The sequence below is a fragment of the Niabella aquatica genome (genome assembly GCF_054779315.1).
On sequence record NZ_BAAGYM010000028.1, the window covers coordinates 280,237 to 337,907 of the forward strand.

General features: G+C 41.5%; 33 protein-coding genes and 1 tRNA gene (2 of these 34 only partly in view). 5 read left to right on the forward strand and 29 right to left on the reverse strand.

The genetic code is table 11. From position 1 onward, the window contains the following. The 17 genes from ACYVBM_RS18955 to ribD all read right to left on the reverse strand — a co-directional run. A protein-coding gene (locus tag ACYVBM_RS18955; protein WP_460687271.1) for a hybrid sensor histidine kinase/response regulator transcription factor crosses the window boundary here: on the reverse strand, positions 1 to 186 show its start. Its footprint begins 3,702 nt before the window's first position; only the first 186 of its 3,888 coding nucleotides appear in the window; its start codon is at positions 184 to 186; its stop codon lies beyond the left edge, outside the window. Between the two features lie 536 nt (positions 187 to 722). Further along, positions 723 to 929 (reverse strand): hypothetical protein, encoded by a 207-nt coding sequence (locus ACYVBM_RS18960; RefSeq protein ID WP_460687272.1) that lies wholly within the window; start codon positions 927 to 929, stop codon positions 723 to 725. A 183-nt stretch (positions 930 to 1,112) separates the two neighbouring features. Continuing rightward, complete coding sequence (locus ACYVBM_RS18965; protein ID WP_460687273.1) at positions 1,113 to 2,732, reverse strand: glycoside hydrolase; 1,620 nt, start codon at positions 2,730 to 2,732, stop codon at positions 1,113 to 1,115. 95 nt (positions 2,733 to 2,827) lie between these two features. Beyond that, entirely contained in the window at positions 2,828 to 4,771 is a 1,944-nt protein-coding gene (locus tag ACYVBM_RS18970) for a glycoside hydrolase family 97 protein (protein WP_460687274.1), read from the reverse strand. 235 nt (positions 4,772 to 5,006) lie between these two features. After that, on the reverse strand, positions 5,007 to 6,692 hold the full coding sequence (locus ACYVBM_RS18975) for an endo-1,4-beta-xylanase (RefSeq protein WP_460687275.1): 1,686 nt from the start codon (positions 6,690 to 6,692) through the stop codon (positions 5,007 to 5,009). Positions 6,693 to 6,704: 12 nt separating this feature from the next. Next, positions 6,705 to 7,685 (reverse strand): DUF5627 domain-containing protein, encoded by a 981-nt coding sequence (locus ACYVBM_RS18980; RefSeq protein WP_460687276.1) that lies wholly within the window; start codon positions 7,683 to 7,685, stop codon positions 6,705 to 6,707. A gap of 31 nt (positions 7,686 to 7,716) precedes the next feature. After that, a complete protein-coding gene (locus tag ACYVBM_RS18985; RefSeq protein WP_460687277.1) occupies positions 7,717 to 9,507 on the reverse strand; it encodes a RagB/SusD family nutrient uptake outer membrane protein in 1,791 nt (596 codons plus the stop codon). Positions 9,508 to 9,532: 25 nt separating this feature from the next. After that, on the reverse strand, positions 9,533 to 12,400 hold the full coding sequence (locus ACYVBM_RS18990; protein ID WP_460687278.1) for a SusC/RagA family TonB-linked outer membrane protein: 2,868 nt from the start codon (positions 12,398 to 12,400) through the stop codon (positions 9,533 to 9,535). A gap of 12 nt (positions 12,401 to 12,412) precedes the next feature. Further along, positions 12,413 to 14,302, reverse strand: a complete 1,890-nt coding sequence (locus ACYVBM_RS18995) for a RagB/SusD family nutrient uptake outer membrane protein (protein ID WP_460687279.1) — start codon at positions 14,300 to 14,302, stop codon at positions 12,413 to 12,415. A 12-nt stretch (positions 14,303 to 14,314) separates the two neighbouring features. Further along, entirely contained in the window at positions 14,315 to 17,473 is a 3,159-nt protein-coding gene (locus ACYVBM_RS19000) for a SusC/RagA family TonB-linked outer membrane protein (RefSeq protein WP_460687280.1), read from the reverse strand. A gap of 872 nt (positions 17,474 to 18,345) precedes the next feature. Beyond that, a complete protein-coding gene (locus ACYVBM_RS19005) occupies positions 18,346 to 22,296 on the reverse strand; it encodes a hybrid sensor histidine kinase/response regulator transcription factor (RefSeq protein ID WP_460687281.1) in 3,951 nt (1,316 codons plus the stop codon). Between the two features lie 1,104 nt (positions 22,297 to 23,400). Then, positions 23,401 to 23,492 (reverse strand) — tRNA-Ser (locus ACYVBM_RS19010). A 68-nt stretch (positions 23,493 to 23,560) separates the two neighbouring features. Then, entirely contained in the window at positions 23,561 to 24,994 is a 1,434-nt protein-coding gene (dnaA, locus tag ACYVBM_RS19015; RefSeq protein WP_460687282.1) for a chromosomal replication initiator protein DnaA, read from the reverse strand. Positions 24,995 to 25,407: 413 nt separating this feature from the next. Continuing rightward, positions 25,408 to 26,019, reverse strand: a complete 612-nt coding sequence (locus tag ACYVBM_RS19020) for a DsbA family protein (protein ID WP_460687283.1) — start codon at positions 26,017 to 26,019, stop codon at positions 25,408 to 25,410. A 224-nt stretch (positions 26,020 to 26,243) separates the two neighbouring features. Beyond that, complete coding sequence (gene clpB / locus ACYVBM_RS19025) at positions 26,244 to 28,859, reverse strand: ATP-dependent chaperone ClpB (protein ID WP_460687284.1); 2,616 nt, start codon at positions 28,857 to 28,859, stop codon at positions 26,244 to 26,246. Between the two features lie 187 nt (positions 28,860 to 29,046). Beyond that, complete coding sequence (locus tag ACYVBM_RS19030; protein ID WP_460687285.1) at positions 29,047 to 29,658, reverse strand: IMPACT family protein; 612 nt, start codon at positions 29,656 to 29,658, stop codon at positions 29,047 to 29,049. Beyond that, entirely contained in the window at positions 29,645 to 30,715 is a 1,071-nt protein-coding gene (gene ribD, locus ACYVBM_RS19035) for a bifunctional diaminohydroxyphosphoribosylaminopyrimidine deaminase/5-amino-6-(5-phosphoribosylamino)uracil reductase RibD (protein ID WP_460687286.1), read from the reverse strand. Before ribD ends, ACYVBM_RS19030 begins: the two co-directional genes overlap by 14 nt. A gap of 80 nt (positions 30,716 to 30,795) precedes the next feature. Here ribD and prmC point away from each other — a divergent pair, with 80 nt between their 5' ends. From prmC to ACYVBM_RS19060, 5 genes are all read left to right on the forward strand, one after another. Beyond that, on the forward strand, positions 30,796 to 31,644 hold the full coding sequence (gene prmC, locus ACYVBM_RS19040) for a peptide chain release factor N(5)-glutamine methyltransferase (RefSeq protein ID WP_460687287.1): 849 nt from the start codon (positions 30,796 to 30,798) through the stop codon (positions 31,642 to 31,644). Positions 31,645 to 31,723: 79 nt separating this feature from the next. Next, positions 31,724 to 33,307 carry a hypothetical protein gene (locus tag ACYVBM_RS19045; protein WP_460687288.1) on the forward strand — a complete coding sequence of 528 codons (1,584 nt, stop codon included), beginning with the start codon at positions 31,724 to 31,726 and terminating at the stop codon, positions 33,305 to 33,307. A gap of 108 nt (positions 33,308 to 33,415) precedes the next feature. Then, the gene (locus tag ACYVBM_RS19050; protein WP_460687289.1) at positions 33,416 to 34,810 is read left to right on the forward strand and encodes a hypothetical protein; all 1,395 of its coding nucleotides are present in this window, start codon (positions 33,416 to 33,418) and stop codon (positions 34,808 to 34,810) included. Between the two features lie 340 nt (positions 34,811 to 35,150). Beyond that, positions 35,151 to 36,482 (forward strand): flippase, encoded by a 1,332-nt coding sequence (locus ACYVBM_RS19055; protein ID WP_460687290.1) that lies wholly within the window; start codon positions 35,151 to 35,153, stop codon positions 36,480 to 36,482. 44 nt (positions 36,483 to 36,526) lie between these two features. Next, positions 36,527 to 37,699: a glycosyltransferase family 4 protein gene (locus ACYVBM_RS19060; RefSeq protein ID WP_460687291.1), complete on the forward strand. Its 1,173-nt coding sequence runs from the start codon at positions 36,527 to 36,529 to the stop codon at positions 37,697 to 37,699. A 30-nt stretch (positions 37,700 to 37,729) separates the two neighbouring features. On the opposite strand, the gene ACYVBM_RS19065 is transcribed toward ACYVBM_RS19060, so the two are convergent. From ACYVBM_RS19065 to ACYVBM_RS19120, 12 genes are all read right to left on the reverse strand, one after another. After that, entirely contained in the window at positions 37,730 to 38,944 is a 1,215-nt protein-coding gene (locus ACYVBM_RS19065) for a glycosyltransferase (RefSeq protein ID WP_460687292.1), read from the reverse strand. Positions 38,945 to 38,949: 5 nt separating this feature from the next. Further along, positions 38,950 to 39,756, reverse strand: coding sequence for a glycosyltransferase family 2 protein (locus ACYVBM_RS19070; protein ID WP_460687293.1), 807 nt, complete (start codon positions 39,754 to 39,756; stop codon positions 38,950 to 38,952). 12 nt (positions 39,757 to 39,768) lie between these two features. Beyond that, the gene (locus ACYVBM_RS19075) at positions 39,769 to 40,893 is read right to left on the reverse strand and encodes a glycosyltransferase family 4 protein (protein WP_460687294.1); all 1,125 of its coding nucleotides are present in this window, start codon (positions 40,891 to 40,893) and stop codon (positions 39,769 to 39,771) included. Continuing rightward, positions 40,893 to 42,059: a glycosyltransferase gene (locus tag ACYVBM_RS19080; RefSeq protein ID WP_460687295.1), complete on the reverse strand. Its 1,167-nt coding sequence runs from the start codon at positions 42,057 to 42,059 to the stop codon at positions 40,893 to 40,895. The genes ACYVBM_RS19075 and ACYVBM_RS19080 overlap by 1 nt, the downstream gene beginning before the upstream one ends. Positions 42,060 to 42,072: 13 nt before the next feature. Beyond that, positions 42,073 to 42,714: an acyltransferase gene (locus ACYVBM_RS19085; RefSeq protein WP_460687296.1), complete on the reverse strand. Its 642-nt coding sequence runs from the start codon at positions 42,712 to 42,714 to the stop codon at positions 42,073 to 42,075. Positions 42,715 to 42,839: 125 nt separating this feature from the next. Then, the gene (locus tag ACYVBM_RS19090) at positions 42,840 to 44,270 is read right to left on the reverse strand and encodes an O-antigen ligase family protein (RefSeq protein ID WP_460687297.1); all 1,431 of its coding nucleotides are present in this window, start codon (positions 44,268 to 44,270) and stop codon (positions 42,840 to 42,842) included. A 5-nt stretch (positions 44,271 to 44,275) separates the two neighbouring features. Next, positions 44,276 to 46,459 carry a cellulose synthase operon protein YhjQ/BcsQ gene (locus tag ACYVBM_RS19095; RefSeq protein ID WP_460687298.1) on the reverse strand — a complete coding sequence of 728 codons (2,184 nt, stop codon included), beginning with the start codon at positions 46,457 to 46,459 and terminating at the stop codon, positions 44,276 to 44,278. 25 nt (positions 46,460 to 46,484) lie between these two features. Beyond that, positions 46,485 to 47,186, reverse strand: a complete 702-nt coding sequence (locus tag ACYVBM_RS19100; RefSeq protein WP_460687299.1) for a TolC family protein — start codon at positions 47,184 to 47,186, stop codon at positions 46,485 to 46,487. A 10-nt stretch (positions 47,187 to 47,196) separates the two neighbouring features. After that, positions 47,197 to 48,315: a sugar transferase gene (locus ACYVBM_RS19105; RefSeq protein WP_460687300.1), complete on the reverse strand. Its 1,119-nt coding sequence runs from the start codon at positions 48,313 to 48,315 to the stop codon at positions 47,197 to 47,199. Beyond that, positions 48,260 to 48,655 carry a response regulator gene (locus ACYVBM_RS19110; protein WP_460687301.1) on the reverse strand — a complete coding sequence of 132 codons (396 nt, stop codon included), beginning with the start codon at positions 48,653 to 48,655 and terminating at the stop codon, positions 48,260 to 48,262. Before ACYVBM_RS19110 ends, ACYVBM_RS19105 begins: the two co-directional genes overlap by 56 nt. A 136-nt stretch (positions 48,656 to 48,791) precedes the next feature. Further along, the gene (locus ACYVBM_RS19115) at positions 48,792 to 52,802 is read right to left on the reverse strand and encodes a non-ribosomal peptide synthetase (protein ID WP_460687302.1); all 4,011 of its coding nucleotides are present in this window, start codon (positions 52,800 to 52,802) and stop codon (positions 48,792 to 48,794) included. Further along, a protein-coding gene (locus ACYVBM_RS19120) for an amino acid adenylation domain-containing protein (protein ID WP_460687303.1) crosses the window boundary here: on the reverse strand, positions 52,803 to 57,671 show its 3' portion. Its footprint extends 1,755 nt past the window's final position; 4,869 of the gene's 6,624 nt are visible here — the last part of the coding sequence; its start codon lies off the right edge, out of view; its stop codon occupies positions 52,803 to 52,805. It lies immediately after the preceding gene.

A 57,671-nucleotide genomic window follows, 5' to 3' on the forward strand; every position in this document is an offset into this window, starting at 1 on the left:
AATCCCGGTTTTAGAAGAAGCCCATATAAATCCTTCGTCATCCGAGCATACAGATGCCGCTTCCCGCAAATTAAGGCCATGCGTTTCTGAAACATTGTATATTTTAACTTCTGCAGAAAGTAATTGAAATACAGCTGATAAAATAAAATAAAATACAAAACATGCCCGCAATAATCCCCATTTCATTCTACAAGATAAGGAATGATAAAGAAATGTTAACAACAAACGTCCGGTCAGGTAGACAACAGTTTCTGAATATAGCATTTTGTCAAAAGCGATATTTATGAATCAATTCTACAAATCTAAACGATAATTGTTATTTTGACAATATACCGTAGCGATACATCAGTATTATCTGATTCCATTAAAAATATATTACCGGCCAGACGCGGTTCCGGCATATTTTACAAATTGCAATCAACAGGTTGTTTATAACGGCCCAGCTGCAATTCTGCTATGCTAAGTATGATCTCCACCGGTTATCCACCGGTTAGAATGGAAGTGAGCTTAATGATTTACTACGTGTCATTCCTGCAGCGCAGGCCACGGTCTCGCTTAAAAATCCCAGGAAAATGGCACAAATTATTATAGCCATAATCCAGCGCAACAGATTCAATATCACGCTGGATTGCACTATTATTCATCTGCGCTTTTAAGGCAGATCATGCGAATGAATAACTGGTTATTTTCGGTGCAATTTTGAGTAACTAATAAGGATTATTCTACAGTAACATCTGCACGGCAGTACCCACTGCCCTTTCCGGCGTCAACGTTTTTTTAGCCAACGTCGTAAAACCTGGAGACCAGTCCACCGTGCCAATGACAATCGCATTAAGGTTCGTAATCATCGCAGTTTTTTTACCGGCTACAATTTCAATATCACGCTGCAACAACCCGGTCACTTTAAATACAACACTTCTTCGCCGCATCTACATACATAGAAGCTGTTGCTGTATTGATAACGATCGGAAAAACCTTCCCGGTGTTCTTTTCAGCTACAAAGCTTTGTGCACAGGCTGATAAAAAACTGTAACAGCAGACCACCGGGTTAAAAAAATTTTTATCATATCAAACACTATCCGGTTAAAAACAACATATCATTGCTACAACTATTACAGTTCTAACTTAACAGATACCATACTGTTAGGAGACATACGTAATTTTAGGGACCGCCTATCATTACTAATATAGTAGTCTTTGCTGGTCATATTATTTACAGCATTGGTTTCTACTGCCGAAGCTTTTGAAATATTTTTAGGAGATGCGAGGTCAACAATTACAGCGCTCTCGCTTCTATTGGTCAGTACAATAGTATAATCATTCGTTCCGGCGTAAGCTGTTGCCAGCACTGAACTTGCAGACGGGGCAGTAATAGCAATACGGGTTCTGCCGGTGGCATATTTTGCATAATGCGAAATAATATAGCCGCGCTTGGTAATTGCTCCGTTAGCTACTGTATAATAATCGGCGGGGTTAGCAGCATCCCTGTCTTCCCCCATAAAGCCATAGTAGCGCTTGAGGTACCAATAAATATAAGCGTTGAAATTATTGATCATACAATCGTGGATCTCCTCGGCCAGCGTTGTTTTTAACGAAGGGAGCCATAACCAGTCGTACCCGCTGCTGGTTTCATTAAATAAATGTTCCGTCATCCAAACCTCTTTATTATGCTGCCTTGCCAAAGGATAATCAGCTACGGTTGTTCTGAAGTTAAAGCCATACAGGTGTGTAGCTACTATATCAAAATTGTTTACCGCAGTGGCATCATTTAAAAGTGCATCGGTGTAAGATTTATTGAATTGTACAGTTTCACCGGCAATCAGCTTTGCCCCTACATTTTTTCCCTCCTGCTTTACAAAGTCGAGCATTTGCTGCGGGGTGTAAGAGCAACCATCATAACTCACTTTATAATCGGGCTCGTTTTGAACAGATACAGCATAAATATTCACACCCTGGCTTTTATAATAATCTACGTAAGATTTCATATGTGCAGCAAAGGCGGCATAATTTGCAGGCAAGAGGTACTCACCATTTGTATTGCCATTTGTATTAACTGATTTAAGGTTCGTTGGAGGAGTCCATGGAGAGGCAAACAGGATCGCCCCAAGCTCCTGCGCCCTTTTAGCAACGGCTACTTCGCGGCTCCAACCGGACGAATTGGGATAGAGCATTAACCTGCCTATATTGAGCCCCAATCCATCAGCACCGTATAATTTTTCTATATCCTGAACAGATAACTGGGTGTTGCCCGTCCAGGAAGCATTGATCATACCACCAAAGCCGGTAACTTTCTGGTATTTGGTATCCGGATTTAAAGTGTATTTATCGCTGGCAGAAAGTGCTGATTGGCTAATCGTCATTTTTTCTTCTTTCCCTGTAGCAAGATCTTTAATAACGATTTCCTGGCTGCGCGGTTGTTCGGTAAGATTGGCTTTTAACCGCACGTATACACTACCCGATATTGCTTTCTGCTCTTTCTGCCCACCTGTACTAACTGAAAAACCGGTAACAAAACCATCAGCAGCAGTAGAAAGCTGCCACAGGGTTTGCGACCATCTTACTCCCACTGATATGCTATCCTGATCGGCACGTGCGATTGCAGTAGTGTTTGAAAATTTAGCATAGGTTTCTCCGCCAGACTGACCGGGGTTATCATTTTTGCTACACCCCATCGCTAAAAACGCCAGCGCTATATATATGGTTAAAAACATTATTTTAATCTGTGTAATCATATGATGATTTTATGTACTTTATTAATCGTTTGGCTATTGCCTTTTAATAAATTATTGAATGCAGCTGCCACTTATTATAAGGCACTTATTTCGTCTTATTTTATTACAAAACCTCCACGAGGTTGTATGGTGAGCTGTAATTCTCCGTTCTTTTTTACCCCGACATCAACCTTAAAGGTTTGTCCGTTTTTATTATCGTTATAAATTGATACTTTTTTACCAGCCAGCATGGGCAATTTTAATTTGACAACTTTTGCTTCCTTTTCGGCATTCACACCAGCCACAAACCATTGATCTCCATTCTTTCGGGCGATAACTGCATACTTACCGGGATAGCCATCTATATATTGTGTTTCCTCCCAGGTAGTGGGCACCTGTTTCATAAAATCAATTGCAAAAGCAGGAGCATCAGTCAGGTTATTAGGAGTAAGTGCAAACATTTGCACAACATTCTGGAACAGTATGGACGTGGCTAACTGAAAGCCGTCTGTAGTAAGGCGTTTGTTTCGCCCTTCGTTAGACTTTACAAGGTATTTATTCAGAAAAACCCCGCCAAATTCCATACTGGCCACTGTATTACGTATGAAGGGGTGCAGCGTGGCATTAAATGCTTCTGCATCGCGAACACCCTGCGAAAAAATGAGCATCTCTGATGCAACAACCGCTTCGGCCCCCACAAAATTGGGATACATCCTTTCCCAGCCTCTTGGCAAAGTACAACCATGAAAAACGATCATCAAACCAAAGTCGTTCGCATCAGAAAGAATATCTTCGTAAAGTCGCATGGTTTCCTGCTTGTCACCTCCAAAGAAATCAACCTTTAGTCCTTTTACACCTGCTTCCCGCAGCCATTTCATTTCCTTTTTACGCTCGATAGCGGTATTCATTTTATTTTTAGGCCCTTGCGGCGCATCGTTAAAAGCACCATTGGAATTATACCACAGGAAAACGTCTACCTTTTTGGAATGTGCATACTGTATCAGCTCTGTCATTTTCTCTTTGCCTATGTTCGTATCCCAAAGCGCATCTATCAAAATATACTCATAACCCATAGCAGCTGCCAGGTCTATGTATTTTACCTGGTCATTGTAGTTCATGCTGTTATCCTGCCACACAATCCAGCTCCAGGTAGAGCGGCCAAACTTATACGCCTGCGAAGGCTCATATAAAGGTTCTACTACATCAAAAGGAATTGTGGTTTCAACAACCGGTTTTAATGTTTCGCCAACGGTAATAGTACGCCAGGGTGTGACGCCAGGAAGGCTGATGGCCGCGCCCGTACTTCCAAATCCGTTATTTTGTGCCGCACCCGGAAATGCTATGGTATATAATCCATCCGCCGAAGGGTCGCCTAAATGAGAAGCGCAGTACTGGCTTGTTACCCCTGTTTCAGAAACCAGCACCCAACCATCGTCGCCTACATGAAATAAACCAGGAAACACATATCCTTCTTTATTGTGCGTACCTTTGCCCAACGGCGCATCCGCTTCGTAACCACTTTCGTAGCTGGGAGCAGTGCGTGCAAAACCTGTCATAGAAGTCATCATACCCGAAAGAAAGGTAGTGGTATGCGCAGGAAATTTAAATCCTGTAGCTTCTTTTTCCACTACACAGCTTTGACGTTCACCCCATACAGGCAGTTCATAACGAAATGCTATATCATTATTACTTACCTGGAACAAGATGTTTATCTTTTTTTGCTGTGAATTTTGAAAAGTGCAGGTTAGCGTGTTGGCTATATAATGGTTGTTGGCATTTTTGATTTTTTGCTGCGTATATTTTTTATCAACTGAGCCGTCTTTGCTGTTTACCAGCTTCATTCCTTCTGTGAAGCTACCCTCGTTGGTAGTTAATCCCAAAGGTGAATTCAGCAGCATGGTTTTGCCTTTATAGGTTACTTTGTATACCGGCCTGCCGCCATTTTCTGACACTACTAACTTTAATTGCTTATCAGGACTATATACTGAAATATCCTGTGCATTTAACAAAAAGCTGCAAAGCAGCAAAGAAAAAAAGGGAAAAAACCTGGTAATCATCATAAAAAAATTATATTTATATATGCACTTTACTTATCTGCATTATTCCACCTCAATAAACCCTGCCCCGCGCGTACCAATAACAAAGTGAAAGACAATGTGCAGGTAATTGTTTGGACTATTATTTTCAATTTTTTCGGTTGCAAAAATCCTCAGCACTAATTCTTATAGTGCCGAGGGTTTGAAGAATAAGAAGTTTAGTTGATATCAATAAATGTATCTTCTAATACCCGAGCTGCTATTTTGCTTTTGCAGTAAGCGCTTCAACCACGGCCTGATAGCTCATTTTTCTAATCCACCGTACATTCCAAAGTCCAAGCGGTTGGTTGGCCAGCCATGCGGCTCCGGATGCCCTATCCTGCGGACTCCAAAATGTGATGCCATAACGCTGGGCAGCTGGTATCAATTCAAAGTATTTTTCAACTACATATTTATACATTTCAGCCTGAGCCTGTAGTTGCGCCTTTGTGGCTGCCGAAGTAGTAACACCATCCAGGCTAACATACAACTCAGAAATCCTTATTAATTTCTGGGTTGCAGCTAATATGCTAAAATGCTCCGCAATACTGGCTTTGTCTGTTGAAATACTTATGTGCATTTGAGTAGAAATACCATCCACAGCGGCACCCTGGCTTTCAATATTTTGTACATACCCAACCAGGCCCCGGCATTTGGCCAGATTGCTTTCCAACCCATAATCACTTATAAAAAGTTTATCACCGGTATTCACATGCTGCTTTGCATATTGAAAAGCTTTTACCGCATAATTATAACCCATATAATCCTGCCAGTAGAAATCGGTGGCGGCGATGCTTTTACCAATACCTGTTTTCAACTGAGTAGGATTAATATCATCCATTGGATCTTTAACCACTTCCCATGATTTTACAACCGATTTGCAGGTATCTATTACACCGGAAATAAAACGGTTCAGCTCTGCAGAAATAATAGTATTCTTTTCTTCAGCAGCTTTTTCCGCGTTCCACGAAATAATAATGTTATCAATATAATAATTACCAGAGCCGGTACCAGAGCCCACAACAAGGGTAAAACTGGTCAGTTCTTTTTCAGCCGGGGTCAGGTTCATGTTTGCCACGGGCAATATTATTTTACCGCCGGCTAACCACGAATTATCGGGCGCGCCAAAGCTGGAAGGAGACCCATAAACAGTTACAGCCCTGTCATTAACAGCCATCCTCATACCACTACCATACAAGCCGCAGCATCCCTGTGCTAAAATATCCAACACCACCTGCGAACAATTTCCCAATTTGATTCCGGCAGGAAGGGTAACCGGAATTTTTGGGAAAGACTGGCTGGCCGGAGTGGTTGAATTACCTATATGTAGCACTTTACTACCGCTTCCTTTAGGATCCAACTCAACTGTTGAAGTACTGTTTCCCGACATCGGATATACCTTACCAACAGCATCCTCTTCAAAATCAATTCTGGTAACCCCGCTGGCCCCCTTAATCAGGTTATTAAGATACGTGGCATTCTGAAGGGAGTGAGTAGTAAGCGGCTGACCATACACTCCCATATTTTTTCCCGCAGCGTATTTCATAAACGCCTGTACACTTGAAAGATTCAATTTGCCATCAGCCTGCACTACCGTACCATGCTTCATTTCTGTTTCCAGCACCAGTTCATCAAAGTTGCGACTGGCAACATCTACTATTGAACCATAGTTTATATAATCAGTAAGCGGTGTTAATATACCCAGCTTGAAACCAGGGTTAGCCGATTTATTAATTAAAGACTTTAAAGTAGGCAAAGCATCTAACTCTTCCTGTACTATCATGCTTTCCGGCTTATCCACTTCAAACTCCCGTGCCGGAAATTTGGCACAGCCACCCGCCGCCATAAGCGAAACAACCAGAAACAGGCCAGCGCCCAAATATATATTTTTATTAAATGTTTTCATTACTGTAATATTTTATTTTGTGACTGCGGGTTGAAATTCAGCCAATACAGCACGATCTCTGATCAGCAGCGTGTCCATCGTAGTTGAACTAAGTTTGCCTGTTGCCGATATCTGATAATTCAGGTACAGCACATCTGTTTTTTTACCATCCATAGTTTCTCCGTTTTCCACAAAAGAACCAGTACCGCTTGCAGTGATCCCTGATGTAACCGAACTAATGGAGCATGTACCCGAAGCATCGAAAGTGAGACGCAAAGTGCAAGGCACATTCACTCCTGCCTTATCCTTATAAATTATTGAAAAATTATTTGCCTGAAGTGATGCCGTAGATAATTTATTCAACTCATCATCTTTTCTATACTGTGCACGGCGCACCACAGCAGCAGTAGTAGCATCGGCAAATGTAATATTATCCTTTCCCCGGCGCAGGTATTTACCATGCCATTTATTTACATACTTGACACCATACAGTACATACTCTTTACCGGCCAGTATCGAATCTGCATTTTGAACGGAGTTCATCCTTAACGGAATTACATAGTAGCTTCTTAAAGCATTAGGATCTGCAAAAAAAGCATCTGTAAATTGTACCTGTACCCCGTTTAAAATACTTCCTTTTGGAATCGTCATTTTATCGGAAAGAAAAGTATAGTGTGTGGATGGCAGGAGGGTCATTTTGGCACCGCCGTAAGCATCATTAAAATATTTGTTCGCTAAAAGCGATTCATCCACCACATAGCCGATAGATACATTTGTTTTATTATCGCGTGTACCTCCTAAGGTCGCTTTAATTTCAATCTTATGCTGGTTATCCAGGGTGTTATCTATAAATTCCTCTTTGCCAAGCGTGAGTGTGCGTCCTACTGTTGGGTACGCAAAATATACAGCGGTATGATTATAATCAGACCAGTTAGTGTCGGCATTTTTATTACATGCCGTTAGCCAAACACCCATGGCTGCAATCATGTACAGATATGTTCTTTTTGTTTTCATGTTCTGTTTTTTTAAGCTTTGTATAAAACTGCTACCAGCCTTTATTTTGTGTGAGATTACTAAACTTTAATACTTCTGAAAGCGGGATCGGACCATAATACATATAATCCTGATAGGTTCTTTTTTCCACATCATTCAAAGGAGTGAAGGTCGCACCATTCACATCCATTCCACGTGCTGTTTCATTAATGTTCAGCTTCCAGCGGCGCAAATCCCAGAAACGAAAACTTTCAAAACTCAGTTCCAGGCGGCGTTCGTTACGAATTAACTCGCGCATTTTTACCTTATCGCTCTTACACTCTTCCAGGTAAGCATCTCCATTGGTAGTACCTACACCAGCACGGGTTCTGATAGCTTTTATAACATCATATGCAGAATAAGCATGGCTTCCGGTTCCGGTAGGGCCCCATGCCTCATTAGCGGCTTCAGCATAATTGAGGTACATTTCGGTATAGCGTATACGGGGTTCCAGGTGATTTTTATTTACGGTAGCTGCTGGATTTGGATTTACGTCCATGCGCAATCTTTTTTTCATGTAGTAGCCGGTACGTGTGGAAGTTTCTCTATGCAATAAACCGTCATCGGTAGTAGAGCTGCTTCCGGTGCGAACTACTGTATTATTTATACCTACTGCACTTCCATCGTATATGATATACCTGGCTAAGCGAGGATCCCTGTTTGCATAAGGGTTGCCGGCATTATAACCGCTATTGGCATTGGCAATAGGGTAACCATTAAGCATGGGGAAAGCATCTACTAAATTTTGCGTGGGATTCATCCTGCCCGAGCCAAACAGAGATGGAGGGAAATAGGTTGCTTCCTGATCGCTGGTGTTCGTTTGCAGGTTTTTGCTCCATATATATTCAGGAGGAAGAAGGCCATTGGACAGACTGCTCAATTCTGAATCGTTGGTATAATAAGTACCTCCGGTTGCAGGTAAGGCGCTGGCACCGCCTTTATGATCTATAATTGCAGCTGCAGCATCTGCTGCGATGTTCCAGCTATTACTGGCACCATCCAAAAAGCGCGGGCTGGCGGCCAGAAGCGCTACCCTGGCCCTGAACGATTTGGCTATTAAGCCATTGAATAAAGATCTTTTATCGTTCCCCATTACAAAATTATAAGCCTCCTTACGTTGCCCCTCTGGCAATTTGTTGAGTATGGTATGAAAACGAGCAGGGATGCTGCTTTCTGATGCTATATCTCCATATTCCACAGGCAAATAAGCTTCGGCACTATCCAAGTCTCTGTATATCATATTTACACACTCTTCAAAACTGGCACGGGGTACGTTGAAGTTGGAGCTGGCACTCACAAACTCTGTCAGTATAGGTACTCCTGCCAGCTTCCCGTCGGGAGTATAACCGCTATGATTCCTTAACAGGTAGTACATATACATGGCGCGCAGCCCAAAAGCCTCTCCCCTGAATTTCATATTATAAAATTCAGAGCGAACCGGGCTTTGTACATTCCAAACCACCTTATTGGAATTCTGCAAAAAGAGGTTCAGATACTCTATGGAACTATAGGCTGAGTTCCAAACGTTGAACGGATTGTTAGCGGATGTCCAGGAGCCTGTTGCCAACTGCAAAAAAGCATTATTTTTATCGTTAGTAACGGCATCGTCGGTTGCGTATTCGCTATTATCGTAGTAACTGGGAATAGCCACATAAGCACTTAAAACCAATCCACGTGCATAATCAATATCCTGATACATTGCATCAATTTGGGGAAGATTTGCGGCATCGGGGTCCAGCAACTTTTCACAACCTGCCAAAGCCGAAAAAGCGAAAAAAGCGGTTATTAATTTCCGGAATTTCATAATATCAATAATTTTATTAATTCGTTTAAAAAGTAGCCTTAATACCTAAGTTATAAAACCTGTATTGTGGAGCTGATCCGTAACTGGTCTCCATCATCTTGCGTTCTTTAGACAATACCAGCAAATTATCTCCCTGCACATATACTTTTAAACCATGCAGGATAGAGGAGCTGCTAAACAGTTTATCGTTAAAGTCGTAAGTAAGTTGTACCCGGCTCAAATTGAAGATATTCGTCTTGTACATCCAATAAGTGGAATTTCGGAAGTTATTACTGTTGCCGGTTGCGGTAAGTGCGGGATAAGAGCCCTCCTTAACCACTTCCCAGGTACCTTGAGTATTTTTTTGGATTTGAGTACGGTCTAATACAACATCCGAATACTTGGTAGCACCGTTTACCCAGAAATAACTGCCACTCTTAAAGCCGATAGCTCCCGTATTACCAGATCCCAGGGCAAATAAGGTAAGTCTTTTCCAGTTCAGGCTAAGGTTTACACCATAGGTAAAAGGAGCAACCGCCCAACCGTTTTTACCCAATTGAACCTGATCGTTGTTATCCACAATACCGTCGCCGTTCACATCTTTATATTTAATATCACCCGGTTTATAAGCGCTGAAAGTTTGTCTGGCGTGGTTATCTATTTCTTCCTGATTCTGGAAAATACCTTCGGCTATCAGGGCATAATACGCATCCAGCGGCCTCCCCGTGCGGTACAGGTAGTCGTTGTTCTGAACCTCGTCCCTTTTCAGCACTTTCGAATTAAAAAACATACCTGCAAGTCCTAAAGCAGCCTTCACTTCCCCAAGTTGTTTGTTCAGGTTCACCGTAAAATCCACTCCTTTGCGTTGCTCATTATTGTAATTGACCCAAGGAAGCAGCGAGAAACTATTTCCCCCGGAAAAATAAGAAGGATATAAAGAAGACGTTTGGCTAAGTAACCCGTTGGTATTTTGCAGGAAGTAATTCGCTTCCAGGTTGACCAAGCTATTGAATAAAGAAGCTTCAAACCCCGCCCTGAACTCGTTTCGGTGGATATAAGTGAGGTCGTAGTTACTACCCCGGCTTATAATGGTACGCCAGGTACCCGCTCCCACGGGCCAATCACCATACCACCCCTTAGGGTCGAAGTACCCCTGATACAGGTAATAATCCTGTATATCTATATCCTGTTTCAAAGAACCATAAGAAGCAAAAATTTTCAGGTTATTTACCACATTGTTTTTGAAAAAATCTTCTTCACTTACACGCCATCCCAAAGTAGCAGTTGGGGAAATGGCATTTCTATGTCCGGGGGCCAGCTTGGCAGAATGTACAGCTGCGGCAGAAAAATCAAAATAATATCTCTGTCTGAAATTATAAGCTCCCTGAAAGCCAAGGTTTGTATTTCTGGTAGGGTGATAGATACTGCCATTGTGCCCTTCATCCCTTGCTACACGAGCCTGATAGCCCCAGGCAAGCAGCTTGCCCGTAACGTTGTGACCGCCTGTAAAAGACCGCTGATAATCGAACTGTCCCCTCGCAGACATAGTGGAAGTGTAGGTGTTTTCACCAATGTACTCACTGTTCTGATTACCGTCCACGCCAAATTGCGTAAGACCTGTTATGATAGCCGGCTGGCCATCAATATCGGACCATGTAGGAGCAAACGTAGCGTAGTCGAGTTTGTAAGCCTCGTTATACAAATAAGTATAATCCATATTGAAGCTGGTCTGAAAACTCAACCCTTTCAATATAGAACCTAAATCTGCCCTGGCGCCCACATCAAACATAAAGGTTCGATTCCTGTATTTAATATAACCGGCCCTAAGCATATCGCTCATCGCATTGGTAGTATTTGTAGAAATACCGCCCAAAAGGTATTTGCCATCAATAATGTGTTTGCTGTTACCCACTATTGCCTGCAAGTTGGGGTTAGCAGGATCCAGCCGGTCGATAGGAATCAGGGCAGCCATCCTGTTGGGCCACATAGAAGCTGCATTTCCCCAAAAATCGCCGCGCGCGGTATAGTTATTGCTCAGGCCAGCCACTGTGTTGGTATATGCGGTTAGCCATTTGGTGAGTTTCATATCCACATTACCTCTTATGTTCAGCACAATATCATTATTGTTTTTAGCATCGCCATATTTTAAAATACTACTGTTATGAGAAAGACCTATATTAGTGTAATAGCGTGTATTCTCGTTGCCGCCATGAATTTCGGTCGTCAGATCTGATCTTGAAAATGCTTTTTTCAGATAATCGGCAGAATAAAAATTCATATCCGGGTACCGGTAGGGATTTTTGCCTGAAGCAGTATTGTAAATCAGTTCCGGGGAATATATTTCTGTAACCCCGTCGTTTCGTGATGCTTCGTTGTACAAAGTCATATATTCTGCTGCATTAAGATATTCGGCATATCTTTTAGGTACGTTAATTCCTGTATTGGCACGTACATCAATCGTTAATGGACGGAAATCTCCGCGCTTGGTAGTAATCAATACTACTCCTTTGGCGGCAGTACTACCATATAGTGCTACAGCATTTGCTCCTTTCAATACAGTCACCGACTCTACTTCCACCATCCGTACATCTGTTGCGCGGCGGGGAACACCGTCTACCATGATCAGGGCTCCCTGCCCCCATATATTGCCGGTATATCCGCCCACAAAACTTTGCAGGTTATCCAAACTATACGTTCCATAGCTCTTTTCCAACAGCTTAGAAATGTTTACAGAAGAAACAGCGCCCAATAAATCTTTCCGGGCTACTTTTCCGAAAGCCACATTTACCAGGCTGTCGTCCTGCTGTAACTGAGCACTATCCAGTACTTCCAGATCCTGTGCCTGTGCAGCCGACACACCCGCCAACCATGCTGTGAAAAAAAGACAATAAGCTTTTATGTAATTTTTCATCATTCGTTTTTTTAATTACCAACCTGGGTTTTGTTTTAATTCTGAATACTGGTTTACATCTTCTCTCATAAAAGGAAACCAATAATGCCTGTCCTGCAATTGTCGTTCTATAAGCACCGTTTCCCGGTAATTCCTCACCTCTGCATTTTTAGGGTTGGCATAGATCTGTGCTTCGGGGGTTACCCGGTCAAACTCTACCGCTTTTTTGTAGGTGTAAGGGCGTTCGGTAAGCAGTAGCCAACGCCTGAGGTCTACAAACCTGTGTCCTTCAAAAGATAGCTCTACGGCTCTCTCACGTCTTAATTCGCTCATAAAATCGACAGTAGCACCTAAGAATTTAGCTGCTACATCTCCCACTCCGGCTCTCTTACGTATTTTATTTACGGCATCCACAGCAGAAAGATTATAGCCGGCTGCAGTGCTTTGCGGACTACCATAACCATTGGCTGTAGCTTCGGCATACATCAGGTACACATCTGCCAGGCGCATAAAACTTAATACCAAGGAGTTATCATCTTTGTAGCCGTCATATTCGTTCATGTACTGATCCGTAAATTTCTTATTTAAAAAGCCGGTTATTGCCTCTTTGGGCTTACTGTCTGTTCTGTAATAACCACCGGTATACAGGCTGGCATACTGGCGTTTTAAATTATTACCTACAGAGCTGGCATTTTTTACACACTGCACACCATCATAAATAATATCGTTGTAAAAACGGGGATCCCTGTCTTTCCATGGAAACCGGGGATCGTAGCCTGATTCGGGATCGGCAACTGTGGGGTCTTTAATAGGCATACCATTAGCCATGCCATAATAATCTACATAATTAGCTACCGGATACACTTTTACACCCGAATTATTAATAGTGTAGGGTCTGTAATCGTTTACCTGATTCCAGCGGAACGAACCCTCATTATTGGCAGTAAGATTCTCGTAAAAAATGGCTTCCTCCAAACCAGGAACCTTGCGGTTTTGCTTCCATGTATAAAATATTTCTCTGTATTTAGAAAAATCGGCCAGCTTGTACCGTCCGGTAGACTCTATAATTAGCAGCGCCTGCGCAAAAGCATCGGCAGCTCGTTTACAATAGGCGGCATTATAGGTGGCAGAGCCGGTAGACTCCCTGTTCATTAACGGGCTGCCGGCCCAAAGCAGGTTTTTACCTAAATAAGCCAGCGCCATTACTTTGTTTATACGGATATTGTTATTGCCCAGTGTAACTTTACCCACCGTAGTTTCATCCCAGTTTACAGGCAGTAGCGCTGCAGCTCTTTCAAAATCTTTTGCGGCACTATCTGCCGTGGCCTGATAGCTTAACCTTGCTAACCTTGGCGCCTCTAACGGCAGCTTGGTAGAGATATATGGCAAACCACCCCAGTACTGCATCAGCATAAAGTGAAACCAACCTCTGAAAAAATAAAGCTGTCCTTCAAGTACATTTTTCTCTTCGTCAGTAGCACCATTTATTTGACCCAGGTTGGCTAATCCGGAATTTATTTTACGGATAGCATACCAGGAATGACCCCACAGTTTTTTCTTATCGTTACGGTTTTGGCTTTCAGCCCCGGCTCTGTCGGGTAAAAACCATCCGGTTCCCTCATAAGTCCAGGCCCAGTAATCGCCCTGGTCTACTTTATAAGCAAACGGGTAGGTAATATCGTATTGCCAGTATTCGTCCTCTCCATAATTCCAGCTGTTGTGGTAATCGTGGCTCGACATATTGGGAATACAGTTATACAACTCTTCCACGTAGCCCTGAAAATTCCTGAAGTTCTTAAACATTTCCGATTCGGGTATTACCGCCGGCCCCGGTCGATCAAGGTATTTTTCGCAGGAACTTAACCCGATTGTCAGCCCCGAAACCACCAAAAATGACAGTATTATTTTTCTAAATGCTATTTTCATATTCTAATACTTTTAAAAATTTATATCTATGCCCAGATTGAAGCGCTTCATGGTTGGATAAGCTCCATCGCTGGAACCTCCACCAGTGGCAAAGTTCGACTCCCTGTCATCGGGCATCTTTGTCCATAAGAGTAAATTGTTTCCGTTTAAGAACAGCTTACACGATTTCATACCCATCCTGTTTACAAAACCGCCACTAAAAGTGTATCCTATTTCAGCATTTTTTAAGCGGATATAAGAACCATCGTACTGATAGCGTGTGCCATTCCAACCTGTTGCATAGGTGAGCCCTCCCCAATACGGCATTGGTACTCCTTGCCCAGTGTTTTTGTCCCAGTAGCTACCTTCCACAAATACCAGATTTGCAGACTTAATGAAAGCCGGAAACTCTACATACCGCGTAACATTGTTTACACCGTAAAACTGTACAAAAAAGCTTACTCCTTTCCACTCTGCACCTATGGTAGCATTGTAAGTATTTTGTGGTGTACCGGTATATCCGTAAGGCACCACATCATTATCATCAATAATACCATCGGCATTAAAGTCTATAATATTATAATCTCCTGCCAGCTTGTTTTGGGTAGAGGGACTGGTTCTTGCCGTACTACCGTAAATATCATCCCAGCTTGCTAGTTGTCCATAATCTAAATAAGACCTTACCTGCCCAATAGCATAGCCGGCTAGCTTCAAGTACCATGGAGTTAATTCGGGGTCATTGCGGACAATAGTTTTGTTTACGGCATGGGTGTAGTTAGTATTAGCCCAAGTCCTTATTCCATTTGCAAAACTGTGATTAAACTTCAGTTCAATCTCATATCCATTGGATTTTACCCTACCTAAATTCAGTGGCGGCAGGGAGGCTCCAAAATAAGAGGGCACCAGCGGCGTGCTGTTAATAATATCCGTTCTGTCGTCACTAAAAAAGTCTACACTACCAGATATTTTTTTGTTCCAAACACTATATTCCAAACCAACGTTTCTCTTTTGCGAATTCTCCCAGGAAATATCGGGATTACCAAACCTGCCATACGAGAAGAACGAATAGGGCGTATTAGCAGGAGGCGTACCCATCAATGCGTTGCCACCATAATTAACGATGCTTTGATACAGCCATCTTTCTCCGGCACGGTCATCTCCGGTCAAACCCCAGGAGGCTCTTAGCTTCAGGTTGTTGATAAATCCTATACTTTTCATGAATTTTTCATTGCTGATATTCCAGCCCAGTGCTACTGAAGGGAAGAAATCGAAACGGTAACCGGGACCGAATTTTTCGGAGCCATTGTAAGCACCGTTGGCATCAAACATATAACGGTTATCATATCCATAAGTAGCGCGGAATACCCAGTCTTCCCTGAAAGTATTCCAATTACTGCCAAGAACATGCCTTTCTCGCATAAATACACCGGTACCTGTAACGTCGTGTTTGCCAAACCTGCGGGCATAATTTAGCTGGGCCGCATAGTTCATACGCCTGTAAGAAGCCGCAGGATCTACATCACCTGCATCGAGTGACCAGGTAACTTTATTGATAGGAAGATCCCAGTTTTGGACAATAGTTTGGATAATCGGTTCAAAACCCTCTGTATCCGGGTTATACCAAATACGCTGTGCGCCTGCACCATCCTCAACCCCCCTGTTCACCTCTTTAAAGGTGTTATCCACTGAGTAGCTAACCCTCAAATTCAACCCTTCGGTAAGCATTTTCAAATCCTGCTGGAGTACAAAGTCGGTAGTAAGCTGGTTGACCGTATTTTTTCTTGTACCAGACGTTGCCATATCAGCCACTGTATTAGGCACATCGTAATTAGCCGGGCTATAAAACCCCCAAATCCCGTTGGAGTATATTGGCTGCATGGCATCTGGTGCCGTACGGTAAATAGAGCGCCAAGGCCTCATAGACTCAGCAGAATTTCCGAGATAAGCCCTGGGTTGTTTGGTGGCTGCATTGGAACCAAATAAACGGGTAGTAAACTTGGTGGTTTTGGTAATATTAAAGTCTAAGTTACTGCGGGCGTTGATACGGTTGTAACCAAATACCGGCTGATAACCCCTGTTATTAGAAACTATTTTAAATAAATCGCCTTCGGTTACAAAATCAACACCGGCAAAATAAGTAACAAAATTGGTACCTCCTGAAACGCTGGCACTGGTATTGTACGCCATAGCACTTTTCTTTAATAATGCGTCTGCCCAGTTTACATTGGGATATTTGTCTCTCTCTTCTGCAGTGAGTGGGTTTCTATATTTTTCAATTAATTCTATAGGTCTGTACCCGCCCCATAAATCAGCATAGGGCAACTGATGCCTGATAGCATCGTTTCTTAAAAGAAAAGCGTCATAGGAGTCGTATTTCTGCGGCAGCTTGGAAGGCGTTTTTACTGTCATGTTCGACCTGATTCGTACATTGGGCTTTCCAGCCGTTCCTTGTTTTGTGGTAATTAAAATTACCCCATTAGCACCCTTTACACCAAATACAGCTGTAGCGGAGGCATCTTTTAAAATACTGATGCTTTCTACCGAAGAAATGTCAACCGCATTCATTTCGCGTTCTATTCCATCAATCAAAACTAAAGGAACACTACTGTTCCATGAGGTTTGCCCGCGGATTACTATCTGGGGCGACTCTTCACCGGGCATACCCGAAGATGAACTGGTTACCAACCCCGGCAAATTACCAGTAAGCGCCATACCGAGGTTGTTAACACCGCCGGCACGCTCCAGCTCTTTACCGGTAACCTGAGAGATAGCACCAACCACGCTCTCTTTTTTTTGCTTTCCATAACCTACTATCACAACATCCTCCATAGTTTGAGTGCTCTGAGAAAGTTTTACAACAATATTTACCCAGGTGTCCGCAATTGGGACACTTTTAGTTTCATAGCCAATGGAGGTAACCTGCAGGTTGGCCTTTGTATCTTTTACATCAATTTGGAAAGCGCCCTTATTATCAGAAGTAGTATAAACATTAGTACCCTCCTGGTTGATGCTGGCCCCAACTATGGGTTCATTTTTTTCGTTTATAATTCTTCCCGTTACAGTTACCGGAGTTTGAGCCAGTACAGATAGCGCTAAAAACAGTACACAAACCGTTGGTATCAGTCTCCTGGAAACATTAATGAAGTTTAAAACCGAGACTTTTTTAAACCAGTTAGAAGTATATTTTTTCATATCTTATTTTATAATTGAAACTTGTCTTAGTTGTGGTTCTTGCACGAAAAATCCATGTTCAGGTAGAACAAACAAGCCCGGTTAAAACCTTCCTGATTTCGGTGGCATGGTTCTGCGGCACTGCATAATGTGACAAAAAGAAGAATAGTAAAAATGTAGGAGCTACATTATAGCCTCGCATTCGTTTCTGACTAAGCATATCTCTATTTTTGGTTTAAAAAATTCTTTATATGTAATGAAACCGTCTAAATCGGTTACAATCGTTAATAATATTCTACATTCATGTATTGCAAGCAATTTTATTCTTCAACAGCCTTAGAAGAGTATTAAGCTTTGATAGTTCAAAAAAGTAATCGGTTACAATTTCAGGTCAAAAAAATCTCCCTCACAGGAGCTGGCTTTTCAATTTTTACTTGTATTCATTTGTAAAAACTTACATTTTTTACACCACTCAGCTATGCGTTCAAAGATAAAATGCCGGTTAACAATTGCCTGTAACATATGTTGAAACAATTGTAAAGTATGTTGAAATATCCATAGCACAAATGTTGAAAGAAAAAATAAACATATGATTATCAGTGTATTAATTTTTTTAAATCCGTAGTTCAATAATATTCCCTTTAAAAGCACCTTATATTTATTTTGTCAAAAAATTTTACCGCGTAAACCATCATTGCTTTTTACCACCGGCAGAAATTTCTGTTAAATGACAAACCTGGGAATTTGTGATTTCGCACTACTTTCCGATAACCAATGAAGAATTAAAAATAATTATGAGATCTGTAACGATCCCATGTAACTGGATATGGCCGAAGAATAGCATACCTGAAAAGGCATTTTTCCAAATAAGCACACCAATACATTAAATATTTTTATAATTCGATGTATTGACTGGGAGTTCTTCCAAATTTTTCGTGAAAACACCTGGAAAAATAAGACACACTGTTAAAACCTACTTCTTCAGCAATCTCTGAAATAGAAAGCCGTCTTTCCTGCAGCAGTTCTGCTGCCTTATTGAGCCTTATTGTTTTGATGAAATAAGTAGGAGATTGGCCGGTAAGCGCCATTAGTTTCCGGTAAAGCCCTGTTCGGTCCATGAGCATATCTGCACTAAATTTTTCTACAGAATAATCAGTATTACCCAGGTTTTCGTGAACATGCTGCAGTGCCCGTTCCAATAGCTCTTTATCCAATGGGTTTGTTGTAATAGACGCTACTTTTACTTTTGTTTCAGTAGCGAAAGAACGACGGCGGGTATCCACCATCTGCATCAGTTTACGGATGCGCAAACGGAGCAGCTCTACATCAAATGGTTTTACCAGGAAAGCGTCTGCGCCCGATTCGTAGCCTTCAAAGCGTGCCTGATCAGAGGCCCTTGCTGTCAGCAATATGATAGGGGTATGCGAAATGGAAATATCATTTCTTATTTTCCTGCTTAATTCCTCACCGCTCATTTCAGGCATCATCATATCTGTAATAATCAGGTCAGGATGGTGCTGTAATGCCATTTCGAGCCCTATGACCCCATTACCTGCAGTAATAACATTATAGATACCGGCCAATTCCTCTTTTATAAACTCCCGGAGGATTTCATGATCTTCTACCACCAGCACGGTTCTTTTACCTTTGTCGATCACTTCTTGCTCATCCTTTTCCAACTTCCTCTCTGCAACAGGTAACCGAACTTCAAACGAGCTTCCTGCTCCCAGGTTACCGGAAACCGTAACAATACCCCCATGCATTTCAGCATACTGCTTTACCATATACAGGCCTATTCCACTGCCGGTATTGCCCTCCATTTGATTAGCCGATTGATAGAACCTGTCGAAGATCCTGTCCTGATCTTCCTTATGTATTCCCACACCATTATCCTTAACTTTAACAACCAGCATATCAGTTTTGGTGTCAAGGGCTGCTTGGGCTGTTACGCTTCCTCCTGCCGGTGTAAATTTAAATGCATTCGACAACAGGTTGGTAACCAAGCGGGCCACTTTCGAAGTATCTATCCATATTCCTTTGTCAGTTTCATGCACCACAGCGTCAAAATGCACGTTTTTTTCTTTTCCTAATGACTCATATACTGTAAATAGCTCTTTTAAGAAAGAAAGACTGGTTACATATTTTAACTGCAACACTTCCGCTGCTTCCTCTATTTTTTTGAATTCAAGTAACTGGTTAATATTGTCGAGCAATAAATCAGCATTATTGCTTATCCGCTGCAGATCCCGTTTTACGCTGCTATCCGGAACGCGTGAGATCAGCGATTTTAACGGTGTGGTAATTAGCGTTAAAGGAGTTCTAAGCTCATGGCTTACATTCGTGATAAAGGCTGCTTTTGCATTTTCAATAGCTTCTTTCTGCTGTATTTGCCTCTTTAACTCACTCCTTTTTTTAAAATACCTGTATAAAAACCAACCGGCGAAAATCGATAACACGGTATAGAGCAGTTTGGCATAAATTGTCAGCCAGAATGGAGGTTTGATCACTAACTGCAATAGCCTGGGATGCTCAGACCAGGTAACACCGTCTGCACTTGCTAAAACTTTAAATACATATTTCCCTGGCGGAAGCCTGGTATATGTAGCCTCCCCAATACCTGAAGAGGACTTTTCAATACGCCAATCTTCATCTACTCCATCCAGCCTGTATTTAAAATAGGTCTTTAACGGGTTAATATAGTTCAGCCCCGAAAAATTAATACTGAAAAAATTCTGGTTATAATTCAGTACGATCTTATCAGAGTTTGCCACTGCATTCTCTAAAATGACTCTTCCGTTATAAGAGGCTCCCTCTATAACCGGCCGTCCGAACAATTTAAAGCCAAACAAAACCGGCGATAGTGTTTCGTCTGTTTTAAAAGGGATGTTTTCATTTAATATGTTCAGACCGTCAACACCTCCAAAAAACAGTTCTTCCTGCTCATTAGCGTATATAGCACGTTCTAAAAATGTATGCTCCATCACGCCGTCATACCGGTTATAATTCTGTACAATAAAATGATAACCGGTATCGGTTAATACTTTTTTTATATTGCTTATTCCCCTGGATGTTGTTGCCCACAATGTTTTGTCCTTACCCTGGATAATAGCTTTGATATTCTTATTGGCTAATCCCTCATTAGTTCCCAGCTGGTATAATTTTTTCTTTTGAGGATCCCATGCGTATAAACTCCCAAAGGAACCCATCCATAATAGGCCTTCATCATCTGTAAACAGGCAAATGAAATAATCTTTTATACGGGGATAATTCCTGTTATCTTCTTTTGTACTGTCTGATGGAACATGCAGTACACCGCTCTTTTTATCAATAAAAAAGAGCCCTCTTGCTGATATTCCGGCCCAATACCCGTTCCAGGGAATGATTTGCTTAATTCCGTTAAGTATTTCATCAGAAAATACCAATGTATTTTTTTTTGACACCGGATCATATAAATAAAGCCCGCGGTTAGACGTACACACCCAAAGTTTTCCTTCTTCAGTTTCAGAAATATAGATTACAGGCATATCGAGGTGCTGGTGTGGGGCGCCATTATTATCCAGGGAGTATAGGCCTTTATACAATCCAATCCACATAACACCAGATTTGGAGCGACACAATGCACGCACCTCCGACCCGGGCATTGCCATTTTGAATTTACCGGAAAGCGCATGGTTTTTCCAATCGGCTACATATAACCCGTCAAAACAGCCCAGCCAAAGTTTGTTACCAGAGGAGAGGATACTATAAATACGCAGATCATCCGATCCTTGCTGAAAAAATTTTTTATCAATATTTAAAAAACGGGATCGCGACGGATGAGAATAATATAAGCCTTTATTAAATGTTCCTGCCCACAGCCCCCCCTGGTTATCATATAACAGCGTACAAACTTCATTATCCTCTTTACCCCCGTCTGCCAGCATAAGATAGGGATAATAGCTGCCTGTTTCTGCTCCCGACCTGAAGTACCACATTCCTACTTTTGCAGAAATCCAGAAATTTCCGCATGTATCTGCGGTAAGATTGTTCAGCCAGTTTTGTTGATTCTCAAGAAGTATCTTCGATTCACGGTTACGGGTATCAAATCTTGCTAATTGCGCATGTCCGACACTGTTCCATATAAGATACAAATATGGCCCAACAGCATTTACCCAAAGCCGCGATCCATGTTCAGGCTCCTTTTCTTTCTTAAAATTTTCTCGATAAATTTCCCTACGCGTTGTTTCATCCAAACAACGCATTATACCCGACCCGTAAAAAAGGTAAACCCGCCCGTTGAGTCTTGCAAGGTCAAAAAGCTGATCGGCAGACAGTCCATTACCTAACACCGTTTCTGCAAAAGCGGTCACCTCCCTTTTCCTGCTGTTATAGCGATACAGCTTTTGAGTTTTCGTTAAAACCCAGAGATCGCCATCCATATCTGCAAAAAAGTTTACCGGTGGTTCAGGAAACCCAAGCTGCTTCAAATAACCCAAAGGATTCTCCTGGCCCTTTTCTGTAGCAATGTTTATAACAATCAGCCGGCGTTGGTTTTTTACCCACAGTCGGCCTCCAGTCAAATATCCTTTATATTGGTAAGGCGAATACTGCTCTATATTGATTACATTTTTTTCATCAACCTCAATTGTTTTAAAGCCACCGCCATTAAATAAATTAATAGTGCTTTCTGTAAAAACCACCAGCCTTCCATCAGGCAATTGCGACACATACCTCGTTTGTTCTTCATGCAACTCAAACCTCCTGTCCAGAGGAGAAAACACAAAATCCTGTGCTGCGGCACAGCAGCATAATAATAAATTTATTAAAAGTAAAACCGTATTTATTCCCGATTTTTGAACCGTCATAAAACAAAAAAAAATCTAACTACTATAGCACCATCTTTCCGGAAGTCAGTATACCGTTCCCGCTTACTCCCGGCCCACAAATAAAATACTACCACCCAATCTGCCGGCATTAACACAGCTTATATTATTTCTTGTATAGCACTGGTATTATCCTCATGATGCCCGTCAAGGACATCATGCCTGGCATAGCGAGCAGCAATACCCTGTTGCTAAGCATAGCAAACACACTTAGTTCCCATCAGGTCGCCACGCAATAACTTTTGTTGTACTATATACCATTCTACTACTCTAAATGACGGGACAAGGTTCCTACTTCCACTATATCCTGCCATTTATCTCCATTTGCATCAATCGTTATTTATATTTAGTTCTATTATTCCAGGTGACGGGGGATTTCAATAAAGATTATTCACTGTATCAAAAAAGAAACCCTTATAAACCAGTTGCACAAATATAATAATAATTGTTATTTTGACAATATAACCTACGTGACTGATTTTATTTAAGATATATTATCTGCCAGACAGGGGTTATGGCATATTACAGATTGCGATCAACAGGATAATTATAAAGATCCAGCTACAATTCCGGTATGACAAGTATGATCGCCCGGTTAGAATGGAAGTGAGCTTAATGATTTACCAGCTGTCATTCCTGCAGCGCAGGCCACGGTCTCGCTTAAAAATTCCGGGAAAATAGCACAAGTTATTATAGCCACAATCCAGCGCCACAGATGTAATACGTGGCTGGATTATACTATTATTCACTTGCTTTCTTAAGTTAGATATGAATGAATTGCCGGGCAAACAGCCAGTTACAAAATCAACAGAAAGCCCTAGCACCATTAATAAAACTCCGGCAGGAGCCGTACGAAATTCAATTACTGAAATATTTTGATTTTTTCGAATGGATAGAGAAAGAATATAGTTGAAATACAGTGCCTGGATGTATATAACGACTATTACATTCGACAATATAAAATTTATAGAATTAAAGCAGGCTGAATTTTGTTTGTTAAGGGGATTGAGTTTAACAACCTGTCAAGAGCAAAAAAGCCCGAAAACAATGCGTTTCCGGACTTTTTGTAAGTTTTGTGTTCCTGTTTGGCGGTGAGGGCGGGATTCGAACCCGCGGTACAGTTTAACCCGTACGGCAGTTTAGCAAACTACTGATTTCAGCCACTCATCCACCTCACCAAAAGGGATGCAAATATATAGGGAAAAGTTTAAAGTTCCTGCTCCCTGAGTAAGTTTTTTTATACTCCTTACATAGCTGCCAGCTGTACTTTTTGGTGCAGCTCGAGCACGTTCTCCCTGAACAGCGCATCGGTATCCATAAGATCCTTCACGGTTTGACAGGAATGTATTACGGTGGTATGATCACGGCCGCCAAAATGTTCACCAATTGTTTTCAGGCTGTTTTTAGTAAACGCTTTTGCCAGGTACATAGTGATCTGGCGGGCCTGTACAATCTCCCGCTTCCGGGTTTTCTGTAAAAGCTTATCGTATGAAACACCAAAATAATCGCACACCATTTTCTGGATAGTGACAATAGTGATTTCCTTGCTTGACGATTTAATAAAATTGCGCAGCACTTTCTTGGCCAGCTCCAGGTCTATATCCCTGCGGTTTAACGACGACTGGGCTAATAAAGAAATCAATGCTCCTTCCAGCTCCCGTACATTACTGTTAATATTATAAGCAATATACTTTACCACATCCTTAGGCATATCAAGACCGTCGGCTTTCATCTTCCTTTCGAGGATCTCAATACGGGTTTCATAATCAGGTATCTGGAGATCGGCACTTAGTCCCCACCTGAACCGGCTTAATAAACGTTCCTGCACCCCGTCGAGATCTTTAGGAGATTTGTCTGATGTCAGAACCAGTTGCTTGCCGGATTGATGCAAATGGTTAAAAATAGCGAAGAATGCATCCTGAGATTTTTCAGCTTTGCTGAAAAACTGCACATCATCCACTATCAGCACATCGATTAACTGGTAGAAATGTATAAAGTCATTTATAGCGCCATTACGGCTATGATCCATAAACTGGTTAATGAATTTTTCTGAACTAACATATAGTACGATCTTATTAGGATGAAGTCTTTTTACATCGTTACCAATAGCCTGTACCAAATGGGTTTTCCCTAAACCCACACCACCATAAACGACTAACGGATTAAAAGAATTCGCTCCCGGCTTATCCGCTACTGTTTTTCCGGCCCGCCTTGCTACCCGGTTACAATCCCCCTCGATATACGCATCGAATGTGTAATTGACATTCAACTGCGGATCGATCTGCATTTTTTTTATGCCGGGAATGACAAAAGGATTTTTAACAGAGTTATTAACCACGAGCGGAAAGTCCATTTCGTTATTAGAATATGTTTTATAACCTGTTCCCGGAACATCCATTGTAAGCGGCTTGTTTTTACTATTACCGCTATCGACCATTATCCTGTACTCTAACCGGGCCTCTTTACCTAACTCACGCTTAAGTGTTTTTGCCAATAAATTTACATAATGCTCTTCGAGATACTCAAAAAAGAACTGGCTGGGTACCTGTATTACCAGTACATTATTTTTTAATGAGATTGCCTTAATAGGTTCAAACCAGGTTTTGTAATGCTGCCACTCTACAATATCTTTTATAATCTTTAAACAATTAGACCAAACTTTATCGGCATTTTTCTCCATTGAAACAGTAAATTTATTGAGTGCTACAATTTTAAAAAACCATTGAAATATCTTATACACACTGTCGTCACATACAACAAAAAAAATTAAGACGGACGGCGAATATCCACATTTATTCAACATAAAAAAAATAATACTGAACAAATTTTTCATTAATGACGAAAAAAAAGAAATCACGAATAAGGCTTTTGAAATTATTTAAGTTTTAAGGCAAAAAATTACAAAAAAAGCACCGGCTTAAAATCAGCCGGTTTAAATAAAATTTCTTATAGCATTAAAAAGACTCGTATAGGCAAAAACGCCGAAACCCTTTATTGTAAAGGGTTTCGGCGCATGTATAATAAATATATCTTTATGTAAGAAGTACTACAGCAGGAATTTGGCTGATTTATGAAAGCTGTGATCCCTCTTTCTTATTTTTTGCTTTTTGAAGCGGCAGCAGCCGGTTTTTTGGGGGCTGCTTTCGACTTACCTGATGCAGACTTTTTACTGCTTTTTAATGCAGCATCAATAGCTGCACTCAATAATGCATAGGTAGGTTTACCTTTTATTATTTCTCCATTTATAAAAAATGCAGGGATTTCTTTAACGCCTAAATCAAGGCCGTATTTTAAATCATCCTGTACCTGCCAGCCATACGTCCCATTCACCAGTTCTTCCAGGAAGTTTTTATTCTTTACACCCGCATCCTTGGAATGTAGTTTTAAACTTGTGGTACCCAGGTTTCGCCTGTTCTGGAAGAGCACATTGTGCATTTCCCAAAACTTATCTTCCTGTGCGGCAGCAATAGCTGCTTCTGCTGCCTTCAAACTGCGCTGGTGTATCCTGGTTTGCGGGAAATGACGAAAATTAAATTTGACCTGGCCTTCATAATCAGTTAAAATCTGCTTTACTATTTCATTCGCTTTAGCACAGTCTTCACTTTCGTACTCGCCAAACTCCATTAAAACAACGGGCGCATCTTTTTTACCTACAAAAATATCTTTAGGTTCTAATATCGCTTCTTCGTCTTTTTTAACACTCATAAAGTTTTTAAAATTTAGTTAGGCAAGTATTTTTATCTTTCCAGGTCCGCGTCCCGTTCAAAAACTGCCCAAATATAAGGAGTGGGGGAACATAATTACTTTTTTAACTAACAATTTTTTTATAGGCGGAAAAGACTGAAAGCAAGGGGACCGGAAGACTAAAAGCCAAAAATACAAGTCCCCTTCTTACTTTGTAAATATTTCAATTTATCCACATCTGATCATTATATCGTTTTGCCTGGCTGTGTGTCATTTCTAAAAACCACAGTATTGTCAAAAACATCTACCAGAACCGGTTGTGTCCTGTCAATATCACCCATTAGTATGCGCCTGCTCAATTTGTTTACTATTTCTTTTTGTATTAATCTCTTGAGCGGGCGGGCGCCAAACTGGGGATCGAATCCCTGCTCTGCTAAAAATTCAAGTGCATAATCACTGAACTCCAATTGCAGGCCGCTGTTCTGGAATACCTGTTTCCTCAGGGCATCTAATTGTATTTTTATAATACCGGTAATATCTTTTTTCAATAACGGATGGAACATGATGATCTCGTCCACACGGTTCAGGAATTCCGGTCTTACCGTTTCTTTCAAAAGATTCATTACTTCTGCTTTTGCCTTATCGGCAGCAGCATCTACCGTTTTTTCTGTTACATCTTCAAAAGCTTCCTGTATCAGGTGACTGCCGATATTGCTGGTCATAATGATGATGGTATTTTTGAAATTAACCACGCGGCCTTTATTATCGGTAAGCCTTCCATCATCCAACACCTGTAAAAGAACGTTCCATACATCAGGGTGGGCCTTTTCGATCTCATCCAGTAAGACTACACTATAAGGTTTGCGGCGTACCGATTCGGTAAGCTGTCCTCCTTCATCGTACCCCACATATCCGGGAGGAGCCCCTACAAGGCGGCTTACGGTATGCTTTTCCTGGTATTCGCTCATATCAATGCGGGTCATCATGCTTTCGTCGTCAAACAGATACTCTGCGAGCGCTTTAGCCAGCTCCGTTTTACCCACCCCGGTAGTTCCTAAAAATATAAAGGACCCAATAGGCTTTTTAGGATCGCTGAGGCCGGCGCGGCTACGGCGTATGGCATCGGCTACCGCAATAATAGCTTCATCCTGCCCCACTACCCTTTCATGCAGATGCGCTTCCAGGTGCAATAGTTTTTCTTTATCGCTTTGCAGCATTTTACTTACAGGAATACCGGTAGCTTTGGCCACGCTTTCTGCAATATCTTCCGCGTCCACCTCTTCCTTCAGTAAACGCTTTTCATTGTCTTCCTGCAATTCTTTGGTGAGTTTCGCAATGCGCGCCTCTTCTTCCTTAATTTTCCCGTAGCGTATTTCGGCAACTCTTCCATAATCACCGTTTCGCTCCGCCTGTTCGGCTTCCACTTTCAGGGTTTCTATACCGGCTTTCGCGCTCTGAATTTGCTCTACCAGCTCTTTTTCTTCTGACCACTTGGCTTTTAGCGTATCACGTTCTACAGACAGATTGGCGATCTCGGTATTTAACTGTTTTAACTTGTCTTCATCGTTTTCACGCTTAATAGCCTCTCTTTCAATCTCCAATTGACGGATCTGCCGGTCCAGCCGGTCCAGTTCTTCAGGCATAGAGTTCATCTCCAGCCTTAACTTGGCTGCGCTTTCATCAATAAGGTCTATAGCTTTATCCGGCAGGAACCTGTCTGTAATATAGCGGCTGGATAATTCCACTGCTGCTATAATGGCATCGTCCTTTATACGCACATGGTGGTGCGTTTCATATTTATCTTTTAAACCCCGTAAAATAGAGATCGCATCTTCAACCGAAGGTTCATCTACCATTACTTTCTGGAAACGGCGTTCCAGGGCCTTATCCTTCTCAAAGAATTTCTGGTATTCATTTAGTGTAGTAGCTCCAACAGCGCGTAACTCGCCACGGGCAAGGGCAGGTTTTAAAATATTGGCAGCATCCATAGCGCCTTCTCCGCCTCCTGCACCTACCAGTGTATGTATTTCATCAATAAACAGGATAATTTCGCCATCGCTGCCGCTCACTTCTTTTACGACTCCTTTTAAACGCTCTTCAAACTCACCTTTATACTTTGCCCCGGCAATCAACAGGCCCATATCAAGGGCATAAATAACTTTTGATTTCAGATTTTCGGGTACATCGCCGTTTACAATACGATGTGCAATACCTTCGGCAATAGCAGTTTTACCTACACCAGGCTCTCCTACCAAAATAGGATTGTTTTTAGTGCGCCTGCTGAGTATGTGAAGCGTACGGCGTATTTCTTCATCCCGGCCGATTACCGGGTCTAATTTGCCCTGGCGCGCCAGTTCGTTCAGGTTTTTAGCATATTTATTAAGCGCATTGAACTCCTGCGACTGGGTTTGAGATGATACGGTTGAGCCCTGCCTTAATTCTTTGATAGCAGTTATCAATCCTTTTGCGGTGAGTCCTGCATCTTTCAATAATTTACCTGAGGCGTCGTTGCCCTCAACGATCGCCAAAAGCAAATGTTCGGGTGTTATAAACTCATCATTGAACTGTTTTAAAGACGCGCCGGCCCGCAGCACTACATTATTGGCATCACGGCTGATTTGCTGTGCCGGTTCGCCAGATGCTTTGGGCAATTTAGCCAACAGCTCATTAAGTTTTGTTTCTACCAGGTTTACCGTTACATTATTCTTCTTTAAGAGATAATCTACAGGAGAATCTTCCTGGTCCAACAAAGCTTTTAATATATGCTCTGTTTCAATATTGGGATTTTGCGCATTAAAGGCAACTTGCTGAGCCTGCTGAAATGCCTCTGCTGCTTTTATTGTAAAATTTCCTAAATTCATTATATATTGATTAAAAATTGATTTGTAATTTGATACCTAAAAAGCTTTTCCGGCTTTGTACATATTCATCAAATCAAAATCCAAGCCGGGTTTTAATGTAAGTATGTCATACACACTGTATTAAATGCGACTAAAATGCAGTCCAGGCAGACAGTTTTATGAAATTTTAACAGGAAGAGAATGCAGGCTACTGTTTTATGGCTTCTACAGAAAGGTCCCGGATATCGTTCAGTTTCATCAGTGTTTCATTGAGGCGATACCTGGGAATAGCAATATCCATTATACAAAACAGTTGGAGTTCCTGTTTCAGCACTTCACAATCAAACTGCCTTACCGCAGTCATGATCTCGTTCATTTTTGTATAGTCGAACTGTAAATGATAGGGTATCAGCACAGGCCTGCGTATTAATGGTGTTACCTGCAATACCATCGAAGCCACAGACTTATATGCATTTATTAAACCAGGCACCCCTAGCAGCGTGCCGCCAAAGTAACGCACCACTACTACTAAAATATCTGTAACTCCTTTGCTATCTATCTGCCCCAGAATGGGTCTGCCAGCTGATCCCGAAGGCTCTCCATCATCACTCGCCCTGAATTGATCATTGTCCAATCCCAGCCTGTAGGCAAAGCAATAATGGCTGGCCCTGGGATATTCTTTTTTAATGTTTGCCAGCTTTTGCTTACAATCTGCAATGGTTTTAACAGGTACCGCAACCGCAATAAAGCGGCTGCCTTTATCTTTAAATTCTGCAGTACCTGTAGTAACAATAGTATTAAAATAATCAGGTAGCTGCATACATCTTATTATTTTTTATATTCTTAAAGTAAATAATCTCATCGCTCAACCATCTTTCCTCTTTTAAATAAGCCTGGCCGGTAAGCAAAGGTGCCGGCAATCCGCCATGCACCAATAAACCTTTATTGGTAATAACACAGGCTTCGTCCCATATACCTGCATCAATAAAAGATTGCAGCAGGTGCCGTCCTCCTTCTACCCATATACTTTGAATATTGAGCTGGTATAGCTGATGTAAAGTGTTCTTTATTATATCAGATTTATCTGCTTTAACATACAGGATATTTTGCGCTACAGCATCTTTAAGGGTATTAATTACAAATACCACATCATTACCCTTAAACAATCTTAAATGTCCGGTCACTTTTAAATGCGGATCAAACAATATCTTTTTCGGAGCCGGACCTGCCCAGTTCCTGTTATCCAGCAAGGGGTCGTCTTTGATCGCAGTATTGGCGCCCACCATGATCGCTGCAGCATGAGTACGCCACTTATGCACCAAACGGTTGGAATAATCGTTACTGATCAATAATCTTTCATTACCTGTGCCGGCAATAAAACCATCGGCAGTCTGTGCCCATTTTAGTATAATATAAGGACGTTTTTGTTCATGAAAAGTAAAAAAAGCCCTATTCAATTCAACGGCTTCCCTTTCCAGCACTCCTGTTATTACTTCTGTACCGGCCTTACGCAATTGAGCGATTCCCTTACCATCTACTTTCTCAAAACTGTCCCTGCAGCCGATCACTACTTTAGGTATCTTATGCCGAATGATCAGATCTGCACAGGGAGGTGTTTTCCCATAATGAGCACACGGCTCTAATGACACATATAAAGTAGACCGTTCTAGTTGATCAGAATGATGCTTAACTGCATCAGTAATGCAATGCACTTCGGCATGGGGCCCACCATAATTTTGGTGCCAACCCTCTCCTATCACGGTGCCGTCAGCTACCAAAACTGCACCCACCATGGGATTAGGCGCCACTTTCCCGGCCCCTAATGCAGCCAGCTGCAGACAACGCCGCATATACACTTCATGACCCTGATCTTGCATTTTTGCAAATGTAAATGAAACAAAGTTCCATCTGACTAAATAAAAAACATAAAAATATACAGATAAATTAAGTTTGCTGTATGTCATTATCAGCATTACAGCAAAGCTTTATAGCATCGTTACAAAACATTTATGCCCCGCAGGAGGCTGAAAATATATTCTACCTGGTGATAGAAAACCTGACCGGTATTGATCTGAGAAATAATAAAATTGCCACTTTCACCCCTGACGGATGCTTTATAGAAATGCTGAGCGAAATACAGGAGCGCTTACAAAAGCAGGAACCGGTGCAATATATCTTAAATGAAGCATGGTTTTATGACATTCCTTTTTATGTAGACCGGAGCGTGCTGATTCCAAGACCGGAGACAGAAGAGCTGGTGGACTGGACCATCAGGGATCATAAAGAAAATGATGCAATTACTATATTGGATATAGGAACCGGTAGCGGATGTATTCCTGTTGTTTTAAAAAGAAAACTGGCATCAGCACTGGTATGGTCCTGCGATATCAGTAAAAAAGCGCTGGAAGTGGCCGCCAAAAACGCACGCCAGCATCAAACCGATATTCATTTTCTCCACCTGGACTTTTTAGACAGGAGCTCCTGGGCTCAACTTCCAAAAGCTGATGTGCTGATCAGCAATCCGCCTTATATTCCCCATTCAGATCAGGTAACCATGCACAAAAACGTGCTTGCCTATGAGCCGCATGAAGCATTGTTTGTAAAAGATGATCATGCTCTCGTTTTTTACGAGGCCCTGGCTGCAGCAGGAAGATCTGTTTTAAAGCCTACCGGGAAAATCTATGTAGAAGTTTATGAAGGACTGGGTAAAGAAACGGCTTTGCTTTTTGAACAGTCGGGATATTTCACCATATTAAAAAAAGATATGCAAGGGAAGGACCGGATGATCAAAGCTAAATGTTTATAATTCAGTAAAAAACAATATCATTTATAGATATGCTATACCTTTACAGGGAATTTTTCATTTTCCTAAAATCGCTTAAAGCATGAACGGCACCAGGCAATTCTTTCTTTTTCTTTCGGCGCTTTTATTACTTGTCGCTTGTAATAAAACCAAAGGAGGCTCTCCAGATAATAACGGACATGAAATATTGGGGATCATACCCGACTCTGCCGATACCATTACCATGGAGTATTTTATTGGAGCTAATGGCTTTATTGATGACCCTGTGGATAAGCTGGCCGCCCTGGGCTTCATCAGGGAGTATCATAACTGGGGTTGGGACGAAGGCAACTGGAATCCTTCCTATAAAGGCTTTCCCGAAAACCAGATACAATTTGCACCCAGTTACCCGGGTTGGAGCTTTGACGAATATTACAGGAACCTTAAAAGTGCAGGTATAATGGTTTCACCCTGCATTCAAAGCAGTGTTAGCTGGCTTCAGGGTAACAGCAAAGAATTTAAAGGCGGTAAAAAGCCCACAGACAGTCCTGACCTGAGCCCTTCAGATCCTCATTCTTATTATGCAAAATCTTCCTTTATGTACCAGTTTGCTGCCCGGTATGGTAATGCTAAAGTACCCGACAGCACTTTGATGCTGGCCTCTAATCAAAGCAGGGTATCAGGGTTGGGCCTGATAAAATATGTAGAAGACTGGAACGAGCAGGATAAAGACTGGGAGGGGCCTGAAGCAGAGTTCTCTCCGGAGGAATATGCGGCAATGGCCAGCGCTGACTATGACGGGCACTGTAGCACAATGAAAAAATTCGGAAAAAAATATGGTGTTAAAAATGCTGACCCCTCCATAAAACTCGTAATGGGCGGTTTAGCCAGCGTTAATTTGGACTATATTAAAAAAATGAAGGCCTGGTTTGAGCAAAACCGGAGTGATAAGCAGTTTGCTGCAGATGTTTTAAACTTTCATATATATGCCTTTAAAGATGGAATAAGCTGGCAGGGTGGTGGTCCGGCTGTCAGCCCGGAAGAGGCCGGGTTTAGAGAAAAACTGGCTCCGATAGTGCGGTATCGCAACGAACATCTTCCCGGGAAAGAAGTATGGGTATCTGAGTTTGGGTGGGATACTAATCCCGAATCTGTTCTCAGCCCGCCTGCTATTGGCTCAATGGATACCGAAGAAGTGCAGGGCATCTGGCTTATCAGGGCATATATGGCATTCGTTGCAGCAGGCGTTGACCGGGCTCAAACGTTTGTGTCAAGAGATGGGGACCCTCATGACAAAACCTGGTTCTCCAGCTCGGGCCTTATGGGCCCGAAAGGTGATTTCACCCCTAAAAAATCATGGTATTATGTAGCTACTTTAAAGAAGGCACTTACCCATATGAGATATATTGGAGCAGAAGCCTCATCAGACCCTGATGTACTCATTTACAAGTTTAAAGATATTCATTCCTCTAAAGGTGCCTATGTGCTTTGGGCAAAAACGAGTAAAGACTACAAAGTGCCCCAATTTCCTTTGCAGCTTTCAGAAAAGGCTAAAAATGCTTCTATAACAGTTTTAGTTCCTGGAAAATCAAACGGCGACACCATGCCTCTGGCCATGAATAAGCAAAAAGTATTTATAGATGTATCAGAAAAACCTGTTTTCATATTGGCAGACCACATAGATTAATCCTATTTTTGCAATACGACAGGTACTTTTAACAGCCATAATTTTAACCATCCTAGCAAACAGGCTATCCCCACAAATTCTTTACGTTCCCGCTTTAATTATATACACATGCGCAGTTTTATCCGTCATAAGGGAATATTCTATATCCCGTTTATTCTTATTATAACGATTTCTGTATTTGCGTGTAGCTGTAAAAAATCATCCCGTGAAGACGCTCCTACTTCCAGGCCTCCTATTATAAGCAAAGTGGATTCTGCAAAAATCAGAGATTCTATCCGTATAGCAGATTCCATCCGTATTGCTGATTCAACAAGAATAGCCGACTCCATTGCTGCTGCTCACAAAACCATCAACGTAGGTACAGGGTCGGGCGATTTAACCATTGATGGGAACAACTTTATAGTTAATGGAACAAAGCGAGCCTTTACCAATGGAGATATTATTAAAATAAAGGGTGGCTCTTACTCCAGCATCACTATAAAAAATGTTTCAGTACCGGCAAATGGAGAGCGGGTAACTTTTATGAATGACGGACTGATTCAATTTGACGGAAACAAACATTTATATCTTTCTGACTTGAACAATGTAACGGTTTCAGGCGCCGGCAATTCGGGAAACGAACGGGGGTTTGCTTTCACCAACAGCTCATACAGGGCGATTATTCTAGAAGGCAGCCTTAATAACTTTACCCTGCAGAATATGTTCTTTAAAAATGTAGATGATTATGTGATCAGCTACATAAGCGGCAACAAAAACCGCGTTTATAACGGTTCCCCGGAATCCTGTTCCCAAAATCTCGCTTTCCTCAATCTTGATGCCGATAACGTTGGCCCACTCATCTGGATCGAAGGAGAAATAAATGCTTCCAACTTTACAGGCCTTGTCAAGGGCATAGAAATAGCCGGGATAACATGCACCAACTCACCCGATATCAGCACCGTGGTGTTTTTAGGTAGCAGCAAGGGCTATAACATCCACGATAATTTTGTGAGCAATGTCAATATGCAAAACAACAATCATAATAGTATTTTTATGCTCAGGGGAAGCGGTAAGTTTTACAACAATACCGTGAAAAACCACCAGGGAAACGCCGTGAGGGCATGGACATACAGCCTTGAAGAAGAAGCTACCGTTGAAATATTCAATAACAAAATTTACAACAGCAGAAAATACAGCGCATTTGAGCTACAGGTCACCCAGGGCATGCGGAATTCTTCTGTGTTCAAACCGGCCAATGCCAAAGTATACAACAATACCGTGGGGAAAATGAATACAGAAAGGGCATCTTTCCCAGGGAGGGTGCTGGATTTGTATAATACATGGGGCACATTGGAAATATACAATAACCTGTATTTTGAGAACAATGACGAGTTACTAATCAATAATAACTCAGACGTGACTATTACGAAAAATCAGAATAATACATATAAGGCCAAATATACCGATGCCCTATCCGATTTAAATAATTTCACCTCAAAAATCAGCGGAATAGGCGCTCAATAAAAACTATAGTTGCAACAGGAGGATAAAAGTTCCTGCGGACAGGTGCCGGGAGTTTGTCTGAACATGACAGATACCGATACCTGTCCGGCATTATATTATAATACAGGTATACCCAAAAGCACAAAGTCAAAAAAAGTCACAAACCAATTTTTGCTACACCGCACCCTGTATCCCGAAAAAATTGACACAAACCATTATAACTTTTCCTACTTTTGGCGACTTTCAATACTATCAAATATTTAATACCTAAAAAGGCATACATATAACTGTCGAAGCTACTTACCAAAGACAGCGGCGAGGTTGATACCCCGGACATGGCAATACTTAAAATCTGAACACTATGGCACATAAAAATTATTGGATAAAAAACGGATTAATCAATGTTATCCAAAATTTTAGTGGGCAGTTACTGGGAATGCTGAGTTTTATATTGCTCGTAAGGGTTTTCTCAAAAGAAGACTACGGGATCTGGGTTATTTTTTTGAGCATTGTGAATATCATAGAGCTCTCAAAAAACGGGTTCACCCAGGAAGCAACTATAAAATACCTGTCGTCTGCAAACCGGGCCGACAAACTCAGGATAACAACCGCCTCTTTTGTCATAAATATAGTTTTAACGGTCATACTCTGTATTTTGCTGCTGCTGTGCAGCAATCTTTTCATCAGCCTGTGGAAATCCACTGAGCTTGTCAAGATGTTATATATCTCGATCATCATGTTTTTTGTAAGCGGAATATTGGCACAGCTAAATTATGCAGAGCAATCAAACCTTAGTTTCAGGGGCAATTTTTATTCTTTCCTGACGCGGCAGTTGCTGTTCTTTCTCTTTATTGGTTATTGCTATGTCACTCATTACCAATTAACCTTAACGGCACTGGCCATCGCGCAAACTGTTACGGTAGTTATCGCAACGCTTGTGGCGTATTTGCTCAACAAAAAATACATTAAATTCACTTACCGGATAGACATGGGCTGGGTAAAAAAAATCTTCCATTTTGGCAAGTACACTTTCGGCATAGGGCTTACCTCCGTTATCAGCGGTTCTATTGACCAGATGATGTTGGGATCTATGTTATCAAAGGCCGCAAGCGGTTCTTTTAACGTGGCTGTTAGGATAACAGGATTTGCCGACATTCCTATCACCGCTATGGCTAGCATTGTTTTTCCGCAAAGCGCTCTACGCATGGAGCGCGACGGCGTTGGCGCTGTAAAATATTTATACGAAAGGTCTGTTGGGGTCATCCTGGGTATTTTAACGCCTTGTGTCATACTTCTGTTTTTTTTCTCGGATTATCTGCTGTTTGTTATGGCCGGACACAAGTATGATGACGCATTACCCTTGTTGAAGATAACTTTGCTGACCTGTATCCTTTATCCTTATGGCAGGCAGGCGGGCACAGCGCTGGCCTCCGCCGGAAAAGTGAAGTACAATTTTGTATTAATGATTATCAATGTAGCTGTACTTATTATTTTAAATTACTTCTTCATTAAATCGTTTGGAGTAATAGGAGCGGCTTATGCCACTTTAATCTCAAGCATCATCGGCTTAACCTTAAACCAGATTGTTCTATATAAACTGTTTAAGATTAACGTTGTCAACCCCTGGATTTATGCCGTTCATTTTTATGGCGAGTTTATAAACCTGTATATCAGAAAAAAGCGCAGTAGCTAAACCTGCCCATACCATTTAACTATTTTTAACATTAACTACCCGATATGAAACGTAAGATTGTTTATTGCATCCCCAGCTTGTACAACTCCAGGGGCATGGAACGGGTAATCTCTATCAAGGCAAACTATCTGGCATCGTTAAGTAATTACGAGGTGATCATCATTGTTACAGACGGCAGGGGAAAGCCGCCATTCTTTGAGCTGCACCCCGACATTTCTGTAATAAATCTTGACATCAACTATGACGATCTGTACCATTCTTCTTTGCTCGAAAGGGCTACCGGATATTTTCAAAAAAGAAAACAATACAAAAGCAGATTATCCAAGGCACTACACAGGATAAAACCCGACATCACCATATCGCTGCTAAGAAGGGATATAGATTTTATCTCAACAATAAAAGATGGCAGCATTAAATTAGGCGAGTTTCATTTTTGCAGGCCCAATTACCGGAACTTTACAGAATCTTCCATACCCAAATTTCTGCAAAAAACGATTTCTGCGTGGTGGATGAAGCAACTTGTAAGCTCTTTAAAAAAGCTCCATAAATTTATCGTGCTGACGGGAGAAGATAAAGACAACTGGCACGAGCTTGACAATGTAGCCGTGATCGGCAATCCGCTATCGTTCATGCCCGAAACGGCTTCTACCTGCACTTCAAAAGAGTTTATAGCCGTAGGCGCGTTGTTCGCTGAAAAAAGATTCGACAGCCTGATAAACTGCTGGGCTAAAGTAGTTAAAAGACACCCGGAATGGATACTGAGAATATACGGGGAAGGAATGCTGAGGGGTGACCTGCAAACATTGATTAATGAACAAGGTATTACCAATAACTGTATTCTTGAAGGCCCCACGAATGATATATTAAGCAAGTATGCAGCAAGCTCCTGCAGCGTACTGACTTCTAAAAACGAGGGATTCCCTATGGTTATCATTGAGGCTATGTCATGCGGGCTGCCCGTTGTTTCCTACACCTGCCCCTGCGGCCCCAAAGACATCATCAATGACGGTATAGATGGCTTTTTGGTAGAGAACGGGAACGAGGCCCAGTTGGTTGAAAAGATATGTGCCATAATCGAAAATGAGGAAATGCGCAAAAAAATGGGGGAAAACGCCAAGCACAACGTACAGCGCTTTTCTATGGAAAACATAGGGCATCAATGGGAAGCGCTGTTTGATGAAGTGCTATCGGATCATACAAACCAACATTCTACATAAATAAGTGACCGGGAATGTAAAGAAAGATACCTAAAGCTTCAGCCCTTTTTGTGCGGCCACCTCTAAGAAAGCGTCATAAATCAAGGCCACACTATTTTCCCAGGTATGCGACAGTGCAAACGCTTTTCTTTTAGCTCTTAAATCCTCATCATTATCATTAAGCAATGATTTAATGCCTGCCTCATAGTCCTGATTGTCATTGGCCAGGTACACGTAATCCTTAAAACTCGACATTGCCTGTGTATTCGTTACAACCGTAGGCTTACCCAGCGCCAGGTACTCATCCACTTTTCTCGGATAATTTCCGATAGTTATCGGATTAACAACCTGGGGATTAATACAAACGTCAAAACTGTTTATATAGGCGGGTAACGTATTCGCCTGTTTACTTCCCAGAAAATGCACATTTTGTAGACTATGCAAAGAACTATTTTGGAAGTCATTGTCCTCAGGACCTACCAATACAATATTCCAGTCCGGATTGTTCCGGGCTATATCCTCTAAAAGAGAAAGATTTAGCCTTGAAGTAAGCAGTGCACCCACATAGCCAATAATAGGTTTTGCTATCCCTTTAATATCTTCCGGTGGATTTAAATATTCGTTCTTAAAGAAAGTAAAATCACAGCCCTGACCAACATAAAACGAATTATGGTTATACTGTTTACAATAACTGCTCAGGTATTCAGAATTAGCCACACATAAATCACTTTTGGCTATCAGCGCGGGCTCTAACTTTAAGCCATGTCTTTTCCAGTAATCCACTCCCACCATATTATCTCTTGAGTAATATGCCGAAAGAACCGGGCGAAGATATTCTTTCAGATAATACGAGCGGAACATGTCGTTATCATTAAAAAGCAGATAATCCTTAAAGCCCAGCGTTTTCACGGCCTTTAAAATAGAATCAGCAAACCTTTTATTATTCAGCTTGTTGAACCAATCAAAAACTGTAGTGAAAGGCATCCAATTAATAGATTCAGTCAGTCGGTCTGGATATAAATTATAAAGATTTTCTGCGATTTTTATTAATCCTGATTCTTCTCCTCTGATAATGCGTATTCTTTTTTGTATCTTAGGATCAGATCCCCGTCTTTGCTTTGTTATACGGTCCAATGCCGAATTTACATAAAGCACACGGTTATATTTACTGAACTCCAGGGCAATATCCTTACAATTACTGCCAATCTCGGTATCCCAGGACTGTTGCCCGACGATAATGATATCTTTTCCTTTTAACGTACTCATTTGCCTTAATTTCCGCCTAAAAAATTTTTAAGCTTGTTAAACATTCTGCTAAAAAGTGTTTTATCTACAAATTTTCGGTTTGAGGTCCATGCAAAAGACCTGCTATGCGTAATTTGTTTTAACCGCCCGAATTTTTCCCTGAGCTTTAGCCCCAGGTATCCATCCTCATTATAACCAGGGGGGTGATTATATCCATGTAAAGAAAGTGCCTGTTCCTTCCTGTAGCCCGAGGAGCAGCCGTACACATACATGACCTTATCCTTCATCATACCGTTGACGCCTTTAAAAATATCACCGGTCAGCTCGTACAAATACAGACTGAAACGGTTGTAGCCCGCGTCCGGAATAAAGGCGAACTTTCCGTGCGTGCAGGCAATATGCTCATCCGTTATGAGAGGCTCAATCATCAGATTAATCCAATAAGGTGAATAAATGGTATCCGCATCCCCACTGATCACATAAGTTCCTTTAGCATGTTCCAAACCGGCATTCCTGGCGTTTTCAACACCCGGCCTGCCCTCAAATATGTACCTAGCACCTGCCCGGGTTACTATTGCCTTTGTATTATCAGATGAATTATTATCCACCACAATTATCTCTGTTGGATAATCTGTCTTCATATCCGATAAGGATGATAAGGTTTTTAGAATCCCCTTCTCCTCGTTGTATGCAGGTATAACAACAGATACTAATGGCACAGCATTTTTATCTAATGCTTTAATGCGTTCTTGAATCGCATCCACATCAAGCAAAAGCTCTTCGTTACTTTTATTATGTTTTGTTATATATGCAGGTATAAATGCAGGTCGCATATGTGTGTATGTTTACATCATCTCATAAATATCCATCAATTCCCGGGCTGCTTTGTTCCAGGTAAAGTCAGCTGAACGTTGCAGGCCTTTTTTTATCAGTTCACTTTGTAATTTAGGATTACTTATAAGGTCTTCTATTTTTTTAGTTATATCATTAACATTGTAGGGGTCTACAAACAAAGCCGCATCCGCTGCCACTTCCGGCATAGATGATGTGGATGAGGTAATGACAGGTGTTCCACACCCCATTGCTTCAAGTATAGGCAGGCCAAAGCTTTCTCGTAGGGAAGGATACAAAAATAAAGTAGCTGCATTATACAGGAGGGGCATTTCATCTGAAGATATAAACCCGGGCAATATAAAATTCTTAAACAAATCCTCCTGTTTGTTGGCTTTTAACCGTTCTATAATCAACTGCCGGTCATAATCTAATATGACTAAGGGCAAAGGGTCACTTATAGAGCCGCAATACTTAGCATAAGCATCAATTACATTTCCCGTATTTTTTTTAGGGGCAGTATTGCCTAAAAAAAGGATAAAAGAATGAGGCAGGTTATATTTTTTTCTTATTCCTTCAACCAGGGAACGTTCATATTGATTATTAAACTTTTTGTTTACTGCATTGTAAACCACTTTTACTTTCTCTTCAGGCAGTTTTAACTTCTCGCAGATGACTTCCTTTTCGAAATGTGATACGGTGATGATAAACTTACTCTTTTCTGCGACCCTGGGGACAACAAACCTGCGATACAGATTCCCGAAATTTTGATAGGCGGTTCCCTTAAAATCAATTTTTTCAAGATAAATGATATCATGTAAAGTAAGCAATAGTGGGTTTATAGATCTAAGAGCAGAAGTATTGCAGGTAGAGTGTAAAAAATCAATACGCTCGTTTTTAATAGCTTTAGGTAACGAAAACTGTTCCCAGTCAAAATAGGTTTTCCCGGACAATGTTTTTATTTTCCAGTTAGCCGTTTCCGATATACAGGTGTTATCCTCATCCTCTTTCACAAATAGAACGTATTCGTTTTTATGATCCATCTGTTGCAACTCTTTTATTAATTCAAGGGCAACGACTTCCATACCATGTTTCTTTTTCCGAAAAAGACGTTGTACTTCTATGCCGATTCTTTTCATTAAAGATTATTTTTATAACTTGATTCGTCATGCTGTGTAGCAACAGAAATTTTATTTGCTTTTTTAGCTTTAAGAAGCGCTATAAACTGATAAAACATAAACCTGGGAGCATATTTTATGCTTTTGTATATCTCCTGATCAGCCTTAAAATAGCGAAGTGCCTTTGCAAAGATGCCTGCAAAAACCAAAAGAGTAATGCCCCAGTAAATAAGCATCCACGGCGACAGGAAAATGTTTGCCAGGCACAGCAGGGCCACCACCAGCAACATTAAAAACAACGGCGGGCGCATCAGCATGAGTGCAAAAGCAAACTGGTTCCAGTTCAGTTTTGCCACTGAACTTATCATCATCCGCAGTCCAAGTATCCAAAACCGGAACCAGGTGTTTATCCACCTGGCTCGCTGCTTGACAAGTTGATCCGACTTTGCCGTCTTTTCATCGTACACAACAACCTTTTCGGCAAACGCGATCTGCTCATTTCTTTTTAACAGCTCATATTGCAAAACCTTATCAAAACCCGCACCGCTCATGTGTTTCCCTTTAAGGCATTTTTTATAGAGATCTACCAGAAAGGCCATGCCCGAACCGGCCAATGATGCCGAACTCCCTGCGTCAAAGGAGAGCTTTCTGTCTATATAGCGGTAGTAGATATCGCCGGCCTCATCCAGGCAGGCATACACCGTGTTCAGGTTCTTGGCTTTGCGCACCCCCTGCACCGCCTTATATCCGGCAGCAAAAAAGACGTTTAACGCTGCAAGATAATCAGCAGATACCAAATTGTCGCTATCAATAATGGTAATGATGTCATGCTCCCTTTCAAAATTTTCAATGGCATAAAAATGTGACCGGATATTGCTTGCCAGCACTTTCGGCGGTTGGAGTATCCTTAACTTATCGTGGCTTATATTAAAACCTGACATGTTGCAATTATCAGCGACTACATAAATCAGATAGTTATCGTATTTTATATTGAGAATGGACTGCACGACGTGTTCGATTAAACCAACCTGCTGATAGGCGGTAACAACTATTGCGTAATCAAAAGGTTTCCTCCCTTTTTCATCTAGGGAAAGGCGTTTCTTTTTTCTAAACTTCCCTATCACAAAAAGTAGCACAGGAACCCAAAAAGAAATACCAATAATTATTTGTAATAAAAACCACCACATATCTTATATTGCTTTATTGAGGTGAAAGAGCTGCACCCTTTTTCACTGACTTCCAGTTTTTGTCTGTTGTATCAAATTCCTTTATTACCCTGGCAGGATTGCCGACCACAACGCTAAAGGCGGGTACATCTTTGGTCACTACGCTCCCGGCTCCTACAACAGCGTGTTTGCCAATAGTCACTCCTGCTGTGATAACTGCATTCGCACCAATCCACACATCATCCTCTATACATATCTGTTTTTTGGTCACAGGCTGGGATTTGGGGGGTATTAACACATCCTCATAACCGTGGTTCAACCCCGATATCACAATATGCTGTGCCAGCATTACATTATCGCCGATGGTTACAGGGCCTATGAGCACACATCCTATACCAATTATTGTATTTTGCCCAATGGTCACATCACCTACCCCATTATTGACCACCGCGTAAGCTTCTATAATAGATCTGCTGCCCAAAAAAAACTTATTAAAGGGAAACAAATCCATCCTGGCCCTCCGCCTCACACGCGCGCCACGTCCCCTCTTATGCACAAAAGGGTTTACAAAATATCTTATCCAGTATCGCGGGCGGGGATCATTCTTTGGAGAAAGAAGCCACAGCGCAATCTTTTTCAGAAAAGTACTGGATTTTATTTTTGACTTTAAGTCCATAATTTTTTATAATGGTCTTTGCCCCGTTTCTATATTCTTTTTGCGCTCGCTCAAAACACCCCAAACAAAACACAATACTCCGGGTATCAAAAAAATAATAAAAGGCATGCTGCTATTTTTTTGTTTTATTTATTGCTCAACTGCTTATCCAGTTCCGGTGCAATCAAAATTACTCCAAAAGAAAGATAAAGGATAATCAATGATGGCATATCGTTCATCACCTCATTTCCATAGCTGCACAAAAATATCCCTGCATTGCCGGACAGCAAAGCGATCAGCTTTACTTTTAAAGAAGGATTGTTTATCCTCCATATAATGCCCGTGCACTTTCCAAACAGGAACATCATTATGCAAAACCAAAACGTAAAACCAACAATTCCATACATTGCCCACAATTTTACCCAATAACTGTCAGGCTCAATGGTGGACAAATATTTGTCTGGATTATATTTGTGCCCGAAAGACCCGATTACACCCAGGCCGCCGCCAAAAGGCTTTGACTTCATATATTCAGCAAGCTTTTTCTGATTTATAAAACGCACGTTCAAAGATGCATCATTAGGATCCACAGAACTCCTCAGCCTCACGATAGCATAGTTGCCGCTGCCGATATTCGTGTATTTCAAAAAACCATAAAAAAGTCCGATTGCTATCAACCCGAATATAAAAACCTTGAAGCGCTTTGTTAAAAACATAGCCGCAACCGCAGCCCCTGCTACTGCAAACATGGCACCCCTGGTGCCTGAAATCATCATGCCGTAAAAGAACAGCCCCGACAATACCAGGAGCACTATTTTTTTCCACCATTTTTTTACAGAAAAAGATAATACGAACGCGATCATGGAAAATTGGCCTTGCGAAGGGCCAAATTGTCCTGCATTGCTAAAAATAGAGAAATACCTGATCTGCCCCCACAGCACATGTGTTGGATTATCCTGCAGAAATAGCTGGTCACCCTGGGACAGCCCGATATACTTTTGTTTTACTCCCACCAATGCTGCTATCAACGAGAATAAAATAATGGTCTTCAAAAAAATATTCAGCCGCCTGGGGGTTGTGAGCAAGAGCATACCCAGCGGAGCGATAAGAAATGGGTATAATGCCGAGCTTCTCAACTCCAGTATCCATCCTGTAATATTTGCTCCTGCAGGGTTGGCAACTTCTGCAACGCTCAACAAAAACCAGGAGAACGTTAACCAGAACAGGCAATTGTTCAAATTCGAAAAATCAAATCTATCCGCGTTGTACCATATGCTCAGCCATGTAAGTAATAACAAAAATTCTATGCCTAATCCATAAGAAATGCCGCCGCCTATTTCTCTCGACAAAAAATGAAGAAAAAAACAATATCCTGTTGTGGCCATCAGACCGAGGAATGGCTCACGAAATAAAAATATAATAAAAATGACAACAGAGAGCAGTGCTACCGGAACCAGGGGCAAAACAAAATTCTGCGTAACAGCTGCCAAAATAATACAGGCTAATGTAACCAATAGTGCGGCCCCTACCAGGTAGATGTTCTTTTTAGCAATTGTATCTTTTATAGGATGCCCCACCCTGCTTAAGCAACTTTTACTTTATTAAGAACCCAACCTAAAAAGCCTCTCTGTTCAGCAAGGAATTTAATAAATACTTCCTCGTTTTCAGAAATTTTCTTTCCGGCCTCAAATACGGCAATGCTTTTATCACAAAACATCATCCACTCTTTTACATTATACATGTCCTGTCCGCTTTCTATATCAATAATCACTATATCAAAAGTATTTTTTAATACTTCAAAACCGGCTATCAGGCTTTGGGCATCCCGCAGCTCCAGGAGGGAGTTGCTGCTGCTTGTAGCCCGGTTTAATATGGTGATGCGGTCTTCTACCTGTATTTGTTTTTTAACCAGGAAGGATTCAAATTTTTGCGCGGATGATCCCTGCATATTTTTTTTATTCGTCACCAGGTCCAGTATATTGTCGTTCTTTTCGCAAATCAACAATACATTTTTGCCCATCATAGCAAAAGCATAGCTCAGGCTTCCTGCAAGAAAGGTTTTGCCTTCTCCCTGGGACAAGCTTGTGATACCCAATACATTTTCATTTTCTGAAAGATGCTGGTTGATCTCGAACCGCAGTGATCGCAGCAGGTCCTTATAAATACTATAATCTTTCACATCCCCATCGTCTTTCCATATATTCCGCAGGTCTTTATCGGCTTCGCCGATAAAATTGAGGGCACCAACCACTTTTTGCCGGGTAACAACCTCCAGCCTTGCCGGGTTATTTATTGTTGTGTTGAAAGCAAAAGCTACGAACAGGGACATCATGCAAACCAGCAGACCAGATATACCGGAAAAAGCAACATACAGCATATTTTTGGATTTCTCCGGGGGGCCTGGCAAGCCCGGCTCTGCCAAAGCCAGATGGCTTGCGGTTTGCGACATCAGCTTTGCCTGGTTATATTGGTTTTGAACGGCCTGGTAATCAGCCGAAGCGATTTCTGCTTCCCGTATAATATTTTGAGCAGGGCCTGCGGCTGCGCTCGCGCCACCCGACCCTTTAGGCATTGTAGATAATTGTCTTTCTATCGTAGTCATTGCGCTTTGTGCCGCTGCCAGGTCTCCTTCGTATTTCAGGCGCTGGTTTAGCAGCTCCTGTCTTACAACCGTGGGATTTAAACTGCCGGTATTGTAGGAACGGGCCACCAGCCTTTCTTTTATACGCTGCAATGAATCAATGGAGGCTTTGTCCTGCGGCCTGAAATTATTGTTAATGTATCTTTGGTTGGCTATCCTTAACTGGTTATCAAGATCTACAATAGCCGTATTATTAGTAGATTCATTCTGGGTTACATATCCTCCCTGCCCTTTCAATTTTGCATCAATATCTTCAATAGCCCCCTTTATAGAGCTGATCTGCCTTAAATAAACCTGCCGCTGCGCCTCCGCTTCTGCCACCCTGGAATAAGCCATATCAGACTGCCGCTGAGCATTAGTAGCACCGGCTGCAGCAGCTGCAGAAGCGGTTATTGCTCCCTGTGCCGATGCATTCTTTCTTTCCATATCTATCTGCTTCGCACGCAATAAGCTGTCTAAAATAGCCAGCGATTCGCTTTGCCCTGCTATGGAAAGATTGGTATAATAAGCAATAAAATCTCTTGAAAAAGTATTTACTACATAGGTTGAAAGATCAGGATTAGATGATATGAACTCTACTTTAATGAAATCACTTTCTCCATTTCTTGCAATATTTAAGTTTTCTGAAATTGCGTTTTCACTATACCCGGCATAATTAAGTATGTCGTACAGTTTAATTCGATTGCCATTGTCAGCCGTAGATATTAAGGTACCGTTTGCCAACCGTTTTTCATACTCTTTTATAACCAGCTCTTTATCCTGTGAAGATAGCTTTTTTATAAGATCTGAAGGTTCTTTAAAAGCCTGGTCGGGATCCTTGAGGTCATGTAATATCAGTTTATATGCCAGTGCAGTAATACTGCGTTTAGACTTCATCATCTCCATTAGGTTGCCAAACTGCTGGCTCAATTTGAAATAATCGAGCTGGTTTCCCGTATTTAACGCGCTTTGCTGAAACTGACCGGTAATACCGGTTGATATAAGCGCTGACGACCGATAAGTTTTGGGAAGTTTTTTTGCCAAAAAGTAGGTTACTACTGCAAATAATACAGGTATTACAATAAGCAGCCACTTAAAGCGCAACAGGTATTTTAAAAACTCTTTCAGGTTTAGATTCAGGTTCATCTTTTCTTAATAAAATTTCAGGAGGTTATCTTACTTTCTCAAGCTTTTCGCCTATCAGGTCTTCTAGGTTATTTTTTGCTTTTAAATAAGCAACTTCAGCAGTGAGCGCCCCTGTGTCTGCTGATATTGAAGCATTCTTGGCAGCAGTATACACATCTATTGTAATAGTGCCGTTTTGAAACTGCGCCTGAGCATTTGCCAGGATACTCCTTAAATCCTTGGCAGCAAGGATTGACAATTCGAGCTGTTTTTTAGCAGCAAGATAATCATAATAGGCCAGCTTTACGTTGTTAGCTAATATCCTGCTATAATCCTCGCTTTGAGCGCGGGCTATTTTATAATCAGCTTTTGCAGCTTTTATCATACCAGGTTTTGAAAGCAAATTTCCCAGGTTTACATTAACCCCAAATTGAAAGCCTCTCATTACAAGGCTGGTGTTAGCACTTGTTGATGCCCCAGGAACAAGAATAAGGCCCTCGTTTTTTTGAGGGCTGTAGAAGTAGCCGGCATTAAAAATATCAAACAGACTTAGTGTTGCGATAGATACCTGTGTCTTTGATCTTTCGAGCGTAGCATCGGATGCTTTTTTGAGCGGATAATTTGCCATCGCCAGATGAATGTATTTTTGTAGCATCGGTTCATCTATATCCTGTATGATGGACTCCTGGCTAAAAGCCGTAGCCGACATAAAAATCACGATAAAGAGCGATAATAATTTTGTTTTCATCCGTATTTATTTAAACTTTTTCTTTTTGCAACATTGCAGGTATCGTTTTTAACATGATCTTGCAATCCATTAAAAATGAGCTGTTTTTTGCATAGGTATTGTCCAGCTCTTTTCTTTCTTCATCAGACATATTTGCCAGTCCGCGCTTGGTAATCTGCCACAATCCTGTTATCCCTGCCGGGCCCAGAAACCGCATGGCGAACTCGTCTGAAGTGAGCTGCTCTGCTTCGTAAAGCGGTAGCGGCCTGTTACCTACTATGGACATATCTCCTTTCAGCACATTAAAAAACTGAGGCAGCTCATCAATGCTTGTCTTTCTTAAAAAATTACCAAACCGTGTAATACGGGGGTCATTCTGTATTTTTACAAATGCGGCAGGCGTGTCATTACCGGAGTACTGATTGCTGGTTTTACTTAAATTCTGCAGCTTTTTATCTGCATCATTTATCATTGAACGAAATTTATAAAAATCAAAAATTTTATACCCTGTACCGGCCCGTTTGCTTTTATATATGACAGGACCCTTGCTCTCTAATTTTATAATGATCGCAATTAAAATAAAGAACGGTAGCAATACGATCAGAACCAGTGAAGAAACTACAATGTCAAAAAGACGCTTCACCAAAGGAATTTTATATTCCAGGATCTGGGTAGAAAATTTATCCTGGTCTTCACTGGGCCTTAACAGTTTAAATTTTATCAGGAAATTGATCCGCTCAAAAATAAGATCAGAATTGAAGGGCCTAAAGTATATATCATTGGCTTTGGCTTCCAATGCCTTTTGCTGTAGTTCGGTTTTATTTATTGACGTTAACAAAATAATGATGATACCCGCAGTAAGCGCATTCTCCCTTATCGCCATTACCTCCTGGAATACCTGGTTTTCGTTGTGCACTTCCACAAGGAGAATATAAGGAATATCGCTGATAGAGGAATCAGAAAGATAATCCCGAAAATCGGCTAAATCATTAAAATGCTTTAACCAGTAATCAGTAAGCGCCGTATCCTCAGTAACTACCTCATTAAAAAAGGTACCGCCGATATAAGCTATGCCTATGGTCCGGCTAAAGCCGCTAGTTCTCAGATGTGGTGAATTTTGTGTCTTCGGAAAGTAAATATTTGACTGCATCTTTCAATTTGGTAGGATTAAAAGGTTTATGGATGATCTCATTTACAGGAAAGCTTAGTTCGCGCCTGATTTTATTGGTATCGCTGGTTCCTGTTAATACAATAACAGGAATATTGGAAAATAATCCGCTTATTTTAATTGACTTAAGAAACTCAGGCCCATTAAAATAAGGCATATTCACATCAAGAATAATCAGGTCTGGTTTATTACCCCCTTCAAGCCAGTGAATAGCTTCATAACCATTATTTTTTAAAATTATATTATAATCTTTAGCTAAAACAAATTCTAAAAGCTTAAGTATGGTAGGCTCATCATCCACTATCAGAATTGTTTTCTTCATAAAATACAGTTTGTTAGACTTTCTTAGTTGGTAAAATTAGGTATAATATCATAAAATAGCTAAATATTTAGACGAATCCCCCCCTGCCACTCCATGAAACATACAAATTACAGGATTAAAACTATTGCCAGCAAACTTATGTCTTCAATCCATTTACTACGGCCTGTATCTTTTCTGCCAGTATCTTGTTATTAGGTGGCAATAAAAATGTTTTATGATCCCCTGCCATATCATGAACCGCTACTCCGTCTTCAGCATATTTTTTCCATCCCAAATAAGCAAAATCATCAATAAAATAGATACGCTCCTTAACCCGGAACACATGTACGCTCAAATTAAAAGGCTTCATTTCATAAGCAATATATGCTTTGTCATATGCTTCCACTACCGTATTAGCATAATCATAAACCTGTTCATCTGCTTCTTCTTTATAGCTTTTATTAAATCGTTTGTTAAAAAGCAGCAACTGATATTTTATTACATCTTTAGGATGCCTGAACAGGTTACTGCTTATAAACACCACCTTCTTCAGCTGGCGCTTTATTTTAAAGAACATCCTGGGCATCATAGCATTAGGAATACTACGGTCACTAACGTTTGTATCTAGTATCCCCAGCATCTTGATTTCTTTTCCCATTGTTATTAACTGCCGGGCCATTTCATAAGCTACAATACCACCATAAGAATAGCCTATCAGGATGTAAGGGCCCTCCGGATTTTGCTCCAATACCTCTGTAAGATACCGGGCTGCAATATTTTCTATGCTATCCAAATGAGTAAGATCACCCTCAAGCCCCAGTGCCTGAATACCATATAAAGGCTGATCTTCGTTGAGGAATGGAGCTAATTGCTTGTATAAAAAGATATTAAGAGCACCACCATGAATTAAATAGATAGGAGGCTTTGAGCCGTTTTCTTTTATAGGCACCAAAACCCGGCCGCTGTGTGATGGAGTTTTTTTAACTATTTTTTTGGCAAGCTCTTTGATAGTAGGGCTTTCAAACAAGGTAGCAATCGGCAGTCTTATGCCGGTAATTTCTTTAATTTGCGTCATTACTTTAATGGCTACCATAGAATGCCCGCCCAAACCAAAGAAGTCATCATACACTCCTATCTGTTCTCTGTTAAATATTTCCGACCATATTTCTGCCAGCAGTATCTCTTCCTGTGTTTTTGGAGCTACAAATTTTTGTTGCTCCACTTCCGGCTCCGGTAATTTCTTGTGATCTACCTTTCCATTTGCCGTCAATGGCAATTCGTGCAGTATAACAAAAATGGAAGGGATCATGTAATCAGGCAATTTGCTGCGCAGCATTTCGCGCCATTTATCTTTTACCTGCTCTGTAGCAATTGATTCATCCTGAAGTACCACATAGGATACCAGGTAACCGTTGGCCGAACTATCTTCTTTTACAACAGTTATAGCATTTTTTATTTCTTTAATTGCCAACAGATGATAATTAATTTCGCCCAGCTCTATGCGGTATCCCCGTAATTTCACCTGATCATCAATACGCCCTTTAAATAATAAAAGATCATTATCCTGCATGATGGCATTATCGCCGGTTCTATACATTTTTCCGCCAGGCACAAACGGATCTTCCAGAAAACGCTCACGGGTAAGTAACTCGTTCCCGTAATATCCCTTTGCCAGACAAACACCCCCTATATATATTTCACCTATGATCCCCTTGGGTACCAGGTGCAGCTCCTCATCCAACAAATAAATACGGGCATTTGAAATAGGTACGCCTATAGATACTGCCTGCTGTATTTCCGAAGGGTTAAAATCGTGGATCATACATCCTACTGTAGCTTCTGTAGGGCCATATTCATTACATATAGTTACCTTGCCTTTACATAAATCGTACACCTGTTTCGCCAACGCTGTTCCCAGCTCTTCACCTCCTACAATCAATGTAAGGTGCTGTTCTGGCAGGTTCAGACGAATATAATTGCTATCCCCTACCAGTTTCAGGTGGGAAGGTGTTACCTTGATCACATTAATCTGACCATCTGTAAATATTTTTTCGAGCACAGCAACAGGCTCATCTTCTTCATATATTTTAAGCAGGCCTCCTGATAACAGGGGTGAAAATATGGAGGTAATGGTTAAATCGAATGAAATGGATGTATAGAGCGGGAACACTCCCCGTACTCCTTTAAGATAATAGTCAACCGCCCAGCCAATATAATTGACGAGTGACTGGTTGGCGATCATTACTCCTTTGGGCTTACCCGTGGAACCAGAAGTGTACAGAATATATACCAGCGACTCTGCAGTAAGAGAACCCGGAGGCAGCGTTAAAGGCAAGGACTGCAATTCAGTATGCAGCGATTGTACATTTATTTCCCGGGCACTGGTACGCAATTTCCCTGCAAACCGCGACGAAGTCAGCAAGAATGCCGCATCCGAATTTTCCACCATATACTCAATACGCTCGGCTGCATACTGTGGGTCAAGTGGTACAAATATGCCTCCGGCTTTCAGTATCGCTAGTATAGATATAATCAGGTCTGCACTTCTTTCCATTGCGATGCCTACCACAGAACCTGAAGATACACCCGCAGCAAGCAGATAGTGTGCCATTTGGTTAGACCTCTCGTACAATTCCCTGTAGCTTACCGAACCACCATTAAAATACAAGGCCGTTTCGTTTGCATGTGCTATACAGGATTGATTTATTTTATCCATTATAGTTCCACTCCATACATCTTTCTGAGCCTGGTCATTCCAGTTTTTCCAATACCCGGTTAATACTTTCTCGTCCTCCAGCCGGAGATCCGCGATCTTTTGTCCTGCATTTTCTACTATTTGTTGAAGGAGATACTTATACCTGTCCATTAAACCTTTTATCGTAGAAGGTTTATAGAGCTGTGTATTATACGACCATTGAAACTCGTATCCCTGCTCACAGTTTGTAATATTTAAAAAAAGCTCAAAAGTCTCGGCTATTCTTTTATTGTAAACAATTTTGTACATCAGCCCCTGAAACCGAACCTGCATATCCATACCAATATCAATATTAAAAGACACTGGTGATAGGGGTATCCGGGATGGATCTCTGCTAACCGTTATTTCTTTTAAGAATGTTCCAAAAGTAAATTGCTGGTGGTCATAATCTTCAAGCGTTTGCGACTTTCTTTTTTTCAAATACTCAATAAAAGAAAGTTCAGGATCGGGACAGCTTCTCAGAGGCAGAAAATTTACACAGTGACCAATGAGATCGTACATTTCAGTTGCTGCCTGACCCGACGTAGGTAAGCCTATTACAATATCAGAATTACCGGTATACTTATATAACAATATTTCAAAGGCAGACATCAATGTATTTACAAAACTGGATCCATATTTTGCCCCTGTTTTTTTTACTGAGTCTGCAAGATCAGCCGCCAGTATAAAATCATCTCTTCTTGCCTTATAAGTTCTTAGTGCCGGCCTGGGATAGTCCGGAGGGATTTCAAATACAGGCACTACGCCTTCATACTGTTTTTTCCAGTAATTAATTGTATTTCGATATTCCCGGGTATGCTCATATTGAATAGACTTTACTGCATAGTTGCTAAACTGCAGCGGGCAGGGAGGTAATGGCCCGTTGGCGCATTTTGCATTATAAAGGCGGGAAAGATCTTCGAGCAGAATACCAAAAGACCATCCATCACAAATAATATGATGCGCTGTAATCGTCAGCACATGTTCTTTAGCACTCAACCGGAAAAGGGCTATCCTTGTAAGAGGACCATTAAACAGGTCAAATGCCAACCGGGCATCATCGCTATGGTATTTTTCTAAAATATTTTGCTGGGAGTACGTACCTGGCGTTTCTACATCCTGATAATATAGCTGAACGTCTCTCGATTCATAAATGATCATCCTGGCGCCGTCCTCGGTAAAGGTAGCCCTTAGTGACTCATGTCGGCGGTGCAACTCAACAATAGATCCGCGCAGCACATCTACGTTAAGCTCCCCGGTGAGATACAGGGATAAAGATTCATTATAGGCGAGGTTTGCATCCTCACCTCCTAAAATACAAGAGGTAAATATCTCCTTTTGGGGCTCTGTGGCCGGAACGATCTTCTCTATTATATCGCCGGAAAAAGGGTTAAAATCTACTACAGTATTGCTTTTGTCGTCTACAGTTATCATTTATTTATCGTCCAAAGAAATTTGTAAATATTTGCCAGGGTCATTTCCGTCCGGTACAAACCATGCAGGATTGCCATTCTTATCTTTCCCAAGCCTTGCCCCTGGAACCGGGGCTGTTGAATTGTCAATAATTTTTACATCCGATCCGTTTTTAGGAGCCATTAATTCTTCCTCCTGCGAAATGAACCCTATGCTGCAAAGCTCTGCGATACTTTCTTCAAAAGCATTCACTATATCGTTTATGTCTTCCGCTGTGTGTGCTGCTGTAAGAAAACAGGGAAATCCATCCCATATGTGTATGCCTTTTAAACGCATTAATGTAAACAGCAGTTCCTGATAAGGGTATTCTTCTTTTTGTTTTACTTTCCATAAAGAGCTGAAAGAAGCCACATACAATGGAGTTTTATATTTTGTGCAAATATCATTCAACCGCTTAACCATATCTGCAGTTGCATTGTTCAGTCCTTTTTGGAGCTCCGGGCCCTGTTCTTTTATAAAGTTTAGAGATGCATAAGCAGTGGCCAATGCAAGTGGGTGCCTTACAAAAGTACCTGCAAAATATGTAACGCCTACCTCTGGTACGGAATCATTTCCAAATTCCCAGAAGCCTCCATCCAGCGCATCCATGTATTGTTTTTTGCCGGCTATGATACCGATAGAAAGGCCGCCGCCCGCTACTTTCCCATACGTTGCCAGGTCTGCCTTTATACCGAAAAGGGCCTGTACACCACCCGGATGGCATCTGAAACCAGTAATTACCTCATCAAAAATGAGTGCAATTGATCTTTCCTCCGTTATTTTTCTAAGCTTCTTTAAAAATTCAACCGGCTGGAATTCAGGCCTGCGGCTTTGCACCGTTTCTACTAAAATGCCTGCAATATCATTACTTCTTTTTTCGATAATTTCGAGCGCTTCATCTGTACCATAATCCAGTATAAGCATATTTTGCACGTTACTACCCAAAATTCCGGATGCAGCAGGAAATGTTTTAAGCTTTTTAGTTCCTCGCACCAGTACTTCATCAATAATACCATGATACGATCCGCTAAATGCCACTATCAGATCTTTATTTGTAACCGTGCGCGCTATACGCATTGCTCCAAGTATAGCCTCTGATCCTGTATTGCATAAGGCCGCCCTGTCGCTGTCCGTAAGTTCACAAACCAATGAGCAAACCGGCCCGGCCAGCTCATGCTGAGGTCCCACTTCATATCCTTTCTCTGCCTGTTCTATTAGCGCATTCTTTAAAACATCGGCCTGGTATCCTAAAAAATTAGAACCAAATCCATTCAGCGCGTCTATATATTTATTGCCGTCGATATCCCATAAGTAGCATCCTTTTGATTTATTCATTACAATAGAATATATCATTTCTTTCGTAAGAGGCTTAAATCCTGATACCACACGCGGATCAGCCATTTGCTCCCGATACTTTTGTGTATAGGATTTACTGCCTGCTGTTTTAGCATTATACTTTGACAGGAGTTCGGTTAAATATGCAGCCTGCTTTTCATTAATCTCATTACTTTTTTTCTCTATCCTTGCAATAGCCCCAAAAGGCTTTCTCAACTCGGCCTGCTCTTCAACTGTAATGTCAGCCCTTACAATATTGTTCTGCCTCATTTCTGACGGGGAGGCTGTTGTAAAAGTAGCTGCACTTGCAAGAGGCTGTTGTAAACTACTACCCGATTGCAACAACATTATTTGCTGCGACAATAAGCTGATTTGCTGTGATATCAGCCCCAGGGCAGTAGTGTTGCCCGCATCCATTCCATTGGATACGGGGTTATGCACAAGAGGGGTATGTTGTACTTGTTGGAAAGATGATTGTACGTTTTCTGTTTCTCGGGGCAGATTGGCATCCAGATAAGAGGCCAGTTTGTCCAAAGTATCCAGCTCTTCGCTTAATTGGCGAAAAGTAACCGGGTATTTAAACTCTTTTTTAAAGCTGGCAGCAATCTGGGTTAACAATAAAGAATCCAGCCCCAGCTCTACAAAGCTGGCATGAGGGTTTGCGCCCGTAATATCAATACCAGAAGCTTCTTCCAAAATATCTTTTAGCTGTTTTACTAATTTATCTTTCCTCATGGGTATTTCCTTTTTCAATTCAGTTTTTACAAATTCCGAAGCCTGTACAATGTCATTTTTTACGCTTATGTCAAATGGTGTATTTATAACAGCATCCAGCCAATATCTCTTTCTGTCGTAAGCGTAGGTAGGTATATCATGAAGCAGGTTCCTTGCAGTATCTTTATAGAGTAACGACCAGTTTATTTCAATACCGTGTGTCCATAACCTGCTTAATGCTTCTTTTACAGCTATCTCCTCATGATCTTTCGAGGTTACATCTATCGAGTGAAATGCATTCTGAGCAATTTTACCATTGTGCTGTTTTATAAGCATCGTTGCCGTATTGCCCGGGCCACATTCCAGGTAAACCGGGTTCAAATCAGCTGTTATAGCATTCACCGCATCAGAAAAATTAACTGTATTTCTCGCGTGCTTTGCCCAGTAACCCGGATCGGAGGCTTCCCTGTCTTTCAACCATTTGCCTGTAACTGTTGAAAGAACCGGTATTTTAGGTATCCTAAGTTGCAGCGACGAAATAATTTTTTCTAAAGGCTGAACCATTGCATCCATCATATGGGAGTGAAATGCATGACTGGTACGAAGTGGCTTATTAGGTATATTTTTTTGCGTTAATAATTCAGAAAATTGTTCTATATCGCTAACAGCCCCTGCTACTACACAAAGATTGGGAGCATTATTCGCCGCAAGTGATAAAGAATCGGGCAACAGAGCCCATACAATATCTTTTCCGGCTCGAACGGAAAGCATTGCTCCGCCGGGCAGTTCACTAATCAGTCTCGCCCTTGCTGCTACCAGTTTAAGAACATCGGGTAAAGAGAAAATACCGGCAAGGTGTGCAGCAACAAACTCTCCAACACTATGCCCGATCATAGCATCCGGTATAAGGCCTAAACTTAAATACAGCTTTGCGAGGGCATAAGATGTTATAAAAATCGCAGGTTGCGTATAAAATGTATTTTTGAGCTTTTCCGATGCTTCATCAGATTCACCGGTAAAGATCACTGCCCTTATATCTTCTCCCAATTCTTTATATAGAATGTCGGCACATTCATCAATAGCTTCTTTATAAATGCGTTCTCTATCATATAGCTCCTTACCCATATTTACATACTGCGATCCCTGGCCGGGAAAAACAAAGACAAGGTGCTTATTTCTTTCTTTTAGGGTACAGGAGTGTAAAGAAATCCTGGAAGCGTCTGAAAGCTGCTGTAAAAGATCATCAGTATCGCGGGCAACAAAAGCCGTTCTTACAGGCAACAATTGCTTTGTATGCTGTAGTGTATAAGCTATATCGGCCAGGTGCCGATGCTTATTATTTTTGATATAATCTGTAAGCTTTCCTGCATAGTTGCCGGAACTGTTTTCGTTTCTGGCAGACCAGGCAATAATTTGTGGGGCGAGGTCTTCAATATTTGCTTTGTCAGATTTTGGATATTCTTCTACTATAATGTGAACATTGGTACCGCCCACACCAAATGAGCTTACACCGGCAATTCTTTTACCAGGCACATCCCAATTGCGCAATTGTGTATTTACAAAAAAAGGACTGCTTTCAAAGTCAATAGCAGGATTGGGAAATGTATAATTTATAGATGGCACCAATTGTTGATGATACAGCGACAGGGTGGTTTTTATCAATCCCGCCGCACCTGCTGCATGAGTGAGATGCCCTATATTACTTTTAACCGAGCCTATCGCGCAATAATGCTTACGCGGCTGCTCACCAAATGCCATTCGCAACCCTTCAATTTCTATCGGATCACCCAAAGGAGTAGCAGTACCATGCGTCTCTACATATGAAATCTCTGCCGGTTGAACCCCAGCATCATCGATAGCCATCGTTATGGCAGCAAACTGCCCGTTGGTGCTTGGCGATGTAAAACTCCCTTTTTCTCCCCCGTCATTATTTACACCAATCCCTTTAATAACTGCGTAGATGGTATCGCCATTTGCTTCAGCATCTGCCAGGCGTTTGAGCAATACTGCACCGGCGCCATCACTGAACACAGTACCTTTTGCATCAGCATCAAATGGCCTGCTATGTCCATCTGCACTCAACATGGAACCTTCCTGGTAAATATGACCGCTATTCACCGGAACATTAATGGCAACACCACCTGCAATGGCAGCATCACACTGGCCTCTGCGCAAACTTTCTACCGCCTGCGCCACAGCCAACAACGAAGTGGAACATGCGGAATTGACACTTACAGCGGGTCCTTTCAAGTTTAAATGGTAGGCGGTTCGCGTTGCGAGATAATCTTTTTCAGTAACAGACAAAGTCTGATAATAGCCCTGGTGCTCCATTTTATCTTTATAATGCAATACGTTATTATAGAAATATGTATTGGTATTGCATCCGGCAAATACACCGATTACTTCGTCTGTATTTTGTTTTAAACTTCCTGTTTTTTCCAGAAGATCCCTGGCAACCTCCAGGAATACGCGTTGCTGCGGGTCCATTAACTCTGCCAGCCTGGGAGTGATGCCAAACAGGTCTGCATCAAATGCTTCTACGTGCTTTAATATGCCCCGTGCTTTTACATAAGCGCTGTCGTCTCTTACAGAAGGTGATATTGACGGGTCTATCTCATTTTCTGAAAAAAAAGTAATCGTTTCTTTTGCATTTTTTAAGATGTCCCAATACTCTTCTATAGTATCAGCACCTGGAAAACGACCAGACATCCCAACGATAGCAATACCTTCTTTGTCGTTATGCTTTAAGTCTGACCGACGCTTTGCCTTTTGGGGTTGGCTGCCTTTTAATATACGCTGTAA

What these genes read in the sequence shown, in the direction of transcription:
- ACYVBM_RS19000 (WP_460687280.1), bottom strand. Translation starts at nt 17,473, where the DNA reads ATGAAAAAATATACTTCTAACTGGTTTAAAAAAGTCTCGGTTTTAAAC.
- ACYVBM_RS19100 (WP_460687299.1), bottom strand. Translation starts at nt 47,186, where the DNA reads ATGAAAACAAAATTATTATCGCTCTTTATCGTGATTTTTATGTCGGCT.
- ACYVBM_RS18965 (WP_460687273.1), bottom strand. Translation starts at nt 2,732, where the DNA reads ATGATTACACAGATTAAAATAATGTTTTTAACCATATATATAGCGCTG.
- ACYVBM_RS19080 (WP_460687295.1), bottom strand. Translation starts at nt 42,059, where the DNA reads ATGTGGTGGTTTTTATTACAAATAATTATTGGTATTTCTTTTTGGGTT.
- ACYVBM_RS19030 (WP_460687285.1), bottom strand. Translation starts at nt 29,658, where the DNA reads ATGCAGCTACCTGATTATTTTAATACTATTGTTACTACAGGTACTGCA.
- ACYVBM_RS19105 (WP_460687300.1), bottom strand. Translation starts at nt 48,315, where the DNA reads ATGCAGTCAAATATTTACTTTCCGAAGACACAAAATTCACCACATCTG.
- ACYVBM_RS19075 (WP_460687294.1), bottom strand. Translation starts at nt 40,893, where the DNA reads ATGAAAAGAATCGGCATAGAAGTACAACGTCTTTTTCGGAAAAAGAAA.
- ACYVBM_RS19070 (WP_460687293.1), bottom strand. Translation starts at nt 39,756, where the DNA reads ATGCGACCTGCATTTATACCTGCATATATAACAAAACATAATAAAAGT.
- ACYVBM_RS19115 (WP_460687302.1), bottom strand. Translation starts at nt 52,802, where the DNA reads ATGATAACTGTAGACGACAAAAGCAATACTGTAGTAGATTTTAACCCT.
- ACYVBM_RS18960 (WP_460687272.1), bottom strand. Translation starts at nt 929, where the DNA reads ATGCGGCGAAGAAGTGTTGTATTTAAAGTGACCGGGTTGTTGCAGCGT.
- ACYVBM_RS18970 (WP_460687274.1), bottom strand. Translation starts at nt 4,771, where the DNA reads ATGATGATTACCAGGTTTTTTCCCTTTTTTTCTTTGCTGCTTTGCAGC.
- ACYVBM_RS19020 (WP_460687283.1), bottom strand. Translation starts at nt 26,019, where the DNA reads ATGAGTGTTAAAAAAGACGAAGAAGCGATATTAGAACCTAAAGATATT.
- ribD (WP_460687286.1), bottom strand. Translation starts at nt 30,715, where the DNA reads ATGCAAGATCAGGGTCATGAAGTGTATATGCGGCGTTGTCTGCAGCTG.
- ACYVBM_RS18985 (WP_460687277.1), bottom strand. Translation starts at nt 9,507, where the DNA reads ATGAAATTCCGGAAATTAATAACCGCTTTTTTCGCTTTTTCGGCTTTG.
- ACYVBM_RS19060 (WP_460687291.1), top strand. Translation starts at nt 36,527, where the DNA reads ATGAAACGTAAGATTGTTTATTGCATCCCCAGCTTGTACAACTCCAGG.
- prmC (WP_460687287.1), top strand. Translation starts at nt 30,796, where the DNA reads ATGTCATTATCAGCATTACAGCAAAGCTTTATAGCATCGTTACAAAAC.
- ACYVBM_RS19045 (WP_460687288.1), top strand. Translation starts at nt 31,724, where the DNA reads ATGAACGGCACCAGGCAATTCTTTCTTTTTCTTTCGGCGCTTTTATTA.
- ACYVBM_RS19050 (WP_460687289.1), top strand. Translation starts at nt 33,416, where the DNA reads ATGCGCAGTTTTATCCGTCATAAGGGAATATTCTATATCCCGTTTATT.
- ACYVBM_RS18980 (WP_460687276.1), bottom strand. Translation starts at nt 7,685, where the DNA reads ATGAAAACAAAAAGAACATATCTGTACATGATTGCAGCCATGGGTGTT.
- ACYVBM_RS19005 (WP_460687281.1), bottom strand. Translation starts at nt 22,296, where the DNA reads ATGACGGTTCAAAAATCGGGAATAAATACGGTTTTACTTTTAATAAAT.
- ACYVBM_RS18990 (WP_460687278.1), bottom strand. Translation starts at nt 12,400, where the DNA reads ATGATGAAAAATTACATAAAAGCTTATTGTCTTTTTTTCACAGCATGG.
- ACYVBM_RS19065 (WP_460687292.1), bottom strand. Translation starts at nt 38,944, where the DNA reads ATGAGTACGTTAAAAGGAAAAGATATCATTATCGTCGGGCAACAGTCC.
- ACYVBM_RS19055 (WP_460687290.1), top strand. Translation starts at nt 35,151, where the DNA reads ATGGCACATAAAAATTATTGGATAAAAAACGGATTAATCAATGTTATC.
- clpB (WP_460687284.1), bottom strand. Translation starts at nt 28,859, where the DNA reads ATGAATTTAGGAAATTTTACAATAAAAGCAGCAGAGGCATTTCAGCAG.
- ACYVBM_RS19095 (WP_460687298.1), bottom strand. Translation starts at nt 46,459, where the DNA reads ATGAACCTGAATCTAAACCTGAAAGAGTTTTTAAAATACCTGTTGCGC.
- ACYVBM_RS18975 (WP_460687275.1), bottom strand. Translation starts at nt 6,692, where the DNA reads ATGAAAACATTTAATAAAAATATATATTTGGGCGCTGGCCTGTTTCTG.
- ACYVBM_RS19110 (WP_460687301.1), bottom strand. Translation starts at nt 48,655, where the DNA reads ATGAAGAAAACAATTCTGATAGTGGATGATGAGCCTACCATACTTAAG.
- ACYVBM_RS18995 (WP_460687279.1), bottom strand. Translation starts at nt 14,302, where the DNA reads ATGAAAATAGCATTTAGAAAAATAATACTGTCATTTTTGGTGGTTTCG.
- ACYVBM_RS19085 (WP_460687296.1), bottom strand. Translation starts at nt 42,714, where the DNA reads ATGGACTTAAAGTCAAAAATAAAATCCAGTACTTTTCTGAAAAAGATT.
- dnaA (WP_460687282.1), bottom strand. Translation starts at nt 24,994, where the DNA reads ATGGAGAAAAATGCCGATAAAGTTTGGTCTAATTGTTTAAAGATTATA.